General features: G+C 38.3%; 62 protein-coding genes, 3 pseudogenes and 1 other annotated feature (2 of these 66 running past the window's edge). Of the genes and pseudogenes, 21 read left to right on the top strand and 44 right to left on the bottom strand.

Annotation, left to right across the window (positions count from 1 at the left end; all coding sequences use genetic code 11):
• On the top strand, positions 1 to 732 hold the 3' portion of the coding sequence (gene modA / locus KSHG_RS09585; protein ID WP_010305151.1) for a molybdate ABC transporter substrate-binding protein. It extends 72 nt beyond the left edge of the window; the window shows 732 of its 804 coding nt (coding positions 73-804); the start codon falls outside the window, past its left edge; its stop codon occupies positions 730 to 732.
• Positions 732 to 1,397 (top strand): molybdate ABC transporter permease subunit, encoded by a 666-nt coding sequence (gene modB / locus KSHG_RS09580; RefSeq protein WP_010305147.1) that lies wholly within the window; start codon positions 732 to 734, stop codon positions 1,395 to 1,397. Before modA ends, modB begins: the two co-directional genes overlap by 1 nt.
• Positions 1,398 to 1,492: 95 nt before the next feature.
• On the opposite strand, the gene moaD is transcribed toward modB, so the two are convergent.
• From moaD to KSHG_RS09555, 5 genes are read right to left on the bottom strand one after another with little or no spacing between them, the layout of a single operon-like run.
• Positions 1,493 to 1,723 carry a molybdopterin converting factor subunit 1 gene (gene moaD / locus KSHG_RS09575; RefSeq protein WP_010305144.1) on the bottom strand — a complete coding sequence of 77 codons (231 nt, stop codon included), beginning with the start codon at positions 1,721 to 1,723 and terminating at the stop codon, positions 1,493 to 1,495.
• Positions 1,716 to 2,180, bottom strand: a complete 465-nt coding sequence (locus KSHG_RS09570) for a molybdenum cofactor biosynthesis protein MoaE (RefSeq protein ID WP_010305138.1) — start codon at positions 2,178 to 2,180, stop codon at positions 1,716 to 1,718. The genes moaD and KSHG_RS09570 overlap by 8 nt, the downstream gene beginning before the upstream one ends.
• Positions 2,167 to 2,691 (bottom strand): molybdopterin-guanine dinucleotide biosynthesis protein B, encoded by a 525-nt coding sequence (gene mobB / locus KSHG_RS09565; protein WP_010305135.1) that lies wholly within the window; start codon positions 2,689 to 2,691, stop codon positions 2,167 to 2,169. Before mobB ends, KSHG_RS09570 begins: the two co-directional genes overlap by 14 nt.
• Positions 2,661 to 3,950: a molybdopterin molybdotransferase MoeA gene (locus KSHG_RS09560; RefSeq protein ID WP_010305131.1), complete on the bottom strand. Its 1,290-nt coding sequence runs from the start codon at positions 3,948 to 3,950 to the stop codon at positions 2,661 to 2,663. The genes mobB and KSHG_RS09560 overlap by 31 nt, the downstream gene beginning before the upstream one ends.
• A gap of 12 nt (positions 3,951 to 3,962) precedes the next feature.
• Positions 3,963 to 4,979 (bottom strand): thiazole biosynthesis adenylyltransferase ThiF, encoded by a 1,017-nt coding sequence (locus KSHG_RS09555; protein WP_010305125.1) that lies wholly within the window; start codon positions 4,977 to 4,979, stop codon positions 3,963 to 3,965.
• 130 nt (positions 4,980 to 5,109) lie between these two features.
• Here KSHG_RS09555 and KSHG_RS09550 point away from each other — a divergent pair, with 130 nt between their 5' ends.
• The 3 genes and pseudogenes from KSHG_RS09550 to moaC all read left to right on the top strand — a co-directional run bounded on the left by KSHG_RS09550 (position 5,110) and on the right by moaC (position 6,661).
• On the top strand, positions 5,110 to 5,604 hold the full coding sequence (locus KSHG_RS09550; protein ID WP_010305121.1) for a MogA/MoaB family molybdenum cofactor biosynthesis protein: 495 nt from the start codon (positions 5,110 to 5,112) through the stop codon (positions 5,602 to 5,604).
• Positions 5,601 to 6,179: a molybdenum cofactor guanylyltransferase gene (gene mobA, locus KSHG_RS09545; protein WP_010305117.1), complete on the top strand. Its 579-nt coding sequence runs from the start codon at positions 5,601 to 5,603 to the stop codon at positions 6,177 to 6,179. The genes KSHG_RS09550 and mobA overlap by 4 nt, the downstream gene beginning before the upstream one ends.
• A pseudogene (gene moaC, locus KSHG_RS16695) lies at positions 6,172 to 6,661 on the top strand (cyclic pyranopterin monophosphate synthase MoaC). The gene mobA and the pseudogene moaC overlap by 8 nt, the downstream one beginning before the upstream one ends.
• A gap of 74 nt (positions 6,662 to 6,735) precedes the next feature.
• On the opposite strand, the gene KSHG_RS09535 reads toward moaC, so the two are convergent.
• Genes KSHG_RS09535 through KSHG_RS09520 form a run of 4 tightly spaced genes read right to left on the bottom strand, consistent with a single transcriptional unit; the run spans position 6,736 to position 9,738 of the window.
• Entirely contained in the window at positions 6,736 to 7,512 is a 777-nt protein-coding gene (locus KSHG_RS09535; RefSeq protein WP_010305109.1) for a formate/nitrite transporter family protein, read from the bottom strand.
• Between the two features lie 36 nt (positions 7,513 to 7,548).
• Positions 7,549 to 8,565, bottom strand: coding sequence for a GTP 3',8-cyclase MoaA (gene moaA, locus KSHG_RS09530; RefSeq protein ID WP_026022561.1), 1,017 nt, complete (start codon positions 8,563 to 8,565; stop codon positions 7,549 to 7,551).
• 20 nt (positions 8,566 to 8,585) lie between these two features.
• The gene (gene fdhD / locus KSHG_RS09525; RefSeq protein ID WP_010305083.1) at positions 8,586 to 9,380 is read right to left on the bottom strand and encodes a formate dehydrogenase accessory sulfurtransferase FdhD; all 795 of its coding nucleotides are present in this window, start codon (positions 9,378 to 9,380) and stop codon (positions 8,586 to 8,588) included.
• Positions 9,381 to 9,390: 10 nt separating this feature from the next.
• On the bottom strand, positions 9,391 to 9,738 hold the full coding sequence (locus KSHG_RS09520; RefSeq protein WP_010305078.1) for a DUF2294 domain-containing protein: 348 nt from the start codon (positions 9,736 to 9,738) through the stop codon (positions 9,391 to 9,393).
• A 719-nt stretch (positions 9,739 to 10,457) separates the two neighbouring features.
• Between KSHG_RS09520 and fdhF the strand changes: the two genes are divergently transcribed.
• From fdhF to KSHG_RS09505, 3 genes are read left to right on the top strand one after another with little or no spacing between them, the layout of a single operon-like run.
• A complete protein-coding gene (gene fdhF / locus KSHG_RS09515) occupies positions 10,458 to 13,397 on the top strand; it encodes a formate dehydrogenase subunit alpha (protein ID WP_010305075.1) in 2,940 nt (979 codons plus the stop codon).
• A 3-nt stretch (positions 13,398 to 13,400) separates the two neighbouring features.
• Positions 13,401 to 13,880 (top strand): DUF1641 domain-containing protein, encoded by a 480-nt coding sequence (locus KSHG_RS09510; protein ID WP_010305073.1) that lies wholly within the window; start codon positions 13,401 to 13,403, stop codon positions 13,878 to 13,880.
• Positions 13,881 to 13,891: 11 nt separating this feature from the next.
• Entirely contained in the window at positions 13,892 to 14,935 is a 1,044-nt protein-coding gene (locus KSHG_RS09505; protein WP_010305070.1) for an Mrp/NBP35 family ATP-binding protein, read from the top strand.
• 105 nt (positions 14,936 to 15,040) lie between these two features.
• On the opposite strand, the gene KSHG_RS09500 is transcribed toward KSHG_RS09505, so the two are convergent.
• Positions 15,041 to 15,337, bottom strand: coding sequence for a hypothetical protein (locus KSHG_RS09500; RefSeq protein ID WP_010305066.1), 297 nt, complete (start codon positions 15,335 to 15,337; stop codon positions 15,041 to 15,043).
• A gap of 102 nt (positions 15,338 to 15,439) precedes the next feature.
• Positions 15,440 to 15,988 (bottom strand): TetR/AcrR family transcriptional regulator, encoded by a 549-nt coding sequence (locus KSHG_RS09495; RefSeq protein WP_010305062.1) that lies wholly within the window; start codon positions 15,986 to 15,988, stop codon positions 15,440 to 15,442.
• Positions 15,989 to 16,203: 215 nt separating this feature from the next.
• Between KSHG_RS09495 and KSHG_RS09490 the strand changes: the two are divergent.
• Positions 16,204 to 16,434, top strand: a pseudogene (locus tag KSHG_RS09490) (MFS transporter); the annotation flags it as partial.
• A gap of 54 nt (positions 16,435 to 16,488) precedes the next feature.
• Here KSHG_RS09490 and KSHG_RS18985 read toward each other — a convergent pair.
• From KSHG_RS18985 to KSHG_RS09480, 3 genes are all read right to left on the bottom strand, one after another.
• A complete protein-coding gene (locus KSHG_RS18985; RefSeq protein WP_261797768.1) occupies positions 16,489 to 16,623 on the bottom strand; it encodes a hypothetical protein in 135 nt (44 codons plus the stop codon).
• A gap of 153 nt (positions 16,624 to 16,776) precedes the next feature.
• Positions 16,777 to 18,129 (bottom strand): amino acid permease, encoded by a 1,353-nt coding sequence (locus tag KSHG_RS09485; protein ID WP_010305055.1) that lies wholly within the window; start codon positions 18,127 to 18,129, stop codon positions 16,777 to 16,779.
• Positions 18,130 to 18,211: 82 nt separating this feature from the next.
• Positions 18,212 to 18,465, bottom strand: a binding site (T-box leader).
• A 158-nt stretch (positions 18,466 to 18,623) separates the two neighbouring features.
• A complete protein-coding gene (locus KSHG_RS09480) occupies positions 18,624 to 20,339 on the bottom strand; it encodes an ABC transporter ATP-binding protein (protein WP_010305051.1) in 1,716 nt (571 codons plus the stop codon).
• A gap of 271 nt (positions 20,340 to 20,610) precedes the next feature.
• Here KSHG_RS09480 and KSHG_RS09475 point away from each other — a divergent pair, with 271 nt between their 5' ends.
• Both KSHG_RS09475 and KSHG_RS09470 read left to right on the top strand, forming a co-directional pair.
• Entirely contained in the window at positions 20,611 to 22,083 is a 1,473-nt protein-coding gene (locus KSHG_RS09475) for an FAD-binding oxidoreductase (protein WP_010305047.1), read from the top strand.
• 1 nt (position 22,084) lies between these two features.
• Positions 22,085 to 22,594 (top strand): hypothetical protein, encoded by a 510-nt coding sequence (locus KSHG_RS09470; protein ID WP_010305042.1) that lies wholly within the window; start codon positions 22,085 to 22,087, stop codon positions 22,592 to 22,594.
• Positions 22,595 to 22,714: 120 nt separating this feature from the next.
• Here KSHG_RS09470 and KSHG_RS09465 read toward each other — a convergent pair whose 3' ends face one another.
• Entirely contained in the window at positions 22,715 to 23,944 is a 1,230-nt protein-coding gene (locus KSHG_RS09465; protein WP_010305038.1) for a dicarboxylate/amino acid:cation symporter, read from the bottom strand.
• Between the two features lie 204 nt (positions 23,945 to 24,148).
• Positions 24,149 to 25,411, bottom strand: a complete 1,263-nt coding sequence (locus tag KSHG_RS17550; protein ID WP_010305034.1) for an SMI1/KNR4 family protein — start codon at positions 25,409 to 25,411, stop codon at positions 24,149 to 24,151.
• Between the two features lie 483 nt (positions 25,412 to 25,894).
• Here KSHG_RS17550 and KSHG_RS09455 point away from each other — a divergent pair, with 483 nt between their 5' ends.
• Entirely contained in the window at positions 25,895 to 26,626 is a 732-nt protein-coding gene (locus KSHG_RS09455) for an alpha/beta hydrolase (RefSeq protein ID WP_010305030.1), read from the top strand.
• Between the two features lie 50 nt (positions 26,627 to 26,676).
• Here the strand turns inward: KSHG_RS09455 and KSHG_RS09450 are convergent, their stop codons facing one another.
• The 12 genes and pseudogenes from KSHG_RS09450 to KSHG_RS18795 all read right to left on the bottom strand — a co-directional run bounded on the left by KSHG_RS09450 (position 26,677) and on the right by KSHG_RS18795 (position 35,796).
• The gene (locus KSHG_RS09450; protein ID WP_010305026.1) at positions 26,677 to 26,982 is read right to left on the bottom strand and encodes a hypothetical protein; all 306 of its coding nucleotides are present in this window, start codon (positions 26,980 to 26,982) and stop codon (positions 26,677 to 26,679) included.
• Positions 26,983 to 27,036: 54 nt separating this feature from the next.
• Positions 27,037 to 27,153: pseudogene (locus tag KSHG_RS18815) on the bottom strand (winged helix-turn-helix transcriptional regulator); the annotation flags it as partial.
• 128 nt (positions 27,154 to 27,281) lie between these two features.
• Positions 27,282 to 27,434: a hypothetical protein gene (locus tag KSHG_RS18340; protein WP_154646895.1), complete on the bottom strand. Its 153-nt coding sequence runs from the start codon at positions 27,432 to 27,434 to the stop codon at positions 27,282 to 27,284.
• A gap of 173 nt (positions 27,435 to 27,607) precedes the next feature.
• Complete coding sequence (gene rbsK / locus KSHG_RS09440; RefSeq protein WP_010305021.1) at positions 27,608 to 28,510, bottom strand: ribokinase; 903 nt, start codon at positions 28,508 to 28,510, stop codon at positions 27,608 to 27,610.
• Between the two features lie 19 nt (positions 28,511 to 28,529).
• Positions 28,530 to 29,543 (bottom strand): aldose 1-epimerase family protein, encoded by a 1,014-nt coding sequence (locus tag KSHG_RS09435; protein ID WP_010305016.1) that lies wholly within the window; start codon positions 29,541 to 29,543, stop codon positions 28,530 to 28,532.
• Positions 29,544 to 29,563: 20 nt separating this feature from the next.
• Positions 29,564 to 30,913, bottom strand: coding sequence for an L-fucose:H+ symporter permease (gene fucP, locus KSHG_RS09430; RefSeq protein ID WP_010305013.1), 1,350 nt, complete (start codon positions 30,911 to 30,913; stop codon positions 29,564 to 29,566).
• 30 nt (positions 30,914 to 30,943) lie between these two features.
• A complete protein-coding gene (deoC, locus tag KSHG_RS09425; protein ID WP_010305010.1) occupies positions 30,944 to 31,585 on the bottom strand; it encodes a deoxyribose-phosphate aldolase in 642 nt (213 codons plus the stop codon).
• An 89-nt stretch (positions 31,586 to 31,674) separates the two neighbouring features.
• Positions 31,675 to 32,619: a sugar-binding transcriptional regulator gene (locus tag KSHG_RS09420; protein WP_010305005.1), complete on the bottom strand. Its 945-nt coding sequence runs from the start codon at positions 32,617 to 32,619 to the stop codon at positions 31,675 to 31,677.
• A 119-nt stretch (positions 32,620 to 32,738) separates the two neighbouring features.
• Complete coding sequence (locus KSHG_RS18810) at positions 32,739 to 34,160, bottom strand: DEAD/DEAH box helicase (protein WP_010305000.1); 1,422 nt, start codon at positions 34,158 to 34,160, stop codon at positions 32,739 to 32,741.
• Positions 34,160 to 35,017: an AAA domain-containing protein gene (locus KSHG_RS18805; protein WP_010304996.1), complete on the bottom strand. Its 858-nt coding sequence runs from the start codon at positions 35,015 to 35,017 to the stop codon at positions 34,160 to 34,162. The genes KSHG_RS18810 and KSHG_RS18805 overlap by 1 nt, the downstream gene beginning before the upstream one ends.
• Positions 35,018 to 35,407: 390 nt before the next feature.
• Entirely contained in the window at positions 35,408 to 35,638 is a 231-nt protein-coding gene (locus tag KSHG_RS18800) for a hypothetical protein (RefSeq protein WP_010304986.1), read from the bottom strand.
• Positions 35,635 to 35,796 (bottom strand): hypothetical protein, encoded by a 162-nt coding sequence (locus KSHG_RS18795; RefSeq protein WP_010304984.1) that lies wholly within the window; start codon positions 35,794 to 35,796, stop codon positions 35,635 to 35,637. Before KSHG_RS18795 ends, KSHG_RS18800 begins: the two co-directional genes overlap by 4 nt.
• 528 nt (positions 35,797 to 36,324) lie before the next feature.
• Between KSHG_RS18795 and KSHG_RS09400 the strand changes: the two genes are divergently transcribed.
• Complete coding sequence (locus KSHG_RS09400; protein WP_010304982.1) at positions 36,325 to 36,942, top strand: rhomboid family intramembrane serine protease; 618 nt, start codon at positions 36,325 to 36,327, stop codon at positions 36,940 to 36,942.
• 26 nt (positions 36,943 to 36,968) lie between these two features.
• On the opposite strand, the gene KSHG_RS09395 is transcribed toward KSHG_RS09400, so the two are convergent.
• The 6 genes from KSHG_RS09395 to KSHG_RS09370 all read right to left on the bottom strand — a co-directional run bounded on the left by KSHG_RS09395 (position 36,969) and on the right by KSHG_RS09370 (position 42,800).
• Complete coding sequence (locus KSHG_RS09395; RefSeq protein WP_407635302.1) at positions 36,969 to 37,487, bottom strand: GNAT family N-acetyltransferase; 519 nt, start codon at positions 37,485 to 37,487, stop codon at positions 36,969 to 36,971.
• A 282-nt stretch (positions 37,488 to 37,769) separates the two neighbouring features.
• Entirely contained in the window at positions 37,770 to 39,053 is a 1,284-nt protein-coding gene (locus KSHG_RS09390; RefSeq protein ID WP_010304978.1) for a right-handed parallel beta-helix repeat-containing protein, read from the bottom strand.
• Between the two features lie 105 nt (positions 39,054 to 39,158).
• Positions 39,159 to 39,950 (bottom strand): ABC transporter permease subunit, encoded by a 792-nt coding sequence (locus KSHG_RS09385; protein WP_235728363.1) that lies wholly within the window; start codon positions 39,948 to 39,950, stop codon positions 39,159 to 39,161.
• The gene (locus KSHG_RS09380) at positions 39,947 to 40,819 is read right to left on the bottom strand and encodes an ABC transporter ATP-binding protein (RefSeq protein WP_010304974.1); all 873 of its coding nucleotides are present in this window, start codon (positions 40,817 to 40,819) and stop codon (positions 39,947 to 39,949) included. Before KSHG_RS09380 ends, KSHG_RS09385 begins: the two co-directional genes overlap by 4 nt.
• Positions 40,816 to 41,004, bottom strand: coding sequence for a PLD nuclease N-terminal domain-containing protein (locus tag KSHG_RS09375; RefSeq protein ID WP_010304972.1), 189 nt, complete (start codon positions 41,002 to 41,004; stop codon positions 40,816 to 40,818). Before KSHG_RS09375 ends, KSHG_RS09380 begins: the two co-directional genes overlap by 4 nt.
• Positions 41,005 to 41,033: 29 nt before the next feature.
• A complete protein-coding gene (locus KSHG_RS09370; RefSeq protein ID WP_010304970.1) occupies positions 41,034 to 42,800 on the bottom strand; it encodes a glycerophosphoryl diester phosphodiesterase membrane domain-containing protein in 1,767 nt (588 codons plus the stop codon).
• A gap of 129 nt (positions 42,801 to 42,929) precedes the next feature.
• On the opposite strand from KSHG_RS09370, the gene KSHG_RS09365 reads away from it, so the two are divergent.
• On the top strand, positions 42,930 to 43,547 hold the full coding sequence (locus KSHG_RS09365; RefSeq protein ID WP_010304967.1) for an NUDIX hydrolase: 618 nt from the start codon (positions 42,930 to 42,932) through the stop codon (positions 43,545 to 43,547).
• 201 nt (positions 43,548 to 43,748) lie between these two features.
• On the opposite strand, the gene KSHG_RS09360 is transcribed toward KSHG_RS09365, so the two are convergent.
• Positions 43,749 to 43,931 carry a hypothetical protein gene (locus KSHG_RS09360; RefSeq protein WP_010304965.1) on the bottom strand — a complete coding sequence of 61 codons (183 nt, stop codon included), beginning with the start codon at positions 43,929 to 43,931 and terminating at the stop codon, positions 43,749 to 43,751.
• Positions 43,932 to 44,202: 271 nt separating this feature from the next.
• On the opposite strand from KSHG_RS09360, the gene KSHG_RS16675 reads away from it, so the two are divergent.
• The 4 genes from KSHG_RS16675 to KSHG_RS18335 all read left to right on the top strand — a co-directional run bounded on the left by KSHG_RS16675 (position 44,203) and on the right by KSHG_RS18335 (position 46,276).
• Complete coding sequence (locus KSHG_RS16675) at positions 44,203 to 45,015, top strand: MFS transporter (protein ID WP_235728362.1); 813 nt, start codon at positions 44,203 to 44,205, stop codon at positions 45,013 to 45,015.
• 64 nt (positions 45,016 to 45,079) lie between these two features.
• Positions 45,080 to 45,394 carry an MFS transporter gene (locus tag KSHG_RS18790; protein WP_235728361.1) on the top strand — a complete coding sequence of 105 codons (315 nt, stop codon included), beginning with the start codon at positions 45,080 to 45,082 and terminating at the stop codon, positions 45,392 to 45,394.
• Between the two features lie 289 nt (positions 45,395 to 45,683).
• Complete coding sequence (locus tag KSHG_RS18050; RefSeq protein ID WP_083844879.1) at positions 45,684 to 45,908, top strand: DinB family protein; 225 nt, start codon at positions 45,684 to 45,686, stop codon at positions 45,906 to 45,908.
• Positions 45,909 to 46,114: 206 nt separating this feature from the next.
• Entirely contained in the window at positions 46,115 to 46,276 is a 162-nt protein-coding gene (locus tag KSHG_RS18335) for a hypothetical protein (protein WP_154646894.1), read from the top strand.
• A gap of 89 nt (positions 46,277 to 46,365) precedes the next feature.
• Here KSHG_RS18335 and nikC read toward each other — a convergent pair whose 3' ends face one another.
• The 8 genes from nikC to KSHG_RS09305 all read right to left on the bottom strand — a co-directional run bounded on the left by nikC (position 46,366) and on the right by KSHG_RS09305 (position 55,716).
• Complete coding sequence (nikC, locus tag KSHG_RS09340) at positions 46,366 to 47,247, bottom strand: nickel transporter permease (protein WP_010304964.1); 882 nt, start codon at positions 47,245 to 47,247, stop codon at positions 46,366 to 46,368.
• Positions 47,248 to 47,262: 15 nt separating this feature from the next.
• Complete coding sequence (locus tag KSHG_RS09335; protein WP_010304962.1) at positions 47,263 to 48,267, bottom strand: ABC transporter permease; 1,005 nt, start codon at positions 48,265 to 48,267, stop codon at positions 47,263 to 47,265.
• A 100-nt stretch (positions 48,268 to 48,367) separates the two neighbouring features.
• Positions 48,368 to 49,972: an ABC transporter substrate-binding protein gene (locus tag KSHG_RS09330; protein WP_187119974.1), complete on the bottom strand. Its 1,605-nt coding sequence runs from the start codon at positions 49,970 to 49,972 to the stop codon at positions 48,368 to 48,370.
• 5 nt (positions 49,973 to 49,977) lie between these two features.
• Positions 49,978 to 50,976: an ABC transporter ATP-binding protein gene (locus KSHG_RS09325; protein ID WP_010304958.1), complete on the bottom strand. Its 999-nt coding sequence runs from the start codon at positions 50,974 to 50,976 to the stop codon at positions 49,978 to 49,980.
• Positions 50,969 to 51,955, bottom strand: a complete 987-nt coding sequence (locus KSHG_RS09320) for an ABC transporter ATP-binding protein (RefSeq protein WP_010304956.1) — start codon at positions 51,953 to 51,955, stop codon at positions 50,969 to 50,971. Before KSHG_RS09320 ends, KSHG_RS09325 begins: the two co-directional genes overlap by 8 nt.
• An 836-nt stretch (positions 51,956 to 52,791) precedes the next feature.
• Complete coding sequence (locus tag KSHG_RS16670; RefSeq protein ID WP_010304953.1) at positions 52,792 to 53,565, bottom strand: ABC transporter ATP-binding protein; 774 nt, start codon at positions 53,563 to 53,565, stop codon at positions 52,792 to 52,794.
• Positions 53,562 to 54,563, bottom strand: a complete 1,002-nt coding sequence (locus tag KSHG_RS09310; RefSeq protein ID WP_010304951.1) for a FecCD family ABC transporter permease — start codon at positions 54,561 to 54,563, stop codon at positions 53,562 to 53,564. Before KSHG_RS09310 ends, KSHG_RS16670 begins: the two co-directional genes overlap by 4 nt.
• Before the next feature lie 13 nt (positions 54,564 to 54,576).
• Positions 54,577 to 55,716 carry an ABC transporter substrate-binding protein gene (locus KSHG_RS09305; RefSeq protein ID WP_010304947.1) on the bottom strand — a complete coding sequence of 380 codons (1,140 nt, stop codon included), beginning with the start codon at positions 55,714 to 55,716 and terminating at the stop codon, positions 54,577 to 54,579.
• Positions 55,717 to 55,951: 235 nt separating this feature from the next.
• On the opposite strand from KSHG_RS09305, the gene KSHG_RS09300 reads away from it, so the two are divergent.
• Positions 55,952 to 56,575, top strand: coding sequence for a hypothetical protein (locus KSHG_RS09300; RefSeq protein ID WP_010304944.1), 624 nt, complete (start codon positions 55,952 to 55,954; stop codon positions 56,573 to 56,575).
• A 9-nt stretch (positions 56,576 to 56,584) separates the two neighbouring features.
• Complete coding sequence (locus tag KSHG_RS09290; protein ID WP_026022557.1) at positions 56,585 to 57,181, top strand: hypothetical protein; 597 nt, start codon at positions 56,585 to 56,587, stop codon at positions 57,179 to 57,181.
• A gap of 51 nt (positions 57,182 to 57,232) precedes the next feature.
• On the opposite strand, the gene KSHG_RS16665 is transcribed toward KSHG_RS09290, so the two are convergent.
• Complete coding sequence (locus KSHG_RS16665; RefSeq protein ID WP_010304938.1) at positions 57,233 to 57,514, bottom strand: hypothetical protein; 282 nt, start codon at positions 57,512 to 57,514, stop codon at positions 57,233 to 57,235.
• A 148-nt stretch (positions 57,515 to 57,662) separates the two neighbouring features.
• Between KSHG_RS16665 and KSHG_RS09280 the strand changes: the two genes are divergently transcribed.
• On the top strand, positions 57,663 to 57,671 hold the 5' portion of the coding sequence (locus KSHG_RS09280) for a hypothetical protein (RefSeq protein WP_010304937.1). Its footprint extends 264 nt past the window's final position; 9 of the gene's 273 nt are visible here — the first part of the coding sequence; its start codon is at positions 57,663 to 57,665; its stop codon lies beyond the right edge, outside the window.

The raw sequence follows: 57,671 nt of genomic DNA, 5'->3' as shown, positions 1-57,671 counted from the left end.
TCAGACACCGAAAAATCTGCTTCAATTGCAGACAAAAAAGAAAATGTAGAATTAACTGTTTCAGCAGCAGCTAGTTTACAAGATGCTTTAACTGACTTAAAAAAACAATACGAATCAGCGCATAAAAACGTTACGATTACGTACAACTTCGGTGGTTCTGGTGACTTACAACAACAAATCTCTCAAGGAGCTCCTGTTGACTTGTTCTTCTCAGCCGCTGAAGATAAATTCGATACCCTAGTCGATGAGGGTGAAATCGAAAAAAATGATGGCGTAGACTTACTAGCAAATGATCTCGTACTCGTAACACCTACAGAAAATAAAAAAGATATCCAATCATTCGATGACTTAACAAAAGCCGACAAAGTAGCACTTGGTACACCTGAAAACGTTCCTGCAGGTCAGTACGGTGTTGAAACGTTAAAATCAATTGATGTATGGACTAAAATTAAATCAAACGTCGTCTATGCAAAAGACGTTCGCCAAGTATTAACATATACGGAAACGAATAATGTCGATGCAGGGATCGTCTACAAAACAGATGCCTTAACGAGCGATAAAGTGAAAATTGTTGCAACAGCAGATGATGAATCACACACACCCATTATTTACCCTGTCGGTATTATTAAAAATAGCAAACACATAACGGCAGCGAAAGAATTTTATACATTCCTTCAAAGCGATGACGCTATGAAAGTTTATAAAGATTACGGTTTCAAAGGGGCTAAATAATGACATTTACCGACTTTTGGACACCGATTAAACTATCCATTGAAATTGCGTCAATCGCAGGAATCATCGCGATCCTCGTCGGTGTACTCGTTGGTAAATTCATGGCGAAACGGACATTTCGCGGGAAAGTAATTCTTGAAACAATCCTATTACTTCCGCTCGTCCTTCCACCGACAGTAATCGGATTTTTACTCATTATTATTTTTGGGAAAAATAGTTTCGTTGGACAATCCATTGAGTGGCTATTCGGGCAACCGATTATGTTTACGATGATTGCCGCGATTATCGCTTCCGCTGTCGTCGCCTTTCCACTCATGTACCAAACCGTTCGAACAGGCTTTGAAGCAGTAGACGGTGAAATCGAAAATGCCGCTCGCGTAGATGGCGCTTCCGAATGGCAAATTTTCTTTTTCATTACACTGCCAATGGCCAAAAATGCCCTCATTGCTGGGAGCATTCTTTGTTTCGCACGTGCGCTCGGTGAGTTTGGTGCCACGCTTATGTTTGCAGGGAATTTACCCGGCAAAACACAAACGACGCCATTAGCTATTTACACCGCCATCAGCAGTAATAATATGACACTCGCTTGGCTTTGGGTAGCTAGTATGATTGTATTATCATTCATTTTACTCATAAGCGTTCATACGGTTCAAAAACAACGTTAAGAAACATCGCGTTACACAAATTTTTATTTTGTGTAACGCTTTTTTATTTAAAAAAAATCACCTTTCTTTATATGAAAGATGATTTTTTCATTCGGTTAACCTCCACTAATCGGCGGAATAAATGCGACGACGTCATCGTCTTTTAAAACGGTCGCATCTGTTGCAAACTGCTCGTTTACTGCCGTCATCGTTTGTTGTAATGCAACGTCATACGTCTTTTCAATATGTTGTTTTAATTCTGCAATCGTCCAATTACTTGCCTCAATTGCCAATTCCTCTTGTCCGATAGTTTCACGTAAGTACGAAAATAACAATAATTTAATCATGTGGAACCTCCTTCGGTGAACCGTCTGGATACGGTACATTTTCAAGCTGATCGCCTATCCAAGCTGTCCCGTCTTCCCAATGCTCTTTTTTCCAAATAGGGACGATTTGTTTAATGCGATCAATTGCAAATTCATTCGCCTCATACGCCACTTTTCGGTGTGGCGATGAAACGGCAATAACAACCGCAATGTCTGAAATGTCTAATTTCCCTACACGGTGCGTAATGGCTAGTTTCGTTTCAGGCCACTTTTCAAGCATTTCCGCTTCGATTTGTTCAAACATTTTAATCGCCATCGGTGGATACGCTTCGTATTCTAGTGACAATGTCTTTTTACCTTTTGTCATTTCACGAACCGTTCCGATAAATACCGTAATCGCACCCGCATTACGGCTCGTTACTTTTTCCGTCACTTCGTCTACTTGAATCGGCACATTACTTATTTCAAATTTTTGCATGTGATCCACCTTCTTTTTCTACTAATCTATTTATTGCATCATCGGCATCTTCTAAACGGATGCTGCGATGTTCACGTATGATTTCTTCCGGAAATTCTGGCCAATAGACGGCTAAAATAACATTTGAAAGTTCTAAAAGAGCCGCATCTTGTCGCTCTTTTAATAATACGACTTTATCATAGGTCGCTTGCTTATACCCTTCGATAACGATCCAATCCATCTTTAAAAAATCATACACTTCTACGATTTTTTCAAGTTCAAACACATCAGGATTCCATTCGATTTGCACAGCACCCTCGCCTTCTACTGCGGCAATTTGTGCCCCGGCAGCAGCATGCTTCGTACTATCTTTCCCGCTTATACTAGTAGGTTTCCCTCCGTGTCCATGATGTTTAATAGCGCCGACTTTCAACCCTTTTTCCACAGCGGCACGAATTATTTTCTCAACAAACGTTGTTTTCCCACTATTTTGATAACCGACTACTTGTACGATGCGACGATGTTGTCCCATGGCCATTCACTTCCTTCGTGATCTTCAAGAAGTAATACGTCTACGTCCATTCCTTCTTCATACCCACGTGTCCCACCTGGTAAAACGATGAAAGCATTCGCTGTAGCGAGAGAAGAAACAGCACTTGATTTATCAAAACCAGATGGCGCTGCAACGAGTTGATTGCCTTCAAAGCGAACGGTGCTGCGAACGAAACGCGTAAATGGATTTGCTTTTTTAAAATCGGTCGCTAACGTCGCTTTTTCTTTTCGCAAATGTGGACGGTCGTTTCCGAAAAACGTACGGATGACAGGATGTGTGTACAGTTCAAAGCCGACATAACAAGCAGATGGATTACCTGATAAACCGAATAATAATTGTCCATCACATTCCGCAACCGTTGTGACACTACCGGGGCGTTGTGCTACTTTATTGAACAGTACATTTGCACCAATCGCCTCGTAAATTTGAGGTAAGTAGTCGAAATCTCCAACGCTTACGCCGCCTGTCGTAATTAAACAATCGACTTCGGTCATCGCGTGTTCGACCGCTTCAATACACAAGTCTAAATCATCGCTTAATTGTCCGAAATATTTTGCGGTTGCACCCGCACGTTCAATTTGTGCAAGCATCATGAATGCATTACTGTTTCTAATTTTACCTGGTACGAGTGCTTCATGTGGCTCAAGTAATTCGCTACCTGTTGCGATGACGCCGATGACCGGTTTCTTAAATACTGGAACATCTGCATAGCCAAACGTTGCAAGCAAGGCCGTCACACCCGGATTAATGTATGCTCCTTTTTGAACGAGAACCGTTCCTTTTTGAACGTCTTCGCCTTGATAAGAAATGTTCGTTCCGCTCGTAAAAGCACGTTTAATCGTCATATACGTATGTTGATTTTCTTCTGAACCTTGTGTCAATTCTAGCATAACGACCGCATCACACCCGTCTGGAATCGGTGCACCTGTCATAATTCTTACTGCTTGAAAAGGTTGTACTGTTTCTGAAAACACGAAGCCTGCACCAATCGTTCCGACGACTTCAAAACGCACTGGATTTTCTCTTGAAGCTTCCACACTATCAACCGAACGAATGGCAAATCCATCATAAGGTGAACGGTCAAAAGCAGGCACGTCTTGGTCTGCGACGACATCTTCCGCCACGTAGCGACCGAAACTACTCGCAACAGGAACGTACTCTACTTGTCCACGCTTCGCAAATTGCATTACTTTTTTTACCGCTTCCCCTACTGGAATTGGTGTTCTTTTTTCTAACATATTCTCCACTCCTTATCCGAGTAAACGATAATAAATCGTTTTGGCCGTTTGTATATTGTTCGTTCCATGAATTAACACGCGACCATCTCTAAAAATAACGACGCGATGTTCTTCTAATTGACAAGAAAGTAAAAATGGATTGCTTTGAATTTTCCCTTGTCCTTCTAAAAGCTGTGCCATCTTTTGCAAATCATATTCCCGCTTTTGAGCCGGACGAATTTGAACGGCATCGCGACCACAAAGTACGGCGGTTTTCGTTTGTTCAGCGTACGCTAAATGTGGATAAATTGGTTCATCCCCACATGACGGACATACATCATTTTTTGCTGCATCCATTTTCATTTCAAAATGTCGATTTTGCCAAACATCAAACGTTAAAAATGTTCCTCTAAGTGCTGCTACGTTCTCTGTTAAAAGTTTCAAAGCTTCAGCTACTTGATAAGAAGCAACAAGTTGAACAGCTGGACTAATAATGCCGACCGTATCACATGTCATTCCTGTATTCGGTACCGCTTGTAGCAAACAATGCAAGCAAGGCGTTTCTTGCGGCAAGATCGTATACGTTGCGCCGTAACTTCCGACACATGAACCGTAAATCCATGGAATCTTATATTTTTGTGCTAAGTCATTGATGATGAAGCGCGTATCAAAATTGTCTGTTCCGTCGATAATGACATCTACTTGTTGAATGAGTGACGTCAACGTTTCAACATTTGCATCGTCCATCACAGCATGCACGTCTACGTCCGCATTCATTTGATTTAATCTCTCTTTTGCTGCCATCGCTTTGGGCATTTTTTGAATAGCCGTTTGTTCTGTGTATAGTTGTTGTCGTTGGAGATTACTCCACTCCACATAATCGCGATCAATAAGCGTTATTTTTCCAACACCTGCGCGCGTCATTTGTTCTGCGACCGCACTCCCAAGCGCGCCGACCCCAACGATTAAAAGATGTTTTTGACGAATTTTTTGTTGTCCTCGTTCGCCAATTGGGGTAAATAATTGTTGTCTTGAATATCGGTTTTCCAAACGAAAACCACCTTTCTCGTAAAAAAATTGTATTTGACGGATAGTTTGTTAGCATTATAATATAAACATTGATTTTTTGAGCGCTTTCTACACCGAGCTAGACGAATCAAAATTTGAAGGAGGTCGGCTTATGCATCCAACACATCAACAAGAAGTCGTACGTGCTGCCGTCGTAACGCTTAGTGATACTCGTACAGTAGAAACGGATAAAGGCGGTCAGTTGATTCAACAATTTTTGCATCAATCCAACTTCCACGTATCCGATTATGTCATTTTAAAAGATGATCTCGACGTCCTCATCGATACACTGCAAATGTATAGCCTTGAGCCCTCGATTAATACGATCATCTTAACAGGTGGTACGGGATTCACGAAGCGCGACGTCACTTTCGATGCCGTTTCCCACGTAATCGAAAAAGAAATGACTGGCTTTGGCGAATTGTTTCGTCAATTAAGTTTTGACGAAATCGGTCCAAAGGCGATGTTTAGTCGCGCAATTGCCGGTTCTGTAGGTGAAACAGCCATTTATGCACTCCCCGGTTCTTCCAATGCCGTAACGCTCGGCATGACAAAACTCATCTTACCGACCGTACAACATTTTTTAGGGGAGCTGAAACGCCGATGACGATTACTGGTGTTATTTTAGCAGGTGGACAATCTTCTCGATTCGGAAAACCGAAAATGTTTGAAATGTGGCAAGGCGAACCGCTTTACATGACAGCCGTTCAAGCGTTTCAACGTGCAGACTTGCCATACGTCATTTCAACAAATGCGCAATTGGCAGCACGCTTCCACGTACCTGAGCATGCACTATTCATTGAAGAGCATACGTTTGAAGGACCGCTATACGCTTTATCAGAAGTGATGAAACAACATACTTCTGATTGGTTTTTCGTCGTTGCGGCAGATATGCCTTTTTTAAATGCAACATTTGTTCAAAAATTAACAGCACACATTTCAGAAAATATCGATGCAATCGTCCCGTATGCAGACGAGCAAGTTCAACCACTCGCCGCACTATATCATAGACGCATTTTACCAATTATTGAAAAAACACTTCAAGAAAAACGCAAAAGTATGCGGGCCATTTTTCCACATATCCGCGTGCAGCAAGTGCCATTTTCTAATCAAAAAACATTTACAAATATTAATTATGTTGCGGATTGGCCTCAACATGAAAAGGAGTCTCATCATGAGTGAATTTACCCATTGGAACGAAGCAGGTCGTCCAAAAATGGTCGACATTTCAGATAAAAATCCAACAAGTCGGACAGCAATTGCAAGAAGCACGATTGCACTTTCAGACGAATTGTACGCAGCCATCGAAGGCGGACAAATTAAAAAGGAGATCCGACGCAAGTTGCGCAAATTGCCGGCATTATGGGTGCGAAAAAAACAGCCGATCTCATTCCGATGTGCCATCCGATTATGCTACAAGGAACAGATTTTAATTTTGCCTATGAAAAAGTCGCAGATGGCTATGAGCTACACATTGAAGCAATCGTTAAATGTGATGGAAAAACCGGCGTTGAAATGGAAGCATTAACAGCGGTTTCAATTGCTTCTTTAACTTTTTATGATATGTGTAAAGCCGTCGACAAATCGATGGTCATTCAAAACACGTATCTCGTAAAAAAACAGGTGGCAAAAGTGGCACGTTCTTCAATGATAAAATGAAATGATCTTCTACGAACAAAAATAAGGAATTGCGCATGACGCAATTCCTTATTTTTTTGCCTTTAAAATGAGCAAATGCTTATTTTGCGGCTTTCTTTTGGAATGCTACATAATACGCTAAACCGACAAAAATCGCGCCACCGACTACGTTTCCTAAAAAGGCTGGAACTAAGTTTGCTACGAATTCGCCCCATGTTACGTCTGCTCCTGCAAAAATACCTGCTGGAATAACGAACATGTTGGCCACAACGTGTTGGAAGCCAATTGTTACGAATGCCATAACTGGGAACCAAATACCTAAAATTTTACCTACGAAGTCTTGTGCCCCGAAGCATAACCAAACAGCTAAACAAACTAACCAGTTACAACCAATTCCTGAAACAAATGTTTGTAAAAATGTTGCGTCTGCTTTACCTGTTGCGATTGCCATCGTTTTTGCTGCAAAGTCACCTTCTGTTAAACCTAAAAAGTGTCCGAAGAAGAAAGCGATAAATAAAGCCCCTACTAAGTTAGCAAGTGTTACGATGACCCAGTTATAAATTAATTTACCGAATCCGATTTTACGGTCAAATAACGCCATTGCAACCGTCATCATATTCCCTGTAATTAAATCTGCTCCTGCGAGTAACACTAACACTAAACCAATTGGGAACACTGCTGCGCCAATAAACGTTGCAAAGCTACCCCATTCTGCAGGCATTGTGCCCATTACGCGAATATCTAATAAAAAGCCGAATGCGATAAATGCGCCACCGAAAAAGCCTAAAATCAACATTTTTAATAGTGTTGAATTTGCTTTTGCCGCTCCGGCATTCACTGAGATTTCTTTAATTTCTTCTGGTTTATAAAAAGCCATATGAATCTCCCTAATAATCGTAATTTACAACGATGATTAACCGCCAATATGAGACATTTCAATTTTTGATTTTTTGCGACGTTTAATCGTTTCCTCAGAACGTTCATCTGAATAGCGATCCGTACGTTTTTCCCAAACGGAAGCGATTGCTTTTGCAACGTCTTCATCCGAAAGTTCACTACGAATCAATGAACGTAAATCCGTGCCCTCTGTTGCAAAAAGGCATGTGTACAATTTTCCTTCTGCTGAAACACGTGCTCGTGAACAATTACCGCAAAATGAATCGGATACAGATGAAATGACGCCTACTTCTCCATTGCCATCTTCATAACGAAAACGAGATGCTACTTCCCCTTGATAGTTCGGTGCAGCTGCTTTGACAGGTGATAGTTTTTCTACTTCTCGAATAATTTCTTTCTTCGAAAATACGTCGTCCATACGCCAACCGTTAGAATTCCCAACGTCCATATACTCAATAAATCGTAAAATATGCTGTTTTTCTTTAAAAAATGTCGCCATTGGTAAAATGTCTTCTACATTTTTCCCCTTTTGTACGACCATATTAATTTTAACGTACAAACCTGCTTCTGCTGCCGCTTCAATACCGGCTAATACATTTTTCACTTTTCCTCTATGTCCGTTCATGTTCGCAAAGCGTTCTTCTTCTAAAGAATCTAAGCTGACAGACACGCGGTCAAGACCTGCTTCTGCTAATGGTTTCGCATATTTTTTCAATAGTGAACCGTTCGTCGTCATCGCGATGTCTTCTACACCTTGAATCGCACGAATTTTTTTCACTAAAACAGGTAAATCTCGACGCATTAAAGGCTCACCACCTGTAATACGAATTTTCTTTACCCCAAACGAGACGAAAATTTTTACTAAACGCTCAATTTCTTCAAATGATAAAATTTGAGACGTCGGTAAAAATGCAAAGTCTGGTCCGAAAATCTCTTCTGGCATACAATAACTGCATCTAAAATTACAGCGGTCGGTTACAGATATACGTAAATCTCGTAATGGTCGCTTATGTTGGTCATAAATTGGATTCATCTTTCCACCTCCTCACATCGTTAATCGTTCAAAAGCACACGCTCAGGATGTGTATAAATATTTAATGATTCATTTCGAATAAAGCCAATCGTTGTAATGCCTAGTTGTTCTGCTAAATCGAGTGCCAACTCAGTCGGTGCTGATTTAGAAAGAACGACTTCACAACCAATTTTCGATACTTTCATCAAAATTTCTGATGAAATTCTACCGCTGAACACGAGAATTTTGTCGTCGATTGAAATATCGTTACGCAAACAATATCCGTAAATTTTATCGAGCGCATTATGACGCCCAATATCCATACGACTCACAATCATTCCGTTACGATCACATAATGCCGCATTATGTACGCCACCTGTTTGTTGGAATGTCGTTGCATCGTTTTGCATCGTTTGCATTAAGCGATAACAATCTTCCGGTGTTAATGTCACATGAATATCATCCATTTGCTTCGCAGCGAGCGCATCGCTCGTAAAAACAAACCCTTGTCTACTCATTCCACAGCAAGAAGTAATGTATCGTTTATTTTGGAAATCACGTGCAACAGGATTAATTTTTTTAGCCGTCACATGTACGAATCCTTCTTTTTCTTGATACCAAATTGATTCGATATCGTCTTTTGAAAGAATAATTCTCTCCGAAGCTAAATACCCGAGTACCATGTCATCCACGTATTCTGGGGTACAAACCATCGTTACAAATTCTTGCTTATTAATTTTCACTGTTACGGCATACTCAGTCACAATCGTATCTTCTACTTCAAAATGCTTCGTGCCTTTTACTCGAACGATTGATCGTTTCACTTGTGTTTCCATTTGGCTCCTCCTACTCTTCAATATTTTTATCGAATATAAATACAGAGACGGCCATGTCCAACTCTATTTTAATGTCTGAAAACAAATGAAGTAGCTGGGCATTCATTAACTCTTCCATTCCATCAGGTGTTGCTTGTGCATATAAATCTTGAATCATTTGCGTCCGTGCTTCATGGACAATTTTCATCCCTTCAGCCGAACCTGCTATAAATTTTTCTGTCGGCGTAATGTTTCCATATAAGGTTGAAACGACTAAATTCTCCACAAAAACGGTATGAATGCGTTCCGGTCCTTTGCCAAATAAATCTTTACGTAGTTTACGAATAATATCATTAAACTGATGTACTTTTTGAGACAAGTTAACCCTCCTCGTATTTATATTGTCAAACTTTTTTCTGAGGTGTAACCCTCACAGTTTGATAATGATAGACTAAGTTTTTGAAAAAAAAGCCCCCTCCTCGCTTTCAAACGACTGCGAGGATTTGTTCGTATATTTTTTCTTCTTATAGTAATTCCCTCATTTTAACATCTAAATTACTTCGGAAAATAAATTTTTTTACGTGAGAACAAATTAATGATAATTATTCTCATTTAATATTTTTTATAAAAAAAGCCGAAAATCGTTTGAAAGTTGTTCATTGTGAAGGTATACTAAAATTGCATTAAAAATGGTTTTGTTATTTTTTCAACTTTATATATCGATTATACCCGTTATGTATCGTGTTAATGTTTCAACTCTTTTTTTATCGTTTAAATTTAAAATGTAGGATTGGCCTTTTAAGCAAGTAACTGCTAAAAATCTTTTCCACCATGAATGTAGCTGTATGATTTTGTATAATCTATCAGTTCTATTTCATGGTGGATTTTTGTTTTTTTAAGTTTTTTTACAGCAACTCAATGAATTTACACATTCTCATCATCGACTATGAATATGTAAATGCCTTAAAGCTCTACTACACAACATATTTATGCAAATCGGTAACGTATTGTCGCACGTATAACAAGACACTCAAACGCTCTAGCATTTGTAAATGTGCGTCGGTCCTTTATTGTATTTCATAAAAAGGAGGAATTTTTTTGACGGAAATCAAAATCAACGGCATTGCTTATGATGTCAAACAAGACGCGACAATCCTTGATACGATTAACGCAAATAACATCGAACATCCACAAGTTTGTCACGTCGAAGCAGTTGACCCAATTCGTACATGTGATACGTGTATCGTCGAAGTCGACGGTAAACTTGTTCGCTCTTGTTCAACAAAAGCAGTGGATGGAATGAATGTGCAACTTGATACGCAAGGGGCATCAGAAGCAAGAACAGAAGCAATGGACCGTCTACTTGAAAACCATATGCTTTATTGTACCGTTTGTGATAACAACAACGGAAACTGTACGTTGCACAACACTGTAAGCATGATGGGCATCGAACATCAGAAATATCCATACACACCGAAAGTTGATCCAACAGAAGTTGACATGTCTCACCCATTTTATCGCTATGACCCAAACCAATGTATCGCTTGTGGTCAATGTGTAGAAGTATGTCAAAACTTACAAGTGAATGAAACACTATCACTTGATTGGGAAGCTGAACGCCCTCGCATTAAATGGGATGACGGCGCAGCAATCAATGATTCTTCATGTGTCAGCTGTGGTCAATGTGTCACAGTTTGTCCATGTAATGCGTTAATGGAAAAATCAATGCTTGGACAAGCTGGTTTCATGACAGGTATGAAGCAAGATATGTTAGATCCAATGATTGATTTAATTAAAGAAGTAGAACCGGGTTATAGCGGTATTTTAGCGATTTCTGAAATCGAATCTGCTATGCGTAGTAAACGTACGAAGAAAACGAAAACGGTTTGTACGTTCTGTGGTGTCGGTTGTTCATTCGAAGTTTGGACAAAAGGGCGTCATATCTTGAAAGTACAGCCTTCAGAAGGTCCAGTTAATGCCATTTCTACTTGTGTGAAAGGGAAATTCGGTTGGGACTTCGTCAATTCTGAAGAACGTATTACAAAACCATTGATTCGTAAAGGCGATGAATTCGTTGAATCTTCATGGGAAGAAGCACTTAGCCTTGTCGCTTCTAAACTTGGCGGTATTCAAAAAGAATTCGGACCAGGCTCAGTTGGTTTCATTTCTTCTTCAAAAATTACGAATGAAGAGAACTATTTAATTCAAAAAATGGCTCGTCAATTGTTCAATACGAATGATGTTGATAACTGTTCACGTTACTGCCAATCTCCAGCAACAGATGGTTTAACACGTACAGTCGGAATCGGTGGCGATGCTGGTACGATTAAAGATATTGCCAAAGCAGGTCTTGTCATTATCGTCGGTGCAAACCCTGCGGAAGGCCACCCTGTATTAGCAACTCGTGTAAAACGCGCACATAAATTACACGGTCAAAAATTAATCGTTGCCGATATTCGTAAAAATGAAATGGCTGAACGCTCAGACATTCACATTCGTCCTAAACAAGGTACGGACCAAGTTTGGTTAATGGGTGTTACAAAATACATTATCGACCAAGGTTGGCAAGATGAAGCGTTCATTCAAGAGAACGTCAACGATTACGAAGCATTTAAAGATGTTTTAGAAAAATATACGTTAGACTATACCGTTCAAGAAACAGGCATTGCAAAAGAAACATTAATTGAAATGGCTGAAATGATTCGCGATGCAGATGGTACTTGTATCCTTTGGGGTATGGGTGTTACGCAAAATACAGGTGGTTCTTACACATCTGCTGCGATTTCAAACTTACTTCTTGCAACAGGTAACTACCGTCGTCCAGGTGCTGGTGCGTATCCATTACGTGGTCATAACAACGTACAAGGTGCATGTGATATGGGTACGTTACCGAACTTGTTCCCTGGTTACCAAAAAGTAACGGATGACGCAGCACGTGCGAAATTCGAACAAGCTTACGGTGGACCAATCCCTGCAACACCAGGTCGTACGAATCCAGAAATGTTAACAGCTGTTTCAGAAGGTAAAATGAAAGCGATGTACATCGTCGGTGAAGATATGGCACTCGTTGATGCGAACGCAAACCACGTAGACGAAGTACTTGCTCAATTAGATTTCTGTGTCGTAGAAGACATGTTCTTATCTCGTACTGCACAATATGCAGACGTGATCCTACCAGCAGCTCCTTCTCTTGAAAAAGAAGGAACATTCACGAATACTGAACGCCGTGTTCAACGTTTATATGAAGTACTTCCTCCACTAGGCGAATCTCGTCCTGACTGGCGTATTATTCAAGACGTTGCCAATCAACTTGGAGCTAATTGGAATTATGAACACCCTGGCGACATTTATGCTGAGATGGCAAGTTTATCTCCAGTATTCGCACAAAATAACTATGATGTGATGGAAGGTTGGAACAGCTTCGTATGGGGTGACCCCATTAATGGTGCAAACACACCACTATTATTCGTAGATGGTTTTAACTTCCCTGACAAAAAAGCACGCTTCGCATTAAACGATTGGATGCCAACAGTTGAATATGATTGCCAATATGATTGCCATATTAACAACGGTCGTATGTTAGAACATTTCCACGAAGGAAATATGACGAACAAATCAACAGGTATTCAATTGAAAGTTCCTGAAATCTTCGTAGAAGTTTCACCACAACTTGCGAAAGAACGTGGCATTGAAACCGGTGCATTATTACGTCTAGTGTCCCCTCACGGCGCATTAAAAGTACCTGCTTTAGTGACGGATCGCGTAAAAGGAAATGAATTGTTCTTACCGATGAACTCTACAGACAAAGAATCTTCTATTAACTTCTTAACTGGTCCAGAGAGCGATATTAATACACAAACACCGGCTTATAAACAAACGATGATCCGTGTAGAAGTATTAAAACGCAAAGGTAAAAATCCACTTCCTGCTTCGAATCCACGTAATAAACAACGTCACCCACAAAATGGGGTTGAAGTAGGACGTAAATGGGATCGCCCAGGATACGTTCACTTAACGACGGAAAAAGAAGGAGTGTAAACGATGGCTTCTCCGATTACGAAGATTACGAAAGAAACATTTACAGATGAACAAATCGCCACTCAAAAACTGGATGAATTAAAATCGTTACTAACGAATAACGATCAAGTCATTACAGAATTGATGACGATTATGGCTGAATTAAATGATGTTGGTGCACTTGAAGCGGTAACAAAAATGTTACAAGCGAAAGAACAAGTCGCTCATATCGCCCTTCACCAAGTAACACGTGAACCGGTTACGAATATGATTAACGTTTTAATGGGTGCTGCTGGTGCCCTTACTCAAATGGATTCAGCGATGGTTGCTAAATTAATGACGAGCTTAAACAGCGGTATGGATGAAGCGAAAATCGCATTAGAGTCTGATGAAAAAATGAGTATTTTTAAACTAATGAAAGTCATGAATGATCCTGATGTCAACCGCGCAATGAACTTTGGCGTTCATTTCTTAAAAGGTTTAGGCAAAGGTCTACAAGATTAGGAGGTCTTAACATGTTAACAGAACAAATGATTTTAGAAGCGTTAAAAGATGTCCAAGACCCCGAGTTACACAAAAGTCTCGTTGAATTAAATATGATTCGCAATATACAAATTAAAGACAACGTTGTTTCATTAAATGTGATTTTAACGATTCAAGGATGTCCCCTGAAAGCTAAGATTCAACAAGATGTAACCGATGCCTTGCACGCCATCGGAGCAACAGACGTTCATTTACAATTCGGCTCAATGACGGATGAAGAACGTAAACAATTAACACAATCATTGAAAAAACAAAATACGACAACTGAAGGAATGCCAACTATGCTACGCCCTAACTCCGGGGTTCAATTTATCGCCGTCACTAGCGGTAAAGGTGGCGTTGGTAAATCTACTGTCACAATCAACTTAGCGGTCGCACTTGCACGCCATGGTAAGCGCGTCGGAATCGTTGATGCAGATATTTACGGTTATAGTATCCCAACAATGATGAAAATCGACACAAAACCGACGATGATCGACCAAATGGCTGTCCCTGTTACTGCTGAGGGTGTCAAAGTAATGTCAATGGGCTTTTTCTCAAAAGACAATCAACCGGTTATGTGGCGTGGTCCAATGTTAAACAAATGGATTCGTAACTTCCTAGTGAACACACACTGGGGAGAGTTAGATTATATGTTACTCGATTTACCTCCAGGTACGGGTGATGTAGCAATTGACGTGGCAGCGATGATCCCCCAAGCGAAAGAAATCATCGTAACGACACCTCATAACGCTGCTTCACACGTCGCTTCTCGAGCAGGTGTTATGGCACAACATACGAAACACCAAATTTTAGGTGTGGTCGAAAATATGGCGTTCTATGAAACACCGACTGGTGAACTTAATTATTTATTCGGGAAAGGTGGCGGCGACGCGCTTGCACAAGCGTTAGGTACAGATGTAATCGCCAAAATTCCTTTTGCACAACCCGAAGAAAATACAGGTTCATCCGTTTACGATGAAGATTCTGCTGTTGGCGAAGCTTTCACTAACCTCGCCGAAGATTTACTGTATTAATAATTTTTTACACTTCCAAAAATATTTATAGCGTAAGTAATTTACCCCAAAATTTATCTATATAAATAAAAAGCCGATGCTTGTTGCTGCAAGCATCGGCTTTTTCTATTGTTTTGAATATCCTGCTTTTTTTAATACTTGCATGAAATAAAAACGATACGTATTTTGCACGAAAGATTCTAATGGCAATCCAACGTCTAATTGATATTTTGTAAAAATAAAATAAAAACGTTGATCCCATTTATCACGGAGTAAATCCCCCGCTTCTTTTCCGTGCTTTTGTTCAAATTCGGCGATTAGAGGTGTAATCATTGAGCGACAATGATTTTTCAGACCTTCTAGCGCTTCAATATCTTTGTCACGTTGAAAACGTGTTAACCAATCTTTTATTTGTGCATCCATTCATAACACCCTTTTTAGTTGAGTTTCTTCCTATTATATATGCACCAAAATTTACCCTCTTTCAGTGTACGACGTCTTATTTACAATGTCTATCCGAAACGCTTACTTTTTCTCAAGTGGCGACCGATGATGCATTTTAATAATTTCCGTTGCGATATGTTCGCTACTATAGCGTAATCCGTGCTTTAACCACCACATAACAATGCCTATTAAAGAAGCGGTTCGAATGTCTGAAGCGACGAGCCCTTCCCTCTTTTTTTCTGCATCTTCTCTCCGAATTAAAATTAACTTATGAAATTGGTCGAACAATAATGTTTCAAATTCATTCTTTTGAAATAATAATAAAATGTATTTGCGTTGATCGTATAAATAGTCAAGTAATTGTAATAGCTGAACGCGCTGGTCTTTCGTCGTTCTTAAAGAGCGAATTTGTGCAGACAACTCTTCTACGAGTTCTAGCGTTAAACTATCTAATAAATCGGTTATATCTTTGTAATGTAAATAATACGTCGTTCGATTCAATTGTGCTTTCGATGTCACTTTTTGAATCGTTAATTTTTCTCTCGGTATGCCTTCCTCAAGCAATTGTATGACGGCTTCTTTTAACATTTTTTTCGTTCGAATCGCTCTTGGATCATCTGTTTTCGACATTTCTTCACTCCTTGTCTATAATGATGCAACTTCTCGACATTCTACATGAAAATGTCTACTAGTAGACGCTTTCTTTATTATTGTTGGTGGTCGTATACATGTAAAACTTGTATGTTATTTCATAGACACTCTGTCTAAGAAACCATTTTAACGTAAGGAGCTCTTTCACGCAAAACGAAATATCAAATACGACCAAAAAAATCTTACTCACCATTATGATTGTCGGTTGTTTCTTCTCTACACTCAACCAAACATTATTAAACGTTGCATTAAGCGATTTAATGGAAATCTTTAATGTGACAGCAAATAAAATTCAATGGCTCGCTACGGGCTTCATGCTCGTCAACGGTGTACTCGTCCCTCTGACAGCTTATTTAATGAAACGCTTCTCAACGAGACAATTGTTTATCGCCTCGATGTTATTTTTATTAATCGGCTCTATTATTAGTCTTACCACTTGAACTCGGCTCTCACGGTTCTGCTGTCAACAATACCGTTCGTCAACTTGCTGGTGCAGTCGGTACAACTGTCATCGTTACTATATTCTCTCTACAAACGACAGCCCATCTCGACCAACAACTTGCGCCAATTTTAGGTGCTAACGATACGTATGAATTTATGTTCCTTCTATCCATCCTTGCACTCATTCTTATTTTATTCGTACCGAAAGAAGTAAAACGAAAAGGCACGACAATAAAATAATACGAAAAAAGCAGTCACGTTTAAATTCAAACGATGACTGCTTTTTGTATGGACGAAGGTTTTATCCTAGCCACTTTTTTATACTATTATTTTTTTAATTTGTATCCGATGAATAAAATCAAGAACCAAACAGGTGCTACGTACAAGGCAATACGCATATCTTTAATAAATGCCATTAATACGATGACCATTAATAAGAAGGCAATCGCAAAGTACGTTGAAATCGGGAATAAAGGAATTTTAAATTTGAGATTTGAAATTTCCTCTTTCGATTTTGATTTTCGGAATTTTAACTGTGCGAGTAAAATAATCATCCAGCTCGTAATAACTGCAACTGTAGCGATAGCTGAAATGTATAAGAATACTTTTTCAGGTACGTAGTAGTTTAAAATGACGACGATTAATAGTACAGCCGATGATGCAAGAATACCGCGGTACGGCGTTCCATTTTTACTTAATTTACTGAAATATTTTGGACCGTTCTTTTGAAGTGCTAAAGTGTACAGCATACGACCAGTACCATATAAACCACTATTGAATGCAGACATCGCTGCTGTAATGACAACGAGGTTTAAAATGTGTGCCGCCGCTGGAATACCAACGAAATCGAAAATTTGAACGAATGGGCTTCCTTCAGAACCGACTTGATTCCAAGGGTAAATTGCCATCATGACACCGAGTGCCCCAATGTAGAAAATTAAAATACGCCAAACGATGTTGTTAATAGCTTTTGGAATAGATTTTGTTGGATTTTTCGCTTCACCAGCTGAAATTCCGACAAGTTCTACACCACCGAAAGAGAACATAACGAGTACAAGTGACATTAATAGACCGTATACGCCGTTTGGCATAAATCCACCATTTGCCCAAAGGTTGTCGATGCCAACTGCTGTACCACCGTTGCCGACACCGAAGAAAATAATCAGTAACCCTAAAATAATCATCCCGATAATCGCGACTACTTTAATAAGAGCAAACCAGAATTCAAATTCTCCGTATGCTTTTACACTTGCTAAGTTAATTAATGTAATTAGTACTAAAACGACGAGCGCTGTTAACCATCGTGGAACGTCTGGGAACCAGTAGTTAATGTATAAACCGACGACCGTAATTTCGGACATCCCAACGACAATCCACATGAACCAATACGTCCATCCAGAAAGGAATCCTGCAAAATGACCTAAGTAGCGGTCAGCATATGAACTGAACGAGCCCGAAACTGGCTGATCGACTGCCATTTCCCCTAATGCACGCATAATCGTGAAAATAACGAGTCCTCCGATTACATACGCTAGTAAAATAGATGGTCCTGCCATTTGAATTGTGGCACTTGAACCGTAAAATAAACCGACACCAATCGATCCACCAAGTGCAATCAATTGCATGTGGCGATTACTTAACCCTCTGTTTAATTGCGGGTCATTTTGATTTTCTTTCATAAATTCGATACTCCTCTTACAACTAAATTTTCAAAGTTTTTGTGTAAAACAGAAATAAAAAAAACGCCCTTTTGGATTTAACCAAAAGGACGATTCAACTCGTGTTACCACCTTTGTTCATAAGCAATTCACATTACTTACCTTAAAAAGTACGGTCACTTAATGGACGATACTCTTGCACATGATTACGGATGCTCACCGTTGCAGCCTACTCAGTATTACTTTTCAGTGCACAGCTCCAAGATGAATTCACAATCGTTTTACGCGCACCTCTCATCGACCGGTTGCTTTCTGTCCGTAAACATAATTGATACTATTTCTTTTCATAGCCTTTGCTCTATACAAATATTTTGAATTGTTTTCAATTTTATAACAAAAAATTTTTTTGTCAATATTTTTTAACGGAAAAGTGATTTTTAATTCGTTAAAAACGATTAAAAATATTCTTTACGACATATAAAAACTCGAAAAAGCATTCATTTTATTTATTTATTTTATTTTTTAAATTGTATGTTGTGTAAGTTTGCAAATACACCATTTTGCGCTACTAATTCTTCATACGTACCGTCTTCTTCAATTCCTTTTTTCGTTACGACAATGACGCGATCGGCATTACGAATCGTCGCCAATCGATGAGCAATAACGAGTGTCGTTCGATTTTTAGCGAGTTCTGTTAAGGATTGTTGAATAATCATTTCTGTTTCAGTATCGAGTGCAGAAGTGGCTTCATCCAATATTAAAATCGGTGGATTTTTTAAAAACATACGTGCAATTGCCAATCGTTGCTTTTGACCACCAGAAAGTTTTAAGCCCCGCTCCCCAATTTGTGTATCGTATCCTCTCGGTAACTCTTCAATAAATTCTTTTAAATGGGCTTTCTCTGCGGCTGCTATCACTTGCTCTTCTGTCGCATCTAAAGCGCCGTACGCAATATTTTCGCGAATCGTTCCCGTAAATAAAAAGACGTCTTGCTGTACGATACCAATTTGCTCACGTAAAGATTGCTGTGTAACGTCTCGAACGTCCCAACCATCAATCTTAATACTTCCTTCCGTCACATCATAAAATCGTGGAATCAATGAACAAATCGTCGTCTTCCCTGCGCCAGATGGACCGACGAAAGCAATCGTTTGCCCTGCTTTCAAATCGAATGATACGTCGTTCAAAACACGCTTAGATTCATCATATTGGAACGTAACGTCTTGAAATGAAATATTCCCTTTCAATGTCGGAACGCATACCGCATTCGGGCGGTCCATGACTTCTGGATCTTGCATTAATAAATCTCGGAATCGTTTAAAGCCCGCCATCCCTTTAGGATATAGCTCAAGTAAAGCACTAATTTTGTCTACCGGTTTAATTAAAACATTCGTGTACAGAACGAAGCTAACAAGCTCCCCGTAAGTCAATTTGCCGTTAAAACTTAACCAAGCACCGACGACTAAAATAACGAGCGTTAATAAATGCGTCATTAAATACATGCTCGACTGTGTGCCGGCCATCACTTTGTATGCTTTTAGTTTCGCCGTACGGAAAAAGCCATTCTGCTCTTTAAAACGTTTCATCTCAAATGATTCGTTCGTAAATGACTTCACGACGCGAATTCCTGAAACACTATCTTCTACACGCCCATTGACGTCGGCTATTTTGCCATACATTTCACGCCATGCTTCATTCATTTTACGATTACTAAACGTTACGACCCAAATTAAAAATGGAACGAATACGAGTGCAATAAGTGCAAGCGTCGGATTTACATTAAACATAATAATGAACGCACCGACAAATGTCATAATGGCAATAAAGAAATCTTCAGGTCCGTGATGTGCGAATTCACCAATATCGAATAAATCATTCGTAATACGGCTCATAATATGCCCCGTCTTCGTATTATCAAAAAACTTAAAACTTTGCTTTTGCACATGATTGAATAAATCTCTTCGCATATCTGTTTCGATATTAATGCCTAATTTATGCCCTAAATAATTGACGACGAAGTTCATACACGTACTAATTAAATAAATAAGTAGTAATAACGCGCTCACTTGAACAATAATTCCCCAATCACCATTCGGAAGAAGTGTATCGATAAACCATTGCACCGCAAGTGGAAAAGCGAGTTCTAAAATAGCGACAAAAATGGCACTAAAAAAATCAATCATAAATAAACGCTTATGTGGTTTATAATAAGAGAAAAAATGTTTTAACATGATGGCTTCCTTTCTATCGTTGACTTACTCAAGATTATACTGTAAAAAATACCATTATGTTACAACTATTTGTACAGCTACGAATAATCCTTTTGTTCGCTATGTGCGACAAGTACGTACATCCCACTTCATATTTAACCAAAACGATTCTTTCTCAAAATATACGATTACATTCTTTTTTCGCACGTATTTGATATATTTCCACCCCTTTAGGCGGATAGAGAGCAAAATCATGTATGATGGAGATACTTATAAAGTAAAGGAGTTCAACATGTTCAATTATTTAAAAAAGCCATGGGTTTTAGCAATTCTCGTTGTCGTAATAGCAATCAGCGCATTTTTTATCATTCCTGTGGAGAAAAGACAATATGGCTTATCCGAAACAGCGATGACGACAGATTATACAGGCTTACTTCCTGAAAAGATTGAAACGATTCATGAAGCAAATAACCGGGAACAACTCGTATCGATCGTCCGACAAGCAAATCAAGACGGCAAAAAGATTTCGATTGCCGGTGTCCAACATTCCCAAGGTGGGCATACGTATTATAAAGATGGTATCGTCATCGATATGAAACCGTTCAATAAAATACTGAACGTCGATCAAAAAAAGAAAACCGTTACCGTAGAAGCAGGCGCACTTATTTCGGACATTCAACAAGCCGTTACGAAAAAAGGACTCGCGTTAAAAGTATCACAGTCCCTTCCTATTTTTTCAGTCGGTGGCTCTCTATCCGTCAATGGACATGGTCGTGATATTCGAAATGGCTCCATGGCTTCAACTGTTCAAAAAATGACCGTCATTACGCCTACTGGAACGTTGAAAACATTAACGAAAAAAGCGAATCAACAAGAAATGTCTTACTACCTCGGTGGCTACGGCTTATTCGGTATTATCGTTGATGTCACACTTTCACTGACGGACAATGAAGTGTATGCATACGAGCCGGAAGAAGTCGCCGTCTCTTCGTATGAAACATATTTAAAAAATGTACTCGCAGATGACTCTATTGCGATGCATTATGCTCGATTAAGCGTCGATCCAGAACATTTTTTAAACGAAATGTACGTTATGAACTATAAAAAAACGGGACGTGTCGCACAAAATGCTGCATTAAAAGAGGAAACACAAATTCGTCTTTCGAAGCTCGGTCTCGATTTAGGGCGTCAAGGTGGTAAAGCAGAAACGTTATTTTGGAACATGCAAAAAGATTTATTTTTAAAGAAAACCGGTAAAACAATTACGCGTAACAATGCGATGCGTTCGGAATCTACATTTATGGAATATACGAAAAAAGGCTCTGTTGAAGTACTGCAAGAGTTTTTCATTCCAATTGATGCGTACGAAGAATTTGTCGCACATTTAAAAACGTGGTTACCGAAAGATGATCAACACGATGAAGTGAAATTACATAACATCACTTTACGCATTGTATCGAAAGATGAATCGACACAATTGAATTACGCGAGAGAACCGATGATTGCCTTCGTTTTATTAATACAACACCCCTCGTCAGAAACAGGTATTAACCAAGCGAAAACATATATTCAAAAATGGACGGATACTGCATTGGCACATAACGGAACGTATTATTTACCGTATTATCCCTATCAAACGACCGAGCAATTTAAAGCAGCTTATCCGCAAGCAAAACACGTGCTTGATTACAAATTAGAGCAAGATCCAAATGAAGTATTCGTCAATCATTTCTACGACAATTATTTACAGAAAGTAGCGAATTAATATGCGCTTTTTACCGCTCATCGTTACAGTCGGAAATGCGCTCGTCTTTCCTTACTACATTATTTGGTTAAAAAATGTCACATTAACATTTTCTCTATTTGCGTGGATGTTTGCGTTACATTCTTTCGCTGCCGCACTCGGTTATCAACTTTGCGTAAAAAAATCGACGAAGTCTATTCATTGGATTTATGCTATGTATGCCCTATGCTTTATTTTCGTAGGACTGTCTTCTTTTTGGACGTTTGACTATACGTATGCGACAGTTGCCGTACAAATCGTTCTTGGCTTCACACAAGGCTATTTTAGAGCGTGGCACGTACACCAACTGTTTTATACATTGCATGCCGTATCCAATTATTTACTCGTTGGTTTCGCCATGCTCGGCTTATCATTCATCCACATTGTGACGCCTCAATTTATTTTATTCGTATTCGGTTGTCTATTATTTATCACTTTTCTCTATGCAACGATTCATCATATTATTCGTACGAAAAAAAAGCTTGCGCGTTAAATAAATGGACAATAAAAAATCACTTCCAAAGATTTTATACTTTTGGAAGTGGTTTTTCATTTGAGTTAGAAAACATCCTATCGGAACTGACCTTTTCTCCAATCAAATTCTAACAAGAATTTACACTTCTTCTACCTCGTGATTTGTCGCCCAATCTTTCCCGTCCACTTTTCGTGCAACGAGCATCGCCGCATAATTATCACTCGTCGCATTCAACAACGTCGCTGGCACATCAATGACGGTCGATACAGCGGCTAAAATTGGTAATGCTTCTGGTGGTAGCCCGTATAAACTAATAAGCATCATTTCCGCAATCATACCGCCTTGTGGAATAGCGCCCATGAGCGTACCGCCTAAAATGGCGACAAGGACTGCTGTTCCAATCGTTTGCCATCCTGCAAACTCCATATGAAAAACAGAAAATAAAACAGAAATTTTTAAAACGAGCCCCATAACCGAACCATCTTTGTGCATCGTCGCTCCAAGTGAGAGAACCGTTTCTCGCACTTCTTTGGACACTCCGATTTGTTGGCTCGCTGTTAAATTCACTGGCAATGTCGCCATACTACTACACGTACCAATCGCAGTGACAGAAGGTGAAAGTAAGTTTTTCCAAAAGCGTTTCACACCGGAAGAACCTCCTGCAATGAACGCATACACGGTAAACATCACACCGAAAAATAATAAACTAGCTATTAAGTACAATACGAACGCTTTCGCGTAATCTTCGATAACAATTGAGCCAAATGTAGAAGCTAAATAAGCAAAGTAAGCACCTAAACCAATCGGTGCATAGTACATAACGAGGCTAATTGTTTTTAACATAACGGTTGAAGCCGAATTCATCAATTTAGCAACGGGTTTTCCCGCTTCACCAGATAAATTAATCGCAAAACCAACGAGTAATGAAAAGACGATGAGTGCCATCATATTTTCTCGTTGAAACATGTTAACGAACCCATCCGTCGTAAAAATACCGACTAATTGTTCTTGCCACGATACACTTTCCGTTGACTCTGGTTTCGTTAGCGTGACCGATAACGTTGAAAATTGTGGGAACAATTTCACGACGACAATCATATAAATAGCCGCAATCGCCCCCGTTACTAAAAATACAATCGTCGTCCATCCCATAATTTTTTTCAGTTTGCCTGAGCCACCGCTATTGGCAACGGCTGAAATAATCGACGTGGCGATTAATGGTGTCACAATCATAAACATTAAGTTTAAAAAGATATCCCCGAGTGGCTTTAATGCTTGACCTGTCCCATCGACATAAACGCCGATCAATGCGCCAACTAGTAACGACCCAATTAAAATAATTGGGAAGCGATAATTTTTCCAATTCATCTCATTTCCCCCTAATCTTTGTTAAAAATGAATTATTATTAGTATACCGCCAAAATTTAAAATTGGAAGAATATTTATTTATTTAATTGAATTAAAATTCAATTTTCACATACAATGTAATCCTTCTTATCAACAAAAAATGAACATAAATAAAAAAGATGCATCTCACTAGAGGCACATCTTTTTGTATATAAAACTATTTTATTACTGTTCAGGATGTTTTAGTTGCTTAACGAAATCCTCAAAATTCTCTGCAATTTTCACAGGTACAGCGCCTTCTTCATCTTCTAAGTAAACGACAGATGGTTCTGCCGCTTCCTTCTGTCTATAATCGAGTGCAAGTGTTCCATTGCCGTCATTACTTAACACGATTAAGCCTTCTTCAAGGTCCCAATGTTCCATAAAATCTTTCGTTTCTATAATGCCTTCTTCTAAATCAATCCCTTGCAGCTCACTAAATTGTACGTAGCCATCTGGTACGCCTTCTGACTCAAAGCCATCATATACGAGAGAGCCTCCGTTTTGAATGTCCATTAACGCAACATAAGAAGCGGGCAATTTCACACCGAGAGCTGTTTCGACTTGCGCTAAAACATCCTCCGTAAACGGTTCAAAAAGTGCCTCGACATCAAAAATATAATCGAACGTATTCGTTGCATCGACTTTTAATTTCTTTTCGATCGTTTTCCCTGCACGTACAGCGAGCCATTCATCACTATTTTCGTCTACTGGCTCGCTCGTAATAATTTCTACGAGTTCACTTAATAAATCCACTGGCCATGAAGAAAGACGGTCTTTCCTCATTTTAAATAACACACTTTCTCCAACCGTGCGATGCCAAGACTCCATATCGGGTCTATGTAGGACATGTAATACATTCGAAACATACCATGTGAAATCACAAGGTTGCGCCATAAACTGTTGGATACTTTCGTACATCGCTTCGCCGTCTTGTCCATTTTGCATTAATTGTTCAAACTGCGCTTCTGTGTAAACAACTTCTTCTTCCTCTTCTTCTTCAAAATCGTCCTCTTGTGGCAAATGTAATTTCTTTAAAAATAGCTCGAAATTTTTAGCAACTTTCACTGCTGGTTCGTCTGCATCTTCCATATAAACAACACTCGGTTCATCTCCCGTATGTGTTCGGTAATCGAATGCAAGCCAATAATTTCCGTCCCCAGAAAAAATAACGAGTCCTTTCTCCATTTCCCATTCCTCTATGTAATAAGGAGATTCGATGATCCCTTCTTCTAAATCGATGCCACTAATTTGTGTAATCTCAACGATGCCATCTGGTACTTTGGCTGAATGAAGACGCGAATAATTTAAATAGCCTCCGTTATGTACTTTCATTAAATCTACATACGCTTTCGGTAATTTCACACCGAGCGTTTCTTCCACTTTCATGAGTGTTTCTTCTGTAAATGCGTCAAATTGTGCATCTTCATCAAAAATACGTTCAAACATTGCATTCTCCCCTTTTTCCTTTTTCATATGTTAAAAATTAGTAAAGAAAAAAATATGCTATTTATTTAAAAATACATTATTTTTTACAACTAAAGAACAGCATGCCAGTGATCACTACTCTTTTAGAAGTAAATCGATTGTCTTTAAAAAATACGATAACATAGAAATTATTGTAACTACAATCGTTAGAGCTAAAAATTCCGTTCAGTACTTGTCAATGTCACAACATATAACTAAACTCCATTGGAATGTGTTCAAAATTCCAAAGTGTTTTTCGTCCGTAATATGTTACACTAAACTAAAATTCACTGAAAAGGGTACTATTTTAAATAATTAATATCCGTTCAATGCGTATGACCAGATTAAAAAAATCATTTTCATGCATTCCTTATTCATACAACTGTATCTTTTCTTTGAATTCATAAACTAGCTTTTCACAACTACCGCTTCCTACATACTTAGGCAAAAAGAGGTTATTTTCACATGATGAACAAAACAAAAGACATTTATTTAAAAGGCTCTAAACGTGCCGTTTTACTTCTACATAGCTTTACGAGTAATGCTAATGAAATGCGAGACGTTGCGAAGCATCTCCACCCACTCGGCTATACGTGTTATGCGCCGAACTATACAGGGCACGGTGCTACACCCGAACAATTTTTTGAGTCGTCGATTGAAGACGTTTGGCAAAGTGCGCAAAATGCTTTTCATTTTTTACAACAAGAAGGATACGAAGATATTTTTTTAGTCGGTCAATCACTTGGTGGCGTCATCGCACTGCGCTTGGCAAACGAGCCTGCTTGTAAAGCACTTGTCGTCATCTCAGCACCGTTATTAGAACGCCCAATCGATGGTTTAGAACAACGCGTACGCAGTTATACAGAGCGCCATTTCCACTTCCAACAAAAATCTAAACAATGGATTGCAGATTACGTAGCACTCCACTTCCCGCGCCCTACCGAAAAAATGCGTGCGCTGCAACAATTCATCGTGGACACTCAATCCGTACTCCCAATGGTACAGCGTCCAATTTGTTTATTTAAAGGTCGTTTAGATGACGACGTATACCAACAAAGTATCGACTTCATCGAATCCAATGTTCTAAGTACGTATAAAGAGAAATGGACGTATGAAGAGAGTGGTCATTTACTAACATTAGGAAAAGAACGTAAAAAATTAAATATAGACATCGCCTCATTTTTGCAAAAATTTTAAAGAAAAAAGACACTATCTAACCTCTATACGTTTGGCAATGTCTTTCTTTTTTATATCGTTTTGTTCCCTTGCGTACGTGCGGTCTTTTTTGCATAGAAAAGTGCCCCACCGTTTAAAACAATTGAGCCAATCGTTGCAATCCAAAGGAACACCATAATCGTTGGTCCGACATCCATTAAAGCCGTCCAATCTTCCGCAATAATCCATTCAGAGATTAGTTGCAACTGTGCGCAAAGTGTTAAGGCAGTAAAAGCTAGTGCACATAGCATTGCCCAGTGGAAAGATTTTCTTTTTATTACGAGTACCCAGTTCACGAATGTCGCAAGCAATGCGAGATTTCCAAACAATAACGTCATAGGTATCCCCCTTTTCTTCTTTAAAAAGACGGATTACGTCTTAAATAGTTTCTATTATTCGCCATGATGTATAGTTTGGTCTTTCATCAACTGTTTACCGAACGTTTGCATCGCTTCGATGACCGGTAAAATCGTTTCACCGTATGCCGTTAAGGAATATTCTACTTTCGGAAGGACTTCTTTACGTACTCATCGCTAGTATTTGTCGGATTTTTTTGTTATCGCTGGACACGTCAGTTTTTAACTCGTTTTCTCGTTATCGTATTACTTAGTTGCATCAATTCTTTTTTATAATGGTGTTACTTCCATACGAGGACGCGCTTGTCTTCATTGTTTAAAATATGGAAATGTTCTGGATAGACCGTACATTGCTTCACTAAATCCAGTGCCATTTCATTCGTCATATGTGGTGGAATCGTAAACCCTTCAAAAATCGCAGAATCAATATTCATATGAAATTCGTATTCAAATTCCTCAGCTCCTGCGTAGGTCAGAGCTATTTTGCCGTCCCATTGGATCGCATAAAAATGATTTCTTTCATTTCTTGCGTTCTTTCAAAGTGTATCATATGATTTTACGAACAAAAAAACCACCTTCCACATAAAATGAAAGGTGGTCTTTTGAATTAATAATGTAAAAATTCTTCTTTCGTCGGATACGAAAGCTGTGTACCTCTTTTTTGTACAGCTTGTGCCGCATATAAGTTTGCTTTTTCAAGTGCCGTTTCAATGCTTGCACCTTTCGTTACATAATGTGCGAAACAACCGATGAAAGAATCACCCGCTCCTGTCGTATCGACGGCTTTAATTTTCTGCGCTTCAATGACTTGAACGTGTTTTTCGGTCATCCAAAGAACACCTTTTTCCCCCATCGTCACGATCAAATGTTGCACCCCTTGGTCAATTAAAGTTTGTGCAGCTACTTGAATCTCTTCCACTGTCGTAACAGGCATATTCGTTAAAATACCTAATTCCGATTCATTTGGCGCAAAATACGTACATTTTTGAACGTATTCCATTGATAGTGCAGGGTTTGCAGGTGCTGGATTTAAAAGAACCGGAATATCAAATTCATTGGCAACATCAATTGTTTTATAAATCGATTCAAGTGGAATTTCGAGTTGTAAAATAATTAATTTCGCTTCTTTTAACTGTTCTTTATAACTTTCTACCATCGCTGGCGTCAATTCACTATTCGCGCCTTGAATGATAAGAATACGATTTTTTGCATGTGGATCAACGAAAATAGGTGCGACCCCACTCGTCTTCGTACCAACTTCTATCGCTTCTGTACGAATGCCGTTATTTTTAAAATTTTCAATCGTATTTTGACCGAATAAATCATTTCCTACTTTTGTAACCATTAAAACGTCTGAACCGAGACGTGCTGCTGCGACTGCTTGGTTCGCACCTTTACCGCCACAACCCATTTCAAATTCAGGTGCTTCTAACGTTTCGCCCTCTTCAGGCATACGTTCTAAATACGTAATTAAATCGACCATATTTGAACCTACTACTGCAATATCCATTGTGTATTTCCCCAATCTATTATGACTTTATACCAGTTACTACGGTAAATGAGCGTTTCTCATGTGGTTTCAATAAAATAAGAGAACCTGCTTCTTTTGCTGCTAAATGACCTTCTGGTAAACAAGTGCCTGGTAAAGAAAATGCAGCTACTTTTTGATCTGCATTGTGTAATAACCATCTTGTCGAATACGGGAATTCGGTCGGATCAAATTGAATGAAAAATGTCTCATCAGCTGTTTCCATTTCAAAATTAGCTTGATCCACGTAATCGTGCAACTGCTCACCGAAGAAACAAATTTCCGGATCGTACATGTCTGGTCGTGTTAGTTCACGAATCATCTCACCCGATTCATCAAGTTCTTTCATATACTGTGTCCATTCAGCAGTTGGCTTGACGTGATCTGGAATTGATGTACGTAATCGGAATGCTTCATCCGGAATATTTTGCGTCATTTTAGCACCTTCTACATAAGCATAATTCATATGACACATGTATTGAAGAGGCATTGGTTGATAATTTGATAAATTTTCAACTTCTAATGAGATTTCTAATTGTGTACACGCTTTTTCAAGCGTTACGTGTGGGTGCGCTTCATAATGTTCCCCGAATCCTTTCACGTATTCATACATACTATGAATGGTCACTGCATCGTCAGTGAACGTTAAATAACTCGTATCCATATCCGCACAAGGGAACTCACCGTGTAGGGCGTGTGTGTCTTCAGCACTCGGGCAACCATTCGCTAATAACCCTGAATGAAAAGCAAAGCATCCATACGTATCAACGACTTCCTTACCTTTTTTCGGTTGTTTAAACATATGGTCCATCGTTAATGATTTCCCATTAAAAACGACATCCCAAATCATTTGACCGTAATAAGGTAAAATTGTTACATGCCCTTTTGAATTAATCATATTAACCGCTTCAATGCCTGATGCATAGCGGAAAGTTTCGATTGTAAAATGTTCATTTTGTAAAATAACTTTCTTTTCTGATGTGAAATCTTCTTTTTTGAAAAAATACGTAAACATTTTACCATGTCCTTTCCAAATTAAATGTTTTTATGACGCAATTGATCGATTGAATATACGAGTACAACGAAGAAGCAAATCGCTGCCATGATGAATGAAAATTGTAGTGAACCTGTCATGTCAGAAATCAACCCTTGCGCTAGTGGAATGAAAGCTCCACCTACAATCGTCATGACGATAATCGCACCCGCTGTTTCTGTGTGGCGTTTGTCTGTGACAACGTCTAATGTTTTCGAATAAATCGTTGCCCAACATGGACCGAATAAACCGCTTAATAAAATCGCCATATAAATTGCCGACTCATTGTGTACGAATGTCACATAAAGCGCTGTCAACGTTCCTAAAATAGAGAAGCCGATTAATACTTTTGTCGGTGACACTTTCCCCATAATCAAGTTCGCAATAAATTTACCGACGAAAAATGCAACAAAGCTATAAATCATAAAAGTAGAGGCGCTACGTTCATTAATCGCTGGATCTAAGTGCATTGCTAAACGAATTGTGAATGACCACACGGCCGTTTGCATCCCTACGTAGAAAAATTGAGCAACTAATCCTTTAAGAAACTCTTTATTTTTCGCTAAATAACGTAATGTCTCACTAATTTTCGCATTTTCAATTGCTGCTTTTGCAGGCTTACTTTTCGGAAACTCTGTAATTAAAAAGACGATGAGTGCTACGACTAAAATCATGACTAAAAATTTATACGGTAGCAATGTTTTTTGTAACATTTCAGAAGCAAAAACGGCTTGTTCAGAAGCACTTAATCCTGCCATTTGTTCTTCTAACGTTGGACCATTTCCGAACACTAAATATTTACCTAAAACGATTCCTAAAATAGAACCGAGCGGATAAAATGTTTGGCTAATATTTAAACGTAACGTTGAATACTTTTTAGGTCCGATTAATGAACTATATGTATTCGCTGATGTTTCTAAAAAGCTTAATCCGACAGCAATTGCAAAAAGGGCAACTAAAAATACGGAATACGTTGCGACTTCTGATGCTGGGAAAAATAAAGAACAACCGATAATGTAGCAAATTAACCCGATTAAAATTGCTACTTTATAGGATGTCTTTTTAATAATTAACGATGCTGGAATCGCAACGACGAAGTACCCTGCATAAAAGGCACTTTGTACGAATGCACTTGCAAAGTCACTTAGTGTAAAAATATGCTTGAATTGTGTAATCAAAATATCATTTAAGCTTGCTGCCGCACCCCAAAGCGGAAACAAAATAGATAGTAAAATAAATTGAAAAATAGGTGTTTTATCTAAGTACCCATCCTCTAATTGATTCGATTTCATTTTAATCAGATTAAACGGCTTTTTGATGCGTTGTTCATCGTTTGTTTTTACTGTGCTCATTGCACTTCACCCCTTCGTTTAAACATCGTTTTATTGCATGAAAGCGACACCGTTACTTGCACCGATCCGTGTTGCACCAGCTTCAACCATTGCATCAAAATCTTCTTGTGTACGAACACCACCTGATGCTTTCACTTCTACGTCCGCACCTGTATTCGTTGCCATCAATGCGACATCTTCCGCTTTTGCCCCTGCTGTTGAAAATCCTGTCGACGTTTTAATGAATGCGGCTTTCGCTTCTGTGACTAATTTTGAAACAGTCACAATCTCTTCTTTCGTTAATAAAGCCGTCTCAATAATTACTTTTGTAAGCGCTTTATTTCCAGCGGCAATGACAACTGCTTCAATGTCTTTTTTCACGACGTCTAGTTGATTATTTTTTAATGCTCCGATATTAATGACCATATCGACTTCTGTCGCACCATTTGCAATCGCATCTTCTGTTTCAAAAACTTTTGTTGCTGTCGTACTTGCACCAAGTGGGAACCCGATTACCGTACAAACTTTTACGTCTGTTCCTGCTAATAATTTCGCACAAAGTGGCACCCAATACGGATTAACACAAACAGAAGCAAAGTCATATTCTTTTGCTTCTGCAACTAATTTTTCAATCATCGGCTGCGTTGCATCCGCTTTCAATAATGTGTGATCGATTAATTTACTTTTTTTCATCCCAAAAACCCCTTTTTTATTATTTTCATACAAAATTTAACACAAAAAAGCACAATTGTAAAATAAGTTTTTTACAATTGTGCCGTTTTCTATTGTTCCAACAATTTTAAAGCGGTCATGCTATCTGTAATAAATACGTTCGGAATCTTTTGTTTAAGCGCTGTTTTAATTCCTTCTAACTTACTTTCACCATTCGCAATTAAAATACTTTTCGGTACATTTTTTAAAGCTTCTAAAGAAATCCCAACTGTTCGCTCGTTCAATTCTTCCAAAACAATTTCCCCATTTTTGTCAATAAAGCGCGAACAAATATCGCAAACAGCTTGTTTCGACAACAGAGCAAATTCATGTTCTGAAATGACGTTCGTTTTATACAATAAAGATTCTTTCGATACTTCCCCAATCGTATAAATTGCCACATCAACCGTTCCCATTTTTTCGTGAATAAGATGGAATTGTGGTTCCGCTAACAAGGCATTTTTCGTCTCGACAGAATTAAAAACGATTGGAAGCGGTACGTATTGTCCTTTCGCATGAAAATTTTGAACAAATCGCATCATGATTTCTTGATCATGCGTGTTCGCCTGTATAAAATTCATGCCCCCTTTTAACTGCACAATTTCCACTTCTTCTACTTGTTTTTGCTGAAGTTCTTTCGCTACGTGGTACAATGTTTCTCCCCAACTAATCCCTATTTTCATACGATGTTGCACGACTTCGTTTAAATAGGCACTCGCTTCTTTTCCAAGTAGCTGCAATACATACGTTGCATCACACGTAGCATGATTTGCATAGGCGACACGTACATCTTCTAACCCAAACTTTTCTTTCAACCTCAATTCCAAGGAATGGATCGCCTCAACAGGTTTTTTTATCGTGATTTGAATGTAATTTTGTTGTTTCGCATGCTTCAGCAATTTTGAAACAGTCGGTCTAGAAATGTTCAACGTCTCCGCAATTTCCTGTTGTGTTTGGTCCAACTCATAATATAAAGTCGCTACTTCAATGCTTAATAAATCTTTCTCCGGAATCATCCCGAACCCCCCTAAGCGCATTATTCAGCATAAAGTGTACCACATTACGCTCAAACGCGTGATGAGAACAAAAAAGGATCGACTATTAACGTCCATCCTTTTTGGCATGCTATTCATTTTTACAATGCATTATGCGCTTCTAAAATAGCGATACTCTTATCAGCTACATCGCTTTTCAAATCAGCATACAATTTTTTATCGCCGATAATATAAAATTGTTCTTTAGCCCTTGTCACAGCAACGTTCATTAAGTTTGGTTCCGAAACCGCCCAACTTGCTGCACCTCGACTATCATTGTCTGCACCTAATACGAAAAATACAATTTTTGCTTCTTTCCCTTGGAACGTATGAACCGTTCCTACATTCACGCACTTATTCCCTTTTTTCTTCACAAAATTAATTTCGTTTAATTCATTTTCAAGCTTTTTAGCTACGTTTCTAAAAGGCGAAATGACGTAAATATCATCTTTTAATTTCGGGTCTATTTCTATCATCTTTTGTATTTCTTCTTTCAAGCGCACAGCCTGTTCTTTCACAAACTTATCAATCGCTTTTCCTTCTACGTGAAGCCATTTTGCTTTCCCTATCGAATCTGCATCTTTCCCTTGAACCATAAGTCCATTATAAGAAATTTCGTTTGAAATGGTGAACATCGGATCATTACATCTACGATGAACCCATAATGGAATACCTATCCACTCTTCTTTATTTTTAAAATACCCAAACTGACTCGCATCATCTACGATCGTTTGCGTAGAAGCATTTGCTGAAATAAATTTTTCATTTACATCATGATGTCTAGAGATGAGCGTCAAAATAGAAGGCGGAATCGTTAGGACAGGTTTAATTTGAGATGGATCCCCAACAGCAAATATTCGCTTACTTCTAAATACAGCACCGACACTAGCTTGTGGCAATGCCTGTCCCGCTTCATCAATGAATAAATTGGAAACCGTGTCTACGTGTAAATTTTTAAACATTCTTCCAAAACTTGCAAACGTCGTACTTATGACTGGCACAGTAAAATTAATCCATTGCCACGATGCCGTTATGAGTTCATCCCCATTTACTTTTCCAATCGTTGCTGGTTGTCTTTCCCATACATTAATCGCACCTTTTAAACTTTTATGATTTTCATATAAAAATTGTTTACGTACACCTAATGCTAATATAAATAACTCAGACTGCATTTTTCTAAAATCAGTTGAATACCACGCATTCGATTTCTGCAGTTGCTCATAGCTTTGTGAAAAATCTATAAACGGTCGCCCTTGTTGCACTAGCTCATCATTGAGTTTTGTAATACGTTCTTGAAGCTGCTGAATCGTATGCGTATTTTTTTCTACCCATTCAGAAAAATCCTGCTTTATTTTTTGTAATGTAAGACTGATTTCTTTCATTTCATCAAAATTATGCTTGAGTTTTTCTTGTATAGATTCTTTATTTGATTTGCTTTGTCTCATCAAATCTTTGCACTGTTTTAACTGTGTGTGTACTTCTTTTAACTCTCTTGCGTACGCTTGAAATCCTTTCGTATTCATTATTTTTTTATTGTGAAAAAGGAAGGTTTAGCAAGTTTAGCAATTTCGTATGCTCGTTCACAGTCTATACATTCCTCTTCTTTTTCAATCAATTGTTTATCTAATAGGCGCACTTCTTGGTCCCATTTCATTTTTCTCATACTCAATTCACTTAGGTTAGCATTTTCATTTAGTTCAGCTACATCTTTTTCCTTCTCTTTAACCAACAATTCTTTTTTATAAAGAGTTTGCTTTTGAATTTGTTGCTCCTCTAATTTATGTAATTGTTGCATTTGTTCACTAAATTTTTGGGCCTCTTGTTGTTCTGCTTTCACTTTCTCGAGTAAATTTATAAATCTTTCATAAATCGATGCATCTGGTTGAAAGTCTTTTTCAAAGTATTCCAATATACTTTTAATTGACGTTACTATACCCGTCATATTTTTTGAAGCTCCTCCTTCTAAAGAAAAGAGTCCCCAATTTTCTTCATTCGCATCTTCCACATTCGTATGTTGTGCATTCATAATATTTTTAAAATAATCTACTTCCTCTAGTAAAGGATGAAATTCGTTCGCTATTTCACTTTTTTTAGGAAGTTCACGTACAATATTTTGAACAGCTCCATTATTAGAACTTGCAACGACTATATTTTTATCTGAAATTTCATTCGGAAGAACGGCCATTTTTCCTTTATCATAATAAACGAGTTCTCTCTTCAACTCTTTATTTCGCAAATTAGTTATTTTTTCAGCTTGTTCCACAATAAATTCAGCAAAAATATCTTTTAATAACGTCGTTTTCCCTGTTCCTGGTGGTCCATTAACTCCTTGTATCGTATTGGAATCATTTACAGCAAGATTTACCGCTGTTTGTTGCATAAAGGAAAGAGCAAATTGTGGATTTGTTGGGAATCGTCCAAGAGGATATTTTTAGGTTGAAGAATATTTTCTGAAAAAATTGAGCGATTGTAATTCGGAGAATTTTTACGACTGTCTAAGTTATAACGTTCACCTTGAAATCCTTCAAAATAACGTGTTAAATTCCTACTTGAAAGTGTATTTGCTTTCAATAAATCTTCAATAAAAACGAATGTAAATTGACGTCATCCATTTCAATATTTTCTTTAAAACATAGTCTAAAATTATTTTTATTTATATCATATACACGTGCAAGATTCGTCAATGTTTTATTAAAATCCTCTTCAAAATCTCTCGCATATTGTTCTTTATAAGTATCTTCTCTTTCTTTTAAAGCCTTAGAATCTACAATCATTTTTGTTCTTTAAAAATCCACTCATTGTTAAAATAGATGATCTGGTAAAAATTTAACTCATGATCAAAATAAAGAGCTAATGTAAATTTATCTGTTGAAATTACTTCATCATTCGTTGACTTTATTTGATAATTTTCTCTTAATAAATCTTCAATTTCTTGAAAATCGAAAATACCGAAGTATAAAATTAATCCTGCTTTATTTACTTTATTTGGTTTCACATTCAAATATTCTTTTTCTTCTCAAAATAAGCTGTTAAAAATTGTTTCCAATCATCCATAGGTTCATCAATTGTATCGAAATTTGTGTCTCGTTTATTAATTGTCCCTTCAGACAGTTTCTCAATAGTGATCCAGGCATCTAATATGTCTTCTCTCTTGTTCAACTATTCCACTCCTAATTTAAAATTCACTCTAACAAGTTTATTTAACCTCTAAGAAGAGAAAATAAACTTAATTTACTCAACGCAATGCAATACATTTCGCAATAAATAATTGTAAAATAATATACGCACTAACATCACTATCGTCTGATATTTCAAAATGATTAACTTATAAAGCGGTTCATCAAATAAAGTTTTCCTTTCAAAGGCAAACACTTCTAAAAAAATGGAAATATTTTATAATAAGCGTATCAAATATTCGAGGTGTTCATATGCTAGAAAAGCAATTTTTCCGACTTGTTTTTTAATCATTCCACTCGTATCCATCGCTTTACTCGTCATACTTCATCTTCTATACAAAAATGAATCATTTGATGATACTAGTAGTAAAATCGCGATAGCCATACTTATTTATTACATCGCAGCAAGTTTTATTTGGAGCTTTTACGCTGATCAAATCCGAAAACATTTCAAGTAAATAACTTGCACTATATTTGGCTAACATTTTATACAAAAGGAGTTGTTCGTTCGATGTTTACTTTTAATAGTCATGTGAAATTCCTTCCTAAACAAGCCCCTATTACGTGTTTAGTTTTACTTATTTGTTGTATTTTAACGATGATCATAACTTTTTTAGGTGGTTTTACGAAGGCGAATCATCTTACATTCGGTGCGCTAGACAAAACGGTACACGATTCGTTTCAATTTTGGCGATTCATCACCTATTCATTTCTCCATTCAAACTACGTACATTTCATGAGCAATGCGTGCTTTTTCTTCGTTTTATCGTTACCACTTGAGCGTATTATGCATAAAACAATTTATATTATCACATTGATTTTACTAAGCGTTTGTGCTGGGCTTTTCACGCTATTTTTTTCAAATTATGATTATATCGTTGGGTTATCAGGCGTTATTTTCGGACTTTTAGGCATGTATTTTTTCATTTTAATTCGTGATCGAATGGCCATCGATTCATTCGATCAACTTGTTCTTCTTTTCGCCTTTTTATTCGGATTTTTGATGACCTTTACACTCCCTAATATAAGTTTAGCTTGTCATATTGGTGGATTCATCGGTGGCATCATCATCGCACCATTTGTCATTCAACAAAAAACATTGCCACGTTTATATAACATACATCATTAAATCGCTTCGGAACGTAAAAAAAGCAACTACTCGACTGCTTTTTTGCGGGGGGATATATCTAATACCATACGGACTGTTTGCAAGTCATGTCCATCAAAATTTTCTATAAATTCATCTACGACTGTAAAGCCTTTCGCTTCGTAAAAACGGGTCCCGATTTCATTGTCTCTTTCGACGTTAATATATACGTAGCGCATATCGACTATTTCGCGTATACCGTGATTTAATAAAGCCGTTCCAATTCCTTCTCCTTGTACTTTTGGTAATAAATAAATGGCCGAAAGTTCAACTTCACCCGCATTTTTTAGATGTACATAATTCGCAAAGCCAACAATGGTATCATCAACTAGCGCAACATAGACAAGCGATCGTTCCATCCGACTTTTCAATCTGCTTTCATTGTATGCCATACGTAAAAAATTATTTTGAATTTCTTCTGGTATAATCCCCTCGTACGTAGCGTGCCAAGTCGTTTCAGCAATATGCTTCACCGCTTTACTATCCGAATGTTTCATAGTACGAATCGTTAATTCCAATACGAACACAGCCTCTCTTTAATTGTTTACATCATCTTAGATGAAGAAGAAAGAATTTTCAATTATTCATATGGTAAAATATTCTATAAGGAAGTACTTACATGAATACATAGGCAGTTGAAAAACCACGTACGCTTCTGTACAGTTTTTATTTTGTCCTCCTTTTGTTTTTTCATCTTTTCTATATGTAACGTATACCAACATAAGAAGCGTTACGAGGATAGGATAAACTAAAAAGAGTCGCTATGATATTAACATCATAGCGACTCTTCTCATGTGAGGCACTCCTGATTATTCGACTGCTTTTTCAAACGCTTTTACTTCGTCATATTGTTCATCTTTCCAAATCCAAATCCCATTTGAATTCGAAAAATGATTGTTTCGGAACGTATTCCCCTCATTTTTTTGAAAATAATTTGCGACAAAAATCATCGAGTTGCTTGCGACAAAGTTGTTGTCTTCAATCACATTATTTTTCGCATCATATTGAACTAACAACTGCCCACCTTCTAAATTTTTCGTATCATTTCGTACGAGCTGGTTGTTTACAATCGTAGAATGCCGCGTCCCACCTCGTTGCTCATCGTATCCGCCAATAGAAATACCCGTATAATAATTGTCATGCACATCATTCGAACGAATCGTAATATTTTCTGCATATTCCCCTGCGTGTTCCGATGTCGCTTCGATTCCTAAATCACTATGGTAGACTTCATTTTCTTCGATGAATACATTTTTCGCACCGTCTACATATATGCCGCCCGCGCTATACTCATTCCCATACGCCGGATTCCCGTACGATGAAATGTCATGTATTGTATTTTTTCGAATCGTTCCATCTCGCACGAAGTCATCCGAATCTTTTTTCGCAATTCCTTCGTGCCCGATTACATCAATTCCAATATTATTACTATGTCGAATCGTATTGTGTTCAATCATAAAATGTTGAATATTCCCGTTGAGTACGAGTGCCTCACTTGCACCTAATGTTAAGTTTTCCAGCGTATTCCCTTCGATTGTTATATGTTTGATGGCATCTGTACCATAAATTGCAATCCCATGCGCATTGCCTTCATCAGACGTCGTACGAATGTTTTGGATATGATTGTTTTTCAGCACAATGGATTGGCTATCCCCCGTAACGTACAGACCGATAGCTGTCTGCTCTGCCTTTTTCGTCGTTACCTCTTGTAAAGTAAAACCTTCAATCGTAATAAACTGCTGGTTCTCTATTGTCACGAGTGCTTTTATTCCGTCTTTGGCACGTAATTTCGTTCCATCTAACAACACGTGTTCTTTGCCGTATGCACGGAATACAATCGGATTCTCTTCCGTGCCACTATGCTTCGGTTGAAGCGGTTCTTCATACGTCCCCTCTCTTACGTAAACAATCGTCCCTGCACTTGCCCGATCTGCCGCTTCTCGTAACGTCCGAATCGGCTCGCTCTTCGTTCCTTTCGCATCGTCTTTCCCATCACGTGCTACGTATAGCTCGGTCGTAGTCGGTTGCCACATGCTATACGCTATAATGCCAAATACGATGCCGAGTACGCCCCATAGGATGAACTTTTTCATTCGTTCTCACCTCTTCTACTTTGTATCACATTGTATCGTTTCTGCTTACTGAGTTCCAGCTATAAAAAATACCCATTCGAAACATTTGTTTCGAACGGGCTTTTTTTAACGATCCGCTTCACTTTTTACGCGTTGGCGATTTTTTTTCGTAAAGAAAATGCCGAGTACGATACAAACAATTAAAATACTAATCGACAACATGCATGTCGCCATGAAATACGTACTTGTCTTCGTTAAAAACTCCGCACCGTACGTCGCTAACTTATACGGGCTGTAATGCCAATACGTTCCAAATAACTGATCGACCATCACACCAATTGGCACGCAGACGATTGCGACACAAATCGCAACAGCTGTTGAAAAAGCCGCACTGCAAAGTAAACAAATCGCACATACGATCATGAGCCATAAGCTATACGTTGCCATCATTTGGATAGCGCCAACTGCATCTACTGTGCCATACAATAAAATCGTATAGTACAAACTAGCTGCATATCCAACTAAACTTGAGAAAATCGCCAGCGCGCTCGCAACGATCCATTTGCTTAAAAAGATTTGAACAGTTGACACGGGACGAACGTATAGTAAAATCCCTTGTCCATTTTGTCTTTCTCGGCTAATCATACTCGCCGTCGTTGCGACAAGGACGGATAGTCCAATCGATTGGAATTGATTCGTTGAAGCGAGTAAAATCGTTTCCGCTGTCATGTCTGGAAATGTCATAGAAAAACCTTCTGGCATATTTCCTACGGCATTAAAAATATCTTCCATATAATAATTCGTTAAAGGGTCTGATATGCCAAGAAAAATAAATAATAATGGCATCCAAAGTAATTTATAGCTTCGAACGATGTCTAACCATTCTTTGTATAAAAGTGCACGTAAAGATTGCATCATATCATCACCTTCATAAAAATTTCTTCGAGAGATGTCGTACGAACTTCGAGCTTTTCAACATCGGCGCGTTCATCAGCAAAATAGCGCATAAGAGAAGGCATCGTCTGACCGCTTTCTTTCGAAATGAAGAGTGTATTTCCAACTACTTCGCCTTCAAAAATCGCGGCATAATGTGTGGCATCTGCACTCGTTAAAAACGTAATCGCAAATTGTTCTTCACGATACTGTGCACGAATTTGTTCGAGCGTATTTTGTGCAATCAGTTCGCCTTTTTTCAAAAACAGCAGTTGGTCAGTTAATTGTTCCGCATCGTTTAAAATATGCGTCGAATATAAAATCGTCATCGTTTGTTTCAATTGCTCAAACAGTTGAAACATATCGCGTCTTCCCATCGGATCAAGCGCCGAAACGGGCTCATCTAATAACAGAAGTTTCGGTTCATGCAAAATCGCCTGCGCGATGCCTAAACGCTGTTTCATACCGCCCGAATATGTCGTAATTTTTTTCTTACCGACATCTGCGAGTCCGACAAATTGTAGTACTTCGTCGATTCGTGTACGTAATTTCTGTTTCGACATACGATGCAATCCACCAACAAATTGAAGAAATTCGTACCCATTCATCCACGGATAAAACTTCGGATACTGTGGTAAAAATCCGATATGTGCAGCTTGAATTGGTTGCCCGTCTAATTGAATGTCTCCAGTAGTAGACGGAATAATTTGTGCCAAGATGGATAATAATGTCGTTTTCCCTGAACCGTTTGGACCGATTAAAGCTGTAATCGTATTCGGTTTTAAAGAAAAATCAAGCGGCTTTAAAACAGACGCATGACCGAAATTTTTCGTCACATTTTTTGCTGTAATCAATCGTTTTTACGTCCAAAAATAAAGTAAATAATCGGTCCAATTGTGTTAACGAAAATAATGACGAGTACCCACGCCCATTTCGGTCCTTTTGTCGCGTGAATTCGGCTTATGTCAACAAGCGCAACGACCATTAAAATCAATTGAATAATAAAGATTGGAGCTAACAATGCAACGTTCAAATCCATGTTGTTTCATCCTTTCTTTTCTTTTTATTTTATCGATCCGAGTAAAGCATTACATACATTAAAATTTGGTCTGCAAACGTCGGTTCTTCTTTAAAACTTTCAAGTTCGCCATTTAACGTTTCTAAATCATCCGTAATAATCCCATCAACGTTGAGGAATAAAGAACGGCGTATATCATCTGCGCTATTCACCGTCCAAACAAATACTTCTTTGTTCGCAAGTAATGCCTTCGATGTAAACGTAGCGTTCAACGTCGTTTGTTCCATCGTGTAGGCATCAAAATCTGTCGTCGGGAATGAGAAGTTAAACGGTAAAATATAGCTAACGAACGTATTCGGTGCGTCTTTTTTCAATGCTTCCGCTGCTTGATGGCTAAGCGTTTGCATACGATGATGATTTTCTTCTAGTTGATCTCCGTACTGGTCAATAAAGTTTTTTACCATATTTTTAGAATCGAGTGACGATGTTTTTAATTCTACGAGTAACTTTTGACCGTGTGCATCTGCGTGTTTTAAGTACGCATCAAAACTCGCAATCTTCGCCGTGTATCCATTTTCAGTCACCGTTAACTTCGTCAGTTGTTGAAGTGTCAACTCCTGCGGTGCTTTATTCACCCCAGCAAGCTTCGATAAATTTTTATCGTGCATCACGACAAATTGATGGTCCTTCGTTTCTTGCACGTCCATCTCAATATAATCTGGATTAAGTTTCATCGTGCGTTCCATCGCTTCAATCGTATTTTGTACCCCATTTGCCTCTGAAACCCCTCGATGTGAAATCGTTACAGGTTCTTTCTCAACTGTAATAGAAGAATACAACATATTGTATGCTACAACGCAAACGGAAATAATAGATAACAACCAATATTTCCGTCGATACAGTGGGCGCATATTTCGCGTAAGCGGCTTCGGCGTTTCTTCAATTAATTCATCTATGAAAATCGAGCTATACGCCATAATCGCAAACATATTAAGTAAAAAATGAATGAGCTGTACGAGCGCTAAGTTAATCGCCACTGCGATTACAGGAAATGGTGCTGGCAATAAATCAAATAAAGATTGTATGCCGTAAATACCTAGATATAAAGCATTTGTTACGACGAAAAGAAGTGCCGCAATCAAAGCGTATCGTAGCGCATAAAAGAGGAATTTATTTTTCGTTCGTTGCCAGCTTAGCACCATCGCCACGCTGAAACGTTTCGGACGAATAATAATTTCAGGTAACGTAAACACGAAGCGAATACCAAAGTAAAACAAAATCGCCACAATACAAAGAAACGGAATCAAATAAAGCGGCTCCATCACAATTTCATCAAAAATAAATTGTGGAATGACGATTTTGCTCAGCAATGGTGAATTTAAAAAGAAGACGCTAAAAAATGGCAGTAATAAAAATAAATAAGCAAAAAATAAAATGCTCGTCTTCCAATTCGTATGTAATACGACTTGTTTCGTTTCCGCAATGAGTGATTTAACGTAAAAGCGATGTTGTCTTATTTGAACAATCCCTCGTAATACGAAAACAAATTGTAAAAATGTAACGAATAACAGGAAGCCAATTAAAATGATTAATCCGAGTGAAACGAATGGATGGTCCATAAAAATCGACAAAAAATTCGTATACGATAAATAGGTGATATTGCCGAGTTGTAGCAACCCTGAAACACCGAATTGAAATAGTGGAATAACGAGTAAATCGACTAATAAATTAACACCGGAAATAAGAATTAAAAAATAAAACCAATGTTGCTTATACTCGTGCCAAATCGCCACTAAAAAATCTTTATATTGGGTCAAATATGTCCCCTCACATTCTTTATACAATACCTTTTTTCAACACTTTTCTATCCAAAAAAGGGTTGCCGTCTCTATCGTAACATGTTCTCCTAAAATTGCGGTATACTTTTAAAAAAAGGAGCTGAGAAAATGGAGCCAAAGTGGTTAACTTATGCGAAACAGTTACAAGCGATTGCACAAGCAGGAATTGCTTACTCGAAAGATGTGTACGATCTTGAACGATTTGAACAAATTAGAGAATTGAGCGTCGACATATTAGCACACTATACGGAACTCGAACATCATACGTTACGCGAATTATTCGCGAACGAGACAGGCTATGCCACACCGAAAGTTGATGTGCGTGCTACCGTATTTTCAGAAGGTAAAATTTTGCTCGTTCGAGAAAAACAAGACGGTCTTTGGGCACTACCTGGTGGCTGGGCAGACATCGGGCAAACGATGAGCGAAGTAGCTGTCAAGGAAGTACGAGAAGAATCCGGTTTACTCGTTCGTCCTGAAAAATTAATTGCAGTACTCGATAAGCAAAAACATCCACATCCGCCCTCTGCCTACTCCGTCTATAAATTATTTATCCAATGCTTTGTCACGGGTGGCACGATTCAAAAAGGGTTGGAGACGAGTGATGTACAATTTTTTGAAGAAGCGAACATTCCGGCACTGTCACTCGCGCGAAATACCGCTTCACAAATTACGATGGCTTTTGATCATTTTCGAAATCCCGAACGGCCAACACAGTTTGACTAACAAAATGGCGTGCTTTCTTCGCATTAGTCATTGTCTCAATCATTATTATTCTATTATTCGTCATCATTGCTGTTGTAGTATTCGTCATCATCGCACTACTATCTATGACTTTGTAGCTTTTTGATTGAATAAATAAGAGAACCCCACTGGTACAAAAAATACTAGTGGGGTTCTCTCCTTTTAGTTATCCATCTATACCGATTAGGCTTTCCGTTTCCTTTTTGTCTTTTGAAATACGTAAAAAAGAAGAAAAACACAAATAACCGCTACGATTTGAAGAAGTACCGTCTTCATAGAAAATTGGTTCGTTAAATAATTCAACCCTGTTACAACAATAATTCCTACTATACCGCCAATTAAGACGTTTTGTAATTGTAAGTTCAAAGTGAAATCCCCTTCCTTTAAAATGTTATCGACTACTCTTTCCTTTCATTGTATCATGCCTAAAAGCGCTCTATACATTTCATATTCTAAAAATTCATTCTTTTTGCTATACTAGTACTATCTTTCATCTTCCTACCCATGCATATAACTATCAATTTATTTTTTAATTAACTATTTCATTTTTACTTACTGTTCATCTATCGCATTGGAGGGATTCGATTGTAACATTACCTATTCTCTTATATTTTTTAAATAAGAAAGGGTAGTGAAGATGAAAAAATCGTTTCATTTTTTATGGATTAGTCAAGTTTTAGCCAATTTAGGCGATGTTTTTTATATTGTAGGATTAGTTACTATTTTGTATCGCGAAGGACATTCTGCTTTTTTACTCGCCTTATTACCATTTTTAAATACGATGGGACGTATGATCAGCGGTAGTTTATCACCATTCGTCTTTAATCGCTTTCGCTTATTACGCGTTTTAACGAGCACGCAATTCATGAAAACAATTCTTCTTAGTTTATTAGTTGCTGGTGCATTTTTATCGTTACCATTTGCATTTATTTTCGTGTTTATTTTTATCATTGCTTTGTTAGACGGTGTCGCACAGCCCGCTAGTGCCGCATTGATTCCACGAATTGTCGACTCTACCTATTTATTACGAGCGAATAGTATTTTATCCGTCGTAAACGAAATGACGAGTTTAGGTGCTTGGGCAGTCGGTGGCATCATCGTAGCACTCTCAAGTGGAGAAGCGATCATCATTCTAACGTTCATTTTATTCGTCTTATCTTCTTTCTGTTTAATACAAATCGTCGATCATACACCTTTTGAAAAAACGGATGAACGGTCGAAAAAACAAGAACTAGTAGAAGGGTTCTTACTCATTTGGCATACGCCTTCTTTTCGTTCGATTCAAGTGATGCTCATTTTAGAAGCCCTCGCAAATGTCGTTTGGGTTGCGGCAATTATGTATATTTTCGTTGCTGACGTGTTACATGAATCCGAAGCGTGGTGGGGGTATATGAATACGACATTTTTTTGTCGGGCTACTCATAGGTGGACTACTTTGCACACAATTTGAAAAAATCTTTCAAAAAAATTTACGGCACATCGTCCTCTTCTCATCACTCGGCGTTGCGCTAACGATGCTTGCACTCGGATACAATACGATTTCTTGGATTACTTTAGTGCTCAGTTTTTCCTTCGGCGTTTTTGAACAATTAAAAAGTATTTTACTCCAGACGTGGTTACAAATAAAAGCGTCGGACGATACACTCGTAAAAGTGTACAGCGCTCAAAGCGTCTTAACTTCTATGTTACTAGGCTTTGCGTCCTTACTTGCTGGCGCATTGGCAGAATTATTTTCCGTTCATTGGATTTTCATCGGAGCGGGTACACTCCTTCTCCTCTCAGCCAGTTACTTTTTCATACGAAGACATCGTTTTTCGGACGAGACTTAAGCAAAAGAAGCTCGTCCATAAGTAAAAATTGCAGCCTTTAATAGAGAAGGAGATGTCGAATTTGACATCTCCTTCTCTATTTTCGTGTGCAAATGAGGATTGATGGTTTCTGTGTTGTATATTTTAAAATTTGTTGCCATGAGTGCGAAGTCCATTTCATTTTTCACTTTCAACAAGATGTTGGATATGAAAGACACAATCGTCTTGTTGATTTTACTTCTAAATCTAGTGGCAATAGGAGTCGATTCATTTTAGAATTTTTGTACATAAGGAATTTTGATAGAAGTATATAAAAATTGTTAAGAGTAGCGGCCGCGACTTCTGCGGGAACAGTACGAGCGAAATATCCATTTTTTCGCGTCTTCACAAAAAAACACCTCATCATTTATTATTCCATGCATTCACGCACGAGTTTCACCATAAAGGACAACTTACAGCGATGTTGCATTTAATGGGGCACACGCCGAACAATATTAATATGGTTCAATTTGATTCTGTACCAAATGAAGATTAAGTAAAAAGACTCGGATACGAAAAGTAGTTATGATGTTAATAACTACTTTTTTGTTCTTCTATCCGTAGCATATACGAAGAATATTTTGTTCGCCTATTTTTTTCTCTTCCCCCTCACATTTCCCCGTACAAAAGCCTTTGCAACGTGCTATACTAATGTAAAATCAACGTACTATAGATGATGAAGTACAGGGGGGATTTTAAAAAATGGGCGTGTTTTTTGCGATTGTTTCTGTTGTCATTTGGATTTTTTATTCGCTTAATTGGATGAAGTCTCCGCAAACGATTAGTCCAAATCAAATGAATCTTTTATTGTATGGTGGTACACTCTCAACTGTCATCGTACTCGTTTATTTACTAAAAACGTAAACATACAAACTACAAATATTTTTTTCATACGAAAAAGCGATGGATTTCGTTCGTTAAGACCGAAATCCATCGCTTTATTGACTATTCGTTTAGTTTTTCATCTTCGGATCGAGTGCATCACGCAATCCATCCCCCATTAAGTTAAAGCCAAGTACCGTTAACATAATCGCAACCCCTGGGAAAATCATCGTCCAAGGTGCATTTACTAAGTAAACACGGGCATCCGCTAACATTTTACCCCATTCAGGAGTTGGTGCTTGAGCACCGAGTCCTAAAAAGCCGAGTGCAGCCGCTTCAATAATTGCCGTCGCAATCGCAAGCGTCCCTTGTACGATTACCGGAGCCATTGAATTCGGCAAAATATGCTTAAATAAAATACGCGTATCTGCCATACCGATTGCCTTCGCTGCGGTAATGTACTCTTCTTGTTTAATGCTCAATACTTTAGAACGAATCAGTCGCCCAAAGTTTGGAATGTTAACGATTGCAATCGCAATTAACGCATTTTGTAAAGATGGTCCGAGTACTGCTACGATTGAAATCGCTAATAAAATACTTGGGAATGCTAACATAATATCGAAGAAACGTGAAATAATCGTATCGACCCATTTACCGTAATAGCCCGCTAAAATACCGAGTAAGCTCCCGATTAAAATCGAACCAATAACTGAGAAGAAACCGACCCAAAGTGAAATTCTCGCTCCGTATAATACACGTGAGAAAATATCACGACCGAAATCATCCGTCCCAAACCAATGGGCAGAAGATGGTGCTTGCAAGCGCTCTGATAAATTTTGTTCATTAATCCCTTGCGGTGCAATCCAAGGAGCGAATATCGCCAAAATTACAAATACGATGACGATTCCTGCACCAACGAGGGAAACTTTACTCTTTTTAAAACTACGCCAAGCGTCTTTCCAAGGACCCGCTTCACGCGGTTCCTTTTCAGATATCGTTTGTTGTGTTGTCATAAGTTGCCTCCTCCGTTAGTTGTATTTAATTCGCTTATCGACAAGGCTATATAAAATGTCGACGATTAAATTAATTATAATGAATAAGAACGCGATAATTAAAATGCCCGCTTGAATAACCGGATAATCTCGGAATCCAATTGCATCGTATATGTAACGACCGACGCCTGGCCAACTGAAGATTGTTTCAGTTAAAATAGCCCCACCGAGTAATAAGCCTGTTTGAAGACCGATTACTGTTAACACAGGGATGATTGCATTTTTCAATGCGTGTTTGTACACGACGATAAACGTCACTTGCCCTTTCGCTTTTGCTGTACGAATAAAGTCTGAGCGCATCACTTCTAACATGCTTGAACGCGTCATTCTTGCAATAATCGCCATCGGAATGGTCGCAAGTGCAAAGGCTGGCATAATTAAATGCTTCAAGACGACAATGAATTGATCAAATCGACCTTGAATGAGCGTATCAATTAAGTACAAGTGTGTGATAGGGGTAACCGGATTACGCGCATCTTCACGACCAGACGTTGGCAACCAGTCTAAATTGATTGCCAATCCCCACTGCAGCATTAAACCTAACCAGAAAATTGGCATTGATACACCGATTAACGCAAGAACGGTTGCTGTGTAATCAAACCATGAATTTTGGAACCACGCTGAAATGATCCCGGCATTCACACCGATAATGATTGCTAACAGCATCGCAAAAAACGATAGCTCAATCGTCGCAGCTAAATAGGGCCAAATCTCTTCTGAAATAGCTGTTTTCGTACGCATCGACGTACCTAAATCGCCTCTTAATAAATCACCTAAATAATGAAAATACTGCACGTACCAAGGATTATCTAAGCCTAAACTTTCGCGCAATGCTTTTACCGCTGCTTCCGTTGCTTGTTGTCCTAAAATAACTTGTGCCGGGTCTCCAGGAATTGCTCGGATAATGAAAAAGACGATCACAGTCATACCGAGTAATACAGGAATGAGTTGTAATAAACGTCTTCCTACATAATTTAACATTGCCTTCACCTCAATCTGAAAAAATGCCCCCAGCGATTTCCCATCAATAAAATCTACAACGATTTTGTTTCGGAAGATTGCCTAGGGACACCTTTAATGGTTATTTAATTTCAATCGTATCAAAAATGTCTGATCCTGTTGGATGAGGATAGAAGTTTTTGATTGTGCTCTTACCAGCTAGAAGCGGTGTCGAGTAAGCAAGTGGTACCCAAGGAGCTTCGTCATGGAAGATTTCTTGTGCTTTTTTGTACAATTCGTTACGTTTGTCTTCATCCGTTTCTTTTTGTGCTTCTAATAATAGTTTATGCGTTTCACTATTTTTGAAGTACGTGTAGTTGTTACTACCGATACTTTGTTCATCTAATAGTGTGTAAAGGAAGTTATCTGCATCTCCGTTATCACCTGTCCAACCAAGTAAGAACATATCTGCTTCACCTTTAGCTGCTTTTTCTAAATAAGTAGCCCATTCATATGAGACAATTTTCGTTTTAATACCAACATCTTCTAAGTTCTTTTGAATTGCTTCTGCAATTTTTTGACCGTCTGGCATGTACGGACGTGGTACGGGCATTGCCCATAGTTCTAATGCTTTGCTGCCATCATAGCCTGCTTCTTTTAATAATTCTTTTGCTTTTTCTGGATCATATGGATATGCTGAAATTTCTTCGTTGAATCCTGATACTGCAGGTGGCATTGGGTTCGTTGCTACATCTGCTTTCCCTTCATAGAAAGCACTAATTAATGCTTCTTTATCGATTGCATAGTTTACAGCTTGACGTACTTTTTTATCATCGAATGGTTTACGTGTTACTGTCATACCAAGGTAACCGACATTTAATGATGGACGTTCGATTAATTGTAAATTGCTATCAGCTTCAACTGATGAAGCATCTGAAGGGCTAATGCCTGTCGCTAAATCAATTTCACCTGTTTTTAATGCATTTAGACGTGCAGAGTTATCTGGAATTGATTTGAATACGACTTCATCCACTTTTGGAAGTCCTTTTTTCCAGTAATCTGCGAATTTTTTAATCGTCACAGAATCATTACGTTTCCAAGAAACGAACTCAAATGGACCTGTACCGACTGGATTGTCACCGAATTTGTCGCCTTCTTTTTCAACAGCTGTCGGTGATGCGATACCGAATGGGCTCATCGCTAAGTTTTTAAGGAATGGTGCTTGTGGTTGGTTTAATGTAATCACAACCGTGTTATCACCGTCCGCTTTCACTTCTTTAATAACTGCCGTGTCTTCTCCTCTAAATCCACCAAACATTGATTGGAAGTAAGGGAATTTGTCTGCGTCGCCGTCTAACCAGCGATCAAAGTTTTTCACGACTGCTTCTGCATTAAAGTCCGTACCATCGTGGAATTTAACACCTTCTTGAAGTGTAAATGTATACGTTAAACCGTCATCTGAAATTTTCCATTCTTTTGCTAAACCTGGTTCTAATGTCGTATCTTTTTCAGCAAAGCGAATTAACGTTTCAAATACATTTTGTGTTACTGCGAATGATTCACCATCCGTTACAGCAGCTGGATCAAGGGAAACAGAGTCTCCACCACGGCCATAAATTAACGTGCCACCACCACTGTCTTTACTTGAATCTGAAGATTTGTCACTCGAGCCGCCACACGCTGCAAGAATAACTGATAGCACCATTACAAGTGCCGCTAACATTAAACTCTTCTTTCTCACACTCATCACCTCTAATTAATTGGATTTATATCATTGCGCTCTTCATTAAATAAATGACAAGCAACAGAATGACCTTTTTTCGCTTCAAAATAAGCAGGTACTTCCTTCGTACAAATATCCATTTTAAATGGACATCTCGTATGGAATGTGCACCCAGATGGCGGGTTTGATGGGCTCGGTATGTCCCCTTGAATGAGCTCTTGTTCCCGCTTGAAATCTGGATCAGGTACTGGCACAGCCGTTAGAAGTGCCTGTGTGTACGGGTGCAGTGGTTCTTCATACAAGCTTTCACTGTCCGCAATTTCAACTATATGACCTAAATACATTACCGCTACTCGATTGCTAATATGTCGAACGACACCGAGGTCGTGTGCGATAAAAATGTATGTTAGCTTCAATTCTTTTTGCAAATCTTGCATTAAATTGAGTACTTGTGCTTGTACAGATACGTCAAGCGCAGATACCGGTTCATCAGCAATAATTAACTCGGGATTCGTCATTAACGCACGAGCAATCCCGACACGTTGACGTTGACCACCTGAAAATTGATGCGGATATCTTTTCGCATGAAAATCACTCAACCCGACAATTTTCAACAGTTCCGACACTTTTTTCTTTCGTTCAGCGGCATTCCCAATACCGTGAACGATCAGCGGCTCTTCTAAAATTTTGCCAATCGTATGTCTCGGATTCAATGATGCGTATGGATCTTGAAATACCATTTGAATATTTCTTCGCATCGCCCGCATTTCTTTGTTTGATAATTCTGATATTTTTCTACCTTTGAACGTAATCGTACCTTCCGTCGGTTCTAGTAAACGCATCAACATTCGACCCGTCGTTGATTTTCCACAACCAGATTCTCCAACAATCCCGAGTGTTTCGCCTTCATTCACTTCGAATGACACATCATCCACTGCTTTTACGTGACCGATCGTTCTCGAAACAACGCCTGATTGGATGGGGAAATATTTTTTCAAACCTTCTACTTTTAACAACGGCTCACTCATGTACGACCAACTCCTCCGTTAAAAAACATCTCGCTGTATGTGCTTCTTTAATTTGATACAGTTCTGGTTCTTCTGTACGGCAACGATCGAACGCAAATTCACATCGCTCCGCAAAACGACACCCGACTTTCACTGAGCCCGGCTTCGGTACACTTCCCGGAATCGCATACAAACGCTCCTTTTTAAAACGCATATCCGGAATAGATTGGATTAAGCCTTTCGTGTACGGATGCTGCGGATTTTTGAAAATTTCATTCACATATCCTTGCTCAACAATTTTACCGCCATACATCACGACAACGCGCTCACACGTTTCTGCCACGACACCTAAATCATGCGTAATGAGCATAACCGCTGTATTTAAGCGTTTGTTTAAATCTTTCATCAACGCTAAAATTTGGGCTTGAATCGTCACATCAAGTGCTGTTGTCGGCTCATCTGCAATTAAAATATTCGGATCACATACGAGTGCCATCGCAATCATCACCCGTTGGCGCATTCCACCAGACAGTTGGTGAGGGTATTCTTTAAACAATTCCTCTGCACGCGGTAAACCAACTAATTTCATAATCTCGGTCGCACGTTCTTTCGTTTGCTTTTTCGACCATTTTTTATGGTGAATAGAAATCGCTTCTGTTAATTGATTTCCAATCGTAAACAGTGGATTTAAAGACGTCATCGGCTCTTGGAAAATCATCGCAATATCATTTCCTCGAATCGCTCGCATTTCTTTTTGTGATAATTTCGTTAAATCTTTATCTTTATACAAAATTTCGCCATTTGTAATTTTTCCAGGTGGTGAAGGAATCAGTCCCATAATAGATAAAGACGTTACACTCTTCCCACAGCCAGATTCTCCAACAACGCCTAAAATTTCGCCTTCATACAAACTAAAAGAAATAGTATCTACTGCTGGAACAGGTCCATCATCCGTAAAAAATGTCGTTTCTAGCTGATTAACTTTTAAAAGTTCTTTCACTAACGAACCAGCCTCCCCTCATAATGCTCGCTTAACTAATTTTATACACTGTTTTATGTATCGTTTTTTCTAATTAAAATTGAATTAAGCTATTTTTTAACATTTTATAGTAAAATACCAAAAAAAGCTATTTATTTTTTTCGAAATATTCTATTTATTTTTACAATTCAATCAATTTTATAGTTATATACGTACGTTAACTAGCTTAAAACTTTCGTTAAATAATATCGAAAAAATTATTCTATCGTTGAACTTTTTTCTTTCGAACGTAAAAAAACGACTGAGACAAAAACTCGTCAATAAGAAAAACCATTCATGATTGGAATAAAATCGTGAATGGTTTTTTGTCTGCTGGACAAACGTTATTCTCTGTTTCAGCTGACGCTTTTCACGAGCACAACTTCATCTCGTTTTTTCGCGAGAGCACGCATTCCGCTCGTGCTATTTTCGCAAACGTCGCAGCCGAAACGAAAAAACTTTATAGACTTCTATCAAAAATTTCTTATGTTCAGAAAATATAAGATGAATCAACTCCTATTGCCACTAAATAACCTAAAAAGATGATCGTGCCGTTCCTATCCACCCTCTCGTCGAAAGCGACAAATGAAATAGACTTCGCACTCATGGCAACAAACTAAAAAATATGCCGTGCAGGAATCCTAATTTGCACATAAAAATAGAGAAAGAGATGTCAAATTCAACATCCCCTTCTCTATGAAAGGTTAATACTTTTACGTATGTTCCAGCTTTTTTATATTATTTTTCTTCTTCAAAAGAATTGAACTGACAAGAGCTAATCTCTCTCTTTATTCCTAAATCACGCGGAATCATCGTTTCTAACAATAAATCATCTTCTTCAAAAATAATTTTTTCAATTCAATACCGAAAAATTGCTTCATACGAGCTTCTGTCATTACATCAGCCGTTTGACCGAATACGAGTCCTTTTTCTTTCCCTGTCATCAATACGTGGTCAGCTAAGTAAAAAGCGTGGTTCGGATAATGTGTATTAATAATGCAAGAAATCCCTTTTTCTTTTGATAGACGGCGAATCGTTTTCAGAATGACAATTTGTTTTTGAATGTCCAAATGTGATTCCGGTTCATCTAAAATTAATACTTCTGGGTCCGCTACGAGCGTACGTGCAATAAGTGCAAGTTGTAGTTCCCCACCACTCACTTCATTGCATGATTTCTGTGCTAAATGTTTAATGCCGACAAGATCGAGTGCTTCAAGAGCTGCTAGTTTATCTTTTTTCGAAGGTTGTGAAAGTGTACTAATGTATGGCGCACGTCCCATGATGACTAATTCTTCTAATGAATAGCCGAATGTCATTTTATGTGCTTGTGGTACATAGCCAACTCGTTTCCAAAGCTCTTTCTTATGCAGCTTTGTCAACGGTTGATCGTCAATGTACGTTTCACCTTCTGTCCAATTTAGTAAACCGGTAATACATTTTAACATCGTCGTTTTACCAGCACCATTTGGACCTAAAATAGATAAGATTTCGCCTGGTTGTAAAATAAAGTTCACGTTTTCAGCATATAAATTAGGTAATTGTTGACGACGTTTCGAATAATGGAAGTTTCCATTTTTAACTTCTAATTTCATGACCAACGACCTCCCATTTTACGTAATAAAACAGCGAAGAATGGCGCACCAATAATAGCTGTTAAAATCGACAACGGAATTTCTGTAGCTGTTAAACTACGTGCTAAATCGTCAATTAATAATAAATACATACTTCCGATTGCTAAAGAAACGGGTAAAACGTATTGGTTATTATTACCGACAAACATACGCGCAACGTGTGGAATGATTAAGCCAACCCAGCCGACAATCCCTGCAGCAGCAACTGTTGCCGCTGTAATAACTGTCGAACCAGCAATAACAGCCCATTTCAATGCTGTTACAGGAATCCCCATTGACTTCGCTTCATCCTCAGGTAACGTTAATAAGTTTAAACGCCAGCGTAGTAAATAAAGAACGAACATACCGCATAAAATAATCGGACCTGCAATGTATAAATCTCGGTACGTTGCTGTACCGAGACTTCCCATTAACCAGTACGTAATCGCTGGTAATTTTTCTTCTGGGTCTGCAACAAATTTCGTTAACGAAATAAGCGCATTAAATAAAGCAGACGTAATCACCCCGGCGAGTACGAACATAAAAACAGCGGCACTCTTTTTATTACCTGCAACAAAGAAAGTAAATAAAATAGCGAGTAACCCGAATACGAGCGCAATTAATTGTGCTTCAATGCCTTGACCAAAAAATAAAATACCGATTGATGCACCGAAACCCGCACCTGCAGAGACACCTAAAATATCGGGTGATACGAGCGGATTTCCGAACATGCCTTGGAAACTAGCACCTGCCATCGCAAGACCGCCACCAATTAATAACGCTAAAATAATTCGTGGAAAGCGAACGTTCATAACGACCGTTTCTTCCATATTCGTCCACGTTTGATCGATTGGGAATACTTGTGACGTTAAAATTTTGACGATTGTATAAGGATCTACGTAAAATCGTCCGATTCCTAACGACACAATGGCTACTACGATTGGTAGTAGCCACATTAAGGCAATTTGCCATTTTTTCATTGTGTCGACACTCCTATTGTTTTGCTGCGTCAGAAGATGGGTGTAAGATTGTTTCAACTTCGTCATCTGTTACATCAAAGTTGTAGAAATCTTTATAATAAGATTTAATTTCTTTATTCATATCATAATCAAATAATGCTGGTTGGTTGTGGCTCGCCATCCATTTAAGCATTAATGGAGAATCGCCTGATGGTGGGAACCAACGGTAAATACCTAGTGGAATTTTATAAACTTTCTTATCTTGAACGGCTTTCACTTCGCTCCAGTCTTGACCGCTTACTTTGTTACCGATTAAGTCTTCTGGTTGTGTTTCAGTGAAGTTTGTAATGTAGATAATGTCTGGGTTCCATTTATAAATTTGTTCCATATTTACTTCTTTTTGACCTTGAACGCCGTCAGCAGAAACGATATCATTACCGCCTGTTGCATTGACCCAATATTCGCCCCAAAGGTTTTGACCCGCAACGACGATTGATTTATCACTATGTTGGTGTAGTACTAACACGCGTGGTTTTTCTTCGTCTTTAACATCTTTTAATTTTGCATCGATATCTTTTTGTACGCTGTTTACGTTATCAATGTATTTATCAGCGCGGTCTGTTGCGTCTCCGCCTTTAATTTCTGCTGTTAGTTTTAACCAGCTATTAAATGTTTTGACTGGGTTTGCATCTGCTACTTCAACTGTTTGAAGTGCCATCGTATTAATACCCGCCTCATCTAATTTTTCAATTGATTTCGTATCATTGGCAATTTCAAAATAAACTTGAGGATCTACTTTCATTAATTCCTCAACATTTACTTCCCCATTTTGAATGAAGTCTGTTGATGCTTTTAAAACGTCCGGTGACATTTTAGCAAGCATTGAGTTAGAAGCTGCGTTGTATGAGTTCGGGTGCATACCGACAATTTCCTTCGTTGAGTTCGTTGCTACGAACCAAGTTGAGAAGTAAGGTAAAATCCCACCTACTACAACACGTTCTGGATCATTTGGAATTGTGACGTCACGACCTAATTGATCTTGTACAATTTTTTCTTCAGTTGTTGTTTGTTTGTCGCCTGAATTACTTGATTTTGAGGCATCGTCATTACCACATGCTGCAAGTAACCCGGTTGTTAGCATTGCCGCTGCTAAGAAACCATATTTCTTCTTCATATATAACTTCCTTCCAAGTTGCTTCTATTCTTATTAGAGAACATTCATAAATTTTATATTAACTACCTTTCATGATACTGATAATGATTTTCAGTAACAACATATTTTGTCGAAAAGACACGAAATTGTTTCTTTTTTAACAAAATTTATGTCTAATTGAAGATGATTATCGTTTAAAATGTCGAAAAAGCGTATTATTTGTCTGAGAATGAGAATCAAAAGGAGCGTTACGTATATGAATTTTACAATTGCACGTATTGACCCTGGACATGCATTCGGCGCAAATGGCCAAATGCAAAAAGGACAAGACTTAACTGTCCAAGTAATTCCACAATATGAAATCCAATCAACTGATTTAAGCAATATCGACATATTATTAATTCCAAATTTCGTTGACCAAGAACATTTAATGGCACATAAAGATATTTTTGAAACATTTTTAAACGACAAAAAAATCATTGCCTTCTACGGTCATTTATTCCGTCCATTTTTACCGAACGTTTCCCTATTCATGCCGGAACGTATTCAACACTATACGGATTACAACGTGTATCCACAAAATGAAACACCCATTTTCGAAGGTGTTGAAACAGAAGATATGACAATTAACAAAGGTGTTGCTGGGTTCTTTGCTCGCGGTTACTACCACGTAGATGAAGAAGCAGAAGTTCACTTAACATTTAAGAGCGGTCATGTCGTAACATATGTTGACCGTCATTCGACAAATGGAACACTTCTCGTACATGCAGGACGTCCACTTTTAGGTTATGCCGGACAAAACAAAACGACGGATCGTATCCGCCCTCAATTACTTGCTTGGTTTCAAAATGAAATCAAACAACTAAAGGAGAAAAACTAACATGAAAAAATTGGTGTTATTTATTCTGGAAATGAAGCACATTATCGCACATTCCACGAACCAAAATTTAATCAATACATTGAAAAATTAATTTACCATCCTGAATTTTTAAATACAGATTTATCTGATTTGGACGTATTAATCGTACCTTCACAATTAAACGGCGACCTGCTTATTAAAAGTGCATTGAAGATTCGTCAATTCGCAAATAATGGTGGTACAGTCGTTGCATTCGGACCTCAACCATGGGAATGGATTCCGAATCAAAATTGGGAACAACGTGAAACAAACTTCTGGTGGTGGTTAGAAAAAGATGCGAAGAGCGGTTTAGTATTAGCAGCTCCTGAACACCCTCTTTTCAAAAACTATTTAACATTAGCAGACTGCACATGGCATCAACACGGCGTATTTTGGCCATCAGAAAATGCCGAAATTCTCGTAGCATCTGAAGATGGAGCAGCATTCATGTACGAAGAAAAAGTAGAAAATGGGGGTCGTTGGATCGTGACGACATTAGATCCCGATTATCACTTTGGTTCATATTTTATGCCTGCTACAGAACGCTTCTTAGAAGGCTTCTTCCCTTATTTAGCTTTTGGCAAATAAATAGGACGATAAAAAAAAGCCTCAAAATCATATGATTTTGAGGCTTTTTTATTACGATTCTTTCACGATGCCACCTTCTACATCATGCTCTGGTTTTTGTTCAGCATTTAACGTTGTCGATTCATTTGAAGTAGGAGAAATCGTTTCTTCCGCTTCTTTTTCAGAAGGTGATGCACTCGTAAATTGTTGTTTCTTATCTGCTACAAGGTCTGTTACTTTCCCTTTCACATCATTGAAAGTCGACCATGCTTTTTCACGATTTTCTGGCTTGCGTAAATACGCAGCGGCACCCGCAATTGCTGCTGCTAATAAGTAATTATTCTTTTTTGCCATGTAGAATCTCCTCCATTTTTTACAATATAGTTATGTATATACCTCATTACGCGTAAAAATAACCCCTTATCCGAATAATATTCACAAAATTGAAACTTTTTAATCGTTCATTCGTATAATGACTAAAAGAAAAATGAGGAGTGAGACAATGTTTTGG

The organism is Kurthia senegalensis (assembly GCF_000285595.1).
GTDB classification, from domain to species: Bacteria; Bacillota; Bacilli; order Bacillales_A; family Planococcaceae; genus Kurthia; species Kurthia senegalensis.
The sequence above is the reverse complement of the archived record's forward strand: the minus strand, read 5'-3'. Positions and strand labels throughout refer to the sequence as shown.

Coding starts and splice junctions, on each gene's coding strand:
- modB (WP_010305147.1), top strand. CDS start 732: ATGACATTTACCGACTTTTGGACACCGATTAAACTATCCATTGAAATT.
- moaD (WP_010305144.1), bottom strand. CDS start 1,723: ATGATTAAATTATTGTTATTTTCGTACTTACGTGAAACTATCGGACAA.
- KSHG_RS09570 (WP_010305138.1), bottom strand. CDS start 2,180: ATGCAAAAATTTGAAATAAGTAATGTGCCGATTCAAGTAGACGAAGTG.
- mobB (WP_010305135.1), bottom strand. CDS start 2,691: ATGGGACAACATCGTCGCATCGTACAAGTAGTCGGTTATCAAAATAGT.
- KSHG_RS09560 (WP_010305131.1), bottom strand. CDS start 3,950: ATGTTAGAAAAAAGAACACCAATTCCAGTAGGGGAAGCGGTAAAAAAA.
- KSHG_RS09550 (WP_010305121.1), top strand. CDS start 5,110: ATGCATCCAACACATCAACAAGAAGTCGTACGTGCTGCCGTCGTAACG.
- mobA (WP_010305117.1), top strand. CDS start 5,601: ATGACGATTACTGGTGTTATTTTAGCAGGTGGACAATCTTCTCGATTC.
- KSHG_RS09535 (WP_010305109.1), bottom strand. CDS start 7,512: ATGGCTTTTTATAAACCAGAAGAAATTAAAGAAATCTCAGTGAATGCC.
- moaA (WP_026022561.1), bottom strand. CDS start 8,565: ATGAATCCAATTTATGACCAACATAAGCGACCATTACGAGATTTACGT.
- fdhD (WP_010305083.1), bottom strand. CDS start 9,380: ATGGAAACACAAGTGAAACGATCAATCGTTCGAGTAAAAGGCACGAAG.
- KSHG_RS09510 (WP_010305073.1), top strand. CDS start 13,401: ATGGCTTCTCCGATTACGAAGATTACGAAAGAAACATTTACAGATGAA.
- KSHG_RS09505 (WP_010305070.1), top strand. CDS start 13,892: ATGTTAACAGAACAAATGATTTTAGAAGCGTTAAAAGATGTCCAAGAC.
- KSHG_RS09500 (WP_010305066.1), bottom strand. CDS start 15,337: ATGGATGCACAAATAAAAGATTGGTTAACACGTTTTCAACGTGACAAA.
- KSHG_RS09495 (WP_010305062.1), bottom strand. CDS start 15,988: ATGTCGAAAACAGATGATCCAAGAGCGATTCGAACGAAAAAAATGTTA.
- KSHG_RS18985 (WP_261797768.1), bottom strand. CDS start 16,623: ATGGATAGAAGGAACATAAATTCATACGTATCGTTAGCACCTAAAATT.
- KSHG_RS09485 (WP_010305055.1), bottom strand. CDS start 18,129: ATGAAAGAAAATCAAAATGACCCGCAATTAAACAGAGGGTTAAGTAAT.
- KSHG_RS09480 (WP_010305051.1), bottom strand. CDS start 20,339: ATGTTAAAACATTTTTTCTCTTATTATAAACCACATAAGCGTTTATTT.
- KSHG_RS09475 (WP_010305047.1), top strand. CDS start 20,611: ATGTTCAATTATTTAAAAAAGCCATGGGTTTTAGCAATTCTCGTTGTC.
- KSHG_RS09470 (WP_010305042.1), top strand. CDS start 22,085: ATGCGCTTTTTACCGCTCATCGTTACAGTCGGAAATGCGCTCGTCTTT.
- KSHG_RS09465 (WP_010305038.1), bottom strand. CDS start 23,944: ATGAATTGGAAAAATTATCGCTTCCCAATTATTTTAATTGGGTCGTTA.
- KSHG_RS17550 (WP_010305034.1), bottom strand. CDS start 25,411: ATGTTTGAACGTATTTTTGATGAAGATGCACAATTTGACGCATTTACA.
- KSHG_RS09455 (WP_010305030.1), top strand. CDS start 25,895: ATGATGAACAAAACAAAAGACATTTATTTAAAAGGCTCTAAACGTGCC.
- KSHG_RS09450 (WP_010305026.1), bottom strand. CDS start 26,982: ATGACGTTATTGTTTGGAAATCTCGCATTGCTTGCGACATTCGTGAAC.
- KSHG_RS18340 (WP_154646895.1), bottom strand. CDS start 27,434: ATGAATATTGATTCTGCGATTTTTGAAGGGTTTACGATTCCACCACAT.
- rbsK (WP_010305021.1), bottom strand. CDS start 28,510: ATGGATATTGCAGTAGTAGGTTCAAATATGGTCGATTTAATTACGTAT.
- KSHG_RS09435 (WP_010305016.1), bottom strand. CDS start 29,543: ATGTTTACGTATTTTTTCAAAAAAGAAGATTTCACATCAGAAAAGAAA.
- fucP (WP_010305013.1), bottom strand. CDS start 30,913: ATGAGCACAGTAAAAACAAACGATGAACAACGCATCAAAAAGCCGTTT.
- deoC (WP_010305010.1), bottom strand. CDS start 31,585: ATGAAAAAAAGTAAATTAATCGATCACACATTATTGAAAGCGGATGCA.
- KSHG_RS09420 (WP_010305005.1), bottom strand. CDS start 32,619: ATGATTCCGGAGAAAGATTTATTAAGCATTGAAGTAGCGACTTTATAT.
- KSHG_RS18810 (WP_010305000.1), bottom strand. CDS start 34,160: ATGAATACGAAAGGATTTCAAGCGTACGCAAGAGAGTTAAAAGAAGTA.
- KSHG_RS18805 (WP_010304996.1), bottom strand. CDS start 35,017: ATGCAACAAACAGCGGTAAATCTTGCTGTAAATGATTCCAATACGATA.
- KSHG_RS09400 (WP_010304982.1), top strand. CDS start 36,325: ATGTTTACTTTTAATAGTCATGTGAAATTCCTTCCTAAACAAGCCCCT.
- KSHG_RS09390 (WP_010304978.1), bottom strand. CDS start 39,053: ATGAAAAAGTTCATCCTATGGGGCGTACTCGGCATCGTATTTGGCATT.
- KSHG_RS09385 (WP_235728363.1), bottom strand. CDS start 39,950: ATGATGCAATCTTTACGTGCACTTTTATACAAAGAATGGTTAGACATC.
- KSHG_RS09375 (WP_010304972.1), bottom strand. CDS start 41,004: ATGGATTTGAACGTTGCATTGTTAGCTCCAATCTTTATTATTCAATTG.
- KSHG_RS09365 (WP_010304967.1), top strand. CDS start 42,930: ATGGAGCCAAAGTGGTTAACTTATGCGAAACAGTTACAAGCGATTGCA.
- KSHG_RS16675 (WP_235728362.1), top strand. CDS start 44,203: ATGAAAAAATCGTTTCATTTTTTATGGATTAGTCAAGTTTTAGCCAAT.
- KSHG_RS18790 (WP_235728361.1), top strand. CDS start 45,080: ATGCTTGCACTCGGATACAATACGATTTCTTGGATTACTTTAGTGCTC.
- KSHG_RS18335 (WP_154646894.1), top strand. CDS start 46,115: ATGGGCGTGTTTTTTGCGATTGTTTCTGTTGTCATTTGGATTTTTTAT.
- nikC (WP_010304964.1), bottom strand. CDS start 47,247: ATGACAACACAACAAACGATATCTGAAAAGGAACCGCGTGAAGCGGGT.
- KSHG_RS09335 (WP_010304962.1), bottom strand. CDS start 48,267: ATGTTAAATTATGTAGGAAGACGTTTATTACAACTCATTCCTGTATTA.
- KSHG_RS09330 (WP_187119974.1), bottom strand. CDS start 49,972: ATGAGTGTGAGAAAGAAGAGTTTAATGTTAGCGGCACTTGTAATGGTG.
- KSHG_RS09325 (WP_010304958.1), bottom strand. CDS start 50,976: ATGAGTGAGCCGTTGTTAAAAGTAGAAGGTTTGAAAAAATATTTCCCC.
- KSHG_RS16670 (WP_010304953.1), bottom strand. CDS start 53,565: ATGAAATTAGAAGTTAAAAATGGAAACTTCCATTATTCGAAACGTCGT.
- KSHG_RS09310 (WP_010304951.1), bottom strand. CDS start 54,563: ATGAAAAAATGGCAAATTGCCTTAATGTGGCTACTACCAATCGTAGTA.
- KSHG_RS09305 (WP_010304947.1), bottom strand. CDS start 55,716: ATGAAGAAGAAATATGGTTTCTTAGCAGCGGCAATGCTAACAACCGGG.
- KSHG_RS09300 (WP_010304944.1), top strand. CDS start 55,952: ATGAATTTTACAATTGCACGTATTGACCCTGGACATGCATTCGGCGCA.
- KSHG_RS16665 (WP_010304938.1), bottom strand. CDS start 57,514: ATGGCAAAAAAGAATAATTACTTATTAGCAGCAGCAATTGCGGGTGCC.